At 34.5% G+C, this 46,366-nt stretch carries 32 protein-coding genes and 1 pseudogene; 25 read left to right on the top strand and 8 right to left on the bottom strand.

The window, feature by feature from the left end; all coding sequences use genetic code 11:
* The 3 genes from F6K18_RS36945 to F6K18_RS36950 all read left to right on the top strand — a co-directional run.
* The coding region (locus F6K18_RS36945) for a transposase family protein (RefSeq protein ID WP_353735204.1) at nt 1-158 on the top strand (158 nt) is incomplete at its 5' end.
* A complete protein-coding gene (locus F6K18_RS28770; RefSeq protein WP_287525922.1) occupies nt 136-276 on the top strand; it encodes a hypothetical protein in 141 nt (46 codons plus the stop codon). The genes F6K18_RS36945 and F6K18_RS28770, both read left to right, overlap by 23 nt.
* A complete protein-coding gene (locus F6K18_RS36950; RefSeq protein WP_353735203.1) occupies nt 236-385 on the top strand; it encodes a hypothetical protein in 150 nt (49 codons plus the stop codon). Before F6K18_RS28770 ends, F6K18_RS36950 begins: the two co-directional genes overlap by 41 nt.
* 1,448 nt (nt 386-1,833) lie before the next feature.
* Here F6K18_RS36950 and F6K18_RS28775 read toward each other — a convergent pair.
* From F6K18_RS28775 to F6K18_RS28785, 3 genes are all read right to left on the bottom strand, one after another.
* Complete coding sequence (locus tag F6K18_RS28775; RefSeq protein WP_287525924.1) at nt 1,834-3,633, bottom strand: DUF3685 domain-containing protein; 1,800 nt, start codon at nt 3,631-3,633, stop codon at nt 1,834-1,836.
* Nucleotides 3,634-4,082: 449 nt separating this feature from the next.
* A complete protein-coding gene (locus F6K18_RS28780; RefSeq protein WP_287525926.1) occupies nt 4,083-6,296 on the bottom strand; it encodes a DUF3824 domain-containing protein in 2,214 nt (737 codons plus the stop codon).
* Nucleotides 6,297-6,799: 503 nt separating this feature from the next.
* Nucleotides 6,800-7,243, bottom strand: coding sequence for a Fur family transcriptional regulator (locus F6K18_RS28785; RefSeq protein WP_287525928.1), 444 nt, complete (start codon nt 7,241-7,243; stop codon nt 6,800-6,802).
* A 534-nt stretch (nt 7,244-7,777) separates the two neighbouring features.
* On the opposite strand from F6K18_RS28785, the gene F6K18_RS28790 reads away from it, so the two are divergent.
* The 3 genes from F6K18_RS28790 (at nt 7,778) to F6K18_RS28800 (ending at nt 8,704) form a co-directional block, all read left to right on the top strand.
* Nucleotides 7,778-8,263, top strand: coding sequence for a CRR6 family NdhI maturation factor (locus F6K18_RS28790; RefSeq protein WP_287525931.1), 486 nt, complete (start codon nt 7,778-7,780; stop codon nt 8,261-8,263).
* 25 nt (nt 8,264-8,288) lie between these two features.
* Complete coding sequence (locus F6K18_RS28795) at nt 8,289-8,411, top strand: hypothetical protein (protein ID WP_287525934.1); 123 nt, start codon at nt 8,289-8,291, stop codon at nt 8,409-8,411.
* Between the two features lie 95 nt (nt 8,412-8,506).
* Nucleotides 8,507-8,704 carry a hypothetical protein gene (locus F6K18_RS28800; RefSeq protein ID WP_287525937.1) on the top strand — a complete coding sequence of 66 codons (198 nt, stop codon included), beginning with the start codon at nt 8,507-8,509 and terminating at the stop codon, nt 8,702-8,704.
* Between the two features lie 67 nt (nt 8,705-8,771).
* Here the strand turns inward: F6K18_RS28800 and F6K18_RS28805 are convergent, their stop codons facing one another.
* Entirely contained in the window at nt 8,772-9,737 is a 966-nt protein-coding gene (locus F6K18_RS28805; RefSeq protein WP_287525939.1) for a glycosyltransferase family 9 protein, read from the bottom strand.
* Nucleotides 9,738-9,924: 187 nt separating this feature from the next.
* Between F6K18_RS28805 and ispD the strand changes: the two genes are divergently transcribed.
* The 7 genes from ispD (at nt 9,925) to F6K18_RS28840 (ending at nt 19,078) form a co-directional block, all read left to right on the top strand.
* Nucleotides 9,925-10,614, top strand: coding sequence for a 2-C-methyl-D-erythritol 4-phosphate cytidylyltransferase (gene ispD, locus F6K18_RS28810; RefSeq protein ID WP_287525942.1), 690 nt, complete (start codon nt 9,925-9,927; stop codon nt 10,612-10,614).
* Nucleotides 10,615-12,266: 1,652 nt separating this feature from the next.
* Nucleotides 12,267-13,580: a nucleoside recognition domain-containing protein gene (locus F6K18_RS28815; protein ID WP_287525943.1), complete on the top strand. Its 1,314-nt coding sequence runs from the start codon at nt 12,267-12,269 to the stop codon at nt 13,578-13,580.
* A complete protein-coding gene (locus F6K18_RS28820) occupies nt 13,580-13,708 on the top strand; it encodes a hypothetical protein (RefSeq protein ID WP_287525946.1) in 129 nt (42 codons plus the stop codon). The genes F6K18_RS28815 and F6K18_RS28820 overlap by 1 nt, the downstream gene beginning before the upstream one ends.
* Before the next feature lie 1,689 nt (nt 13,709-15,397).
* A complete protein-coding gene (locus F6K18_RS28825) occupies nt 15,398-16,360 on the top strand; it encodes an NAD(P)-dependent alcohol dehydrogenase (RefSeq protein ID WP_287525949.1) in 963 nt (320 codons plus the stop codon).
* Nucleotides 16,361-16,589: 229 nt separating this feature from the next.
* Complete coding sequence (locus F6K18_RS28830) at nt 16,590-17,039, top strand: secondary thiamine-phosphate synthase enzyme YjbQ (protein ID WP_287525951.1); 450 nt, start codon at nt 16,590-16,592, stop codon at nt 17,037-17,039.
* Nucleotides 17,040-17,862: 823 nt separating this feature from the next.
* Nucleotides 17,863-18,009 carry a hypothetical protein gene (locus F6K18_RS28835; RefSeq protein ID WP_287525953.1) on the top strand — a complete coding sequence of 49 codons (147 nt, stop codon included), beginning with the start codon at nt 17,863-17,865 and terminating at the stop codon, nt 18,007-18,009.
* Nucleotides 18,010-18,244: 235 nt separating this feature from the next.
* On the top strand, nt 18,245-19,078 hold the full coding sequence (locus F6K18_RS28840) for an urease accessory protein UreD (RefSeq protein ID WP_287525956.1): 834 nt from the start codon (nt 18,245-18,247) through the stop codon (nt 19,076-19,078).
* Between the two features lie 1,723 nt (nt 19,079-20,801).
* On the opposite strand, the gene F6K18_RS28845 is transcribed toward F6K18_RS28840, so the two are convergent.
* Complete coding sequence (locus F6K18_RS28845) at nt 20,802-22,553, bottom strand: NAD+ synthase (RefSeq protein ID WP_287525959.1); 1,752 nt, start codon at nt 22,551-22,553, stop codon at nt 20,802-20,804.
* A gap of 1,787 nt (nt 22,554-24,340) precedes the next feature.
* Here F6K18_RS28845 and F6K18_RS28850 point away from each other — a divergent pair.
* Together F6K18_RS28850 and fghA are read left to right on the top strand one after the other, a co-directional pair.
* Nucleotides 24,341-25,451, top strand: a pseudogene (locus tag F6K18_RS28850) (S-(hydroxymethyl)glutathione dehydrogenase/class III alcohol dehydrogenase).
* A gap of 613 nt (nt 25,452-26,064) precedes the next feature.
* Nucleotides 26,065-26,643 (top strand): S-formylglutathione hydrolase, encoded by a 579-nt coding sequence (fghA, locus tag F6K18_RS28855; RefSeq protein ID WP_287525961.1) that lies wholly within the window; start codon nt 26,065-26,067, stop codon nt 26,641-26,643.
* A gap of 836 nt (nt 26,644-27,479) precedes the next feature.
* Here the strand turns inward: fghA and F6K18_RS28860 are convergent.
* Nucleotides 27,480-28,283, bottom strand: a complete 804-nt coding sequence (locus tag F6K18_RS28860) for a phosphoadenylyl-sulfate reductase (protein WP_287525962.1) — start codon at nt 28,281-28,283, stop codon at nt 27,480-27,482.
* 629 nt (nt 28,284-28,912) lie between these two features.
* Nucleotides 28,913-30,661, bottom strand: a complete 1,749-nt coding sequence (locus F6K18_RS28865) for an NFACT family protein (protein ID WP_287525963.1) — start codon at nt 30,659-30,661, stop codon at nt 28,913-28,915.
* A 1,020-nt stretch (nt 30,662-31,681) separates the two neighbouring features.
* On the opposite strand from F6K18_RS28865, the gene remA reads away from it, so the two are divergent.
* The 8 genes from remA to F6K18_RS28905 all read left to right on the top strand — a co-directional run bounded on the left by remA (nt 31,682) and on the right by F6K18_RS28905 (nt 42,166).
* Entirely contained in the window at nt 31,682-31,936 is a 255-nt protein-coding gene (gene remA, locus F6K18_RS28870; RefSeq protein ID WP_124144486.1) for an extracellular matrix/biofilm regulator RemA, read from the top strand.
* 86 nt (nt 31,937-32,022) lie between these two features.
* The gene (gene gmk / locus F6K18_RS28875) at nt 32,023-32,574 is read left to right on the top strand and encodes a guanylate kinase (protein ID WP_287525965.1); all 552 of its coding nucleotides are present in this window, start codon (nt 32,023-32,025) and stop codon (nt 32,572-32,574) included.
* A 795-nt stretch (nt 32,575-33,369) separates the two neighbouring features.
* A complete protein-coding gene (locus F6K18_RS28880) occupies nt 33,370-33,807 on the top strand; it encodes a hypothetical protein (protein ID WP_287525967.1) in 438 nt (145 codons plus the stop codon).
* A gap of 642 nt (nt 33,808-34,449) precedes the next feature.
* On the top strand, nt 34,450-35,028 hold the full coding sequence (locus F6K18_RS28885; RefSeq protein WP_287525968.1) for a hypothetical protein: 579 nt from the start codon (nt 34,450-34,452) through the stop codon (nt 35,026-35,028).
* A gap of 935 nt (nt 35,029-35,963) precedes the next feature.
* A complete protein-coding gene (locus tag F6K18_RS28890; protein WP_287525969.1) occupies nt 35,964-37,067 on the top strand; it encodes an ATP-binding protein in 1,104 nt (367 codons plus the stop codon).
* A gap of 281 nt (nt 37,068-37,348) precedes the next feature.
* Nucleotides 37,349-39,730: an ATP-dependent helicase gene (locus tag F6K18_RS28895; RefSeq protein ID WP_375341363.1), complete on the top strand. Its 2,382-nt coding sequence runs from the start codon at nt 37,349-37,351 to the stop codon at nt 39,728-39,730.
* Nucleotides 39,731-41,506: 1,776 nt separating this feature from the next.
* Nucleotides 41,507-41,944 carry a hypothetical protein gene (locus F6K18_RS28900; protein ID WP_287525971.1) on the top strand — a complete coding sequence of 146 codons (438 nt, stop codon included), beginning with the start codon at nt 41,507-41,509 and terminating at the stop codon, nt 41,942-41,944.
* Nucleotides 41,945-41,950: 6 nt separating this feature from the next.
* Nucleotides 41,951-42,166, top strand: a complete 216-nt coding sequence (locus F6K18_RS28905) for a hypothetical protein (RefSeq protein WP_287525972.1) — start codon at nt 41,951-41,953, stop codon at nt 42,164-42,166.
* A 978-nt stretch (nt 42,167-43,144) separates the two neighbouring features.
* On the opposite strand, the gene F6K18_RS28910 is transcribed toward F6K18_RS28905, so the two are convergent.
* Nucleotides 43,145-44,725, bottom strand: a complete 1,581-nt coding sequence (locus tag F6K18_RS28910) for an NAD(P)H-quinone oxidoreductase subunit N (RefSeq protein WP_375341364.1) — start codon at nt 44,723-44,725, stop codon at nt 43,145-43,147.
* Nucleotides 44,726-44,856: 131 nt separating this feature from the next.
* On the opposite strand from F6K18_RS28910, the gene F6K18_RS28915 reads away from it, so the two are divergent.
* Together F6K18_RS28915 and F6K18_RS28920 are read left to right on the top strand one after the other, a co-directional pair.
* Entirely contained in the window at nt 44,857-45,009 is a 153-nt protein-coding gene (locus F6K18_RS28915) for a hypothetical protein (protein WP_287525973.1), read from the top strand.
* A 1,017-nt stretch (nt 45,010-46,026) separates the two neighbouring features.
* The gene (locus tag F6K18_RS28920; protein WP_287525976.1) at nt 46,027-46,191 is read left to right on the top strand and encodes a hypothetical protein; all 165 of its coding nucleotides are present in this window, start codon (nt 46,027-46,029) and stop codon (nt 46,189-46,191) included.
* Nucleotides 46,192-46,366 lie beyond the last annotated feature (175 nt).

The following is a 46,366-nucleotide window of genomic DNA, read 5'->3' on the forward strand; positions in this document are numbered from 1 at the left end:
AGCGTCCAAAAGACCACCAAAAGCAGAAAAATCATTACTCAGGTAAAAAAAAGTGCCATACGAGTCAACATCTGATCATGACAGACTCAGATAAAAGAGTCCTCCTCCTATCGAAAGCAAGAGAGGGCAAGGTTCATGGGCATTCGGCAGTTAGATGAAGAAAAATTGGTGGATTTTGTACCTGATGAAGTGAAAATTCATGTAGATTTGGGTTTCCAGGGATTACAGAAGGAATTTGTCAACATCAAGCCGACCAACGAAAAAACCTCGGTCTAAGGAATTAACTGACCAACAAAAACATCTAAATAAAGAAAAAAGTAGCGATCGCGTCAAATGTGAACATACAATATCTGGGGTCAAGAGATATAATGCAGCTAGAGGATGATATCGAAATCACATCAAAGATGCGCGACGATCGCTTCATGTTCACTGCGGCTGGAGTCTGGAATTTCTACTTAATGGCAGCATAATTTAATGATTGAAAGGTAGAAATTTTCCATTTAACTTTAAGGTTTTATTTCGCCACAAGTCTATTATAATGTTTACTTCTCCCTCACTCCCCCACTCCTCTGCTCAAGATATGGGTTGAAAAGTTTTTGAGAAATGGAATAAGTCCCACTAACTTCTTTGTCAATCAGGAAAAAAATCCAGATACAAGTATGAGCATTATTTATAATTACTATTATTTTGACTTATTTAAACTTGTCTATGTCTTGGATAAGTAGCTACAAATACTCAAATAATTAAAACTTATCAAAAATTCAATTAAACATTAGTTATTTAAAATCAAATTAGCAAAATTAGTTCAACATCCCTTTTTAGGGTGTAATTTAGGGCAAAAAAAGAAGCGATAGCGCAGCTAAACGTAGTTATCGCACCTCTATTTCCTACCCCTCTAGAAAAAGCTGAAAATCTTGATAGATAAACAATACAGCCTTGATTGCTCAAAAGTAAAATTTAGTGTATTTTGGAATTAAGAATTTGGCTCTGCCTAGAAGCTTAATAAAATGATTTGATTGCAATATAATTTCTGTTTTGTCGATCTACTTCGATTTAATGCAGAGATAAAATGCTGGAATATTCCAAGATTTTTTCCCACTCTCATCCTTCCTTTCTCCTTTCTCCCAAGTACTATAGCTCTACGCGCGACTCACAACTCATATCAAATCCGTTGGCTTCGGAGTAATATAGGTCTTACCGATAAAATATCAAAGCATTGACAAATAAAAGTTTTAGCCTTTTTAGAAGGAAAAAAAAGTCCAACTTTTTAAGCTTGAGCAACCAAAAAGTTAGGATAAAAGGCAGAATAATTGCAAAAAAATCAAGGGATAAATATATCCGACTACCTCCTCTAAATTTCCCATTCCTCCTGACTTCTGACTCGGTCATCCTGACTACTACCCCTACCAAAAGACTTTTTCAGCAAACCCTAATATAATTCTGTCGATCATCATACAATGCGTAGGGGCGAATGGCCACTTGCTAACGTACAAGCTCTCCGCTTTATATGTTGCGGAGCAAAACCTCCCTACAATATAGACTCTTATCTTAATAATATTGAATAACCCTGATGCTACCGGGTTTGATATCAGGACTCAGAAAGCACGAAGTAATCCCTTAGTATAATTTTTGTCAACTCAAGGGTGAATATCTACAGGAAATTTAAGTTTTTTTCTTGCTCTTAAGCCTTCTTCCTTCTTCCCTCTTCCTTCTTCCTTACCTTGTAATCCCTTAGTATAATTTTTGTCAACTCAAGGGTGAATATCTACAGGAAATTTAAGTTTTTTTCTTGCTCTTAAGCCTTCTTCCTTCTTCCTTACCTTTCTACATTTGTTAGTTATTTCTTTTTGTTTCTGCTCTATTATTGTTTCTGCCAAATTTAGCATCTTGAAAAGAATTACCAAGACCCTGAAAAATACCTCTCCCAATTAAACCAATACCACGTCCAACTACCTGAGTAAGTAAATAAACAATTCCACTACCAATAAAAGAAACAGTTGCACGAACACCAGGAGCTATCGCATCACGAGTTTCTAGAAGTAATGTTACGGTAAGTGGAATACCTGAAAGTTTTGCTAATTCATGTCTGCGGGGTGAATAAATCGCCATTTTTTTAATGCCAGTTTCATTCAAAACAAACAAAGAAAAATTACTCTCAAAAATCGCTTTTGGTTCCCCTACATATTCTTCTATACGATATCTCCAAGATAAACTATTACGGAATTTTTCAATATCTCGTGTTGATAATAACTGCCGACTATAAAAATCTTCTTTAATTTCTTCAACATCAGCAAAATTATTTAGTAAAGGGTACATCACAGCATTAGCAATTGAAATTAATAAATTTTGCAATAGAGCTTCAGAAAATTGCATAGCTTCAGGAGTACCTACAGCACAAGATTTATTATCGACTACTAAAGGAACTTCAAATAATAAATACGCTATTAATTCTTCAACTAAAGGAATCTTATTCAGAATAAACTTATGCACATTCTCTACATCATTTAATAAGACTGGTATCACTTCTACTCTAATTTTTTCTGCAAAAGAATTGAGTGTCATTGTTCTACTACTTATTTCTACTTGATAGTATTGACTAAAAAAAACTTGGGTTGTAACTTCCCACAATTTGCTGACAATCTCATTTCTTTTTTGTGGTATTTCTTCCCGCAAAATAGGAGTAATACACAGTTCATCAAGAATATCTTCAAATTTACATAAAGCTATACATATTAGTTCTTGCTTCTTAGTAGTTCGCAATATATCAGTTTCCATTGGTAATCTACTAAGATTAATTAAATTAGAATTTAATTTAGCGATTGTTACTTCAAATAATGCTGTTTTTATATTTATTTCTTCAGTAGGAGTCGGAGAAATAACTTCTGAATTTTTTATTGGTACAAGAGGATTAAAAGAACTAGGTAATAGTTGATTAATAATCCACCTAGCTGTTAGCAATTCTCGACGTTGCCCAGAGTTAATTGCTACATTAAAAAGTACAGAAGTTAAATTCTTTCGGTCTAAATTTTTTACACTTTCATCTAGTTGAGAATTAATTTTTGCAAGAGACAAATCTATCTGTTTTAGTCCCGACTTACAAACATTGTAACGAAGAGTTTTGAAAAAGTTTGCTGCTTGAACTTTTAGATTTGAAGTTGTCACTTTGCCATAATTTTCTGGCACATCTAGAGAACTATTTTCCCAATAATACTCACCATTTGCAACTTTTCGAATAATAGTTACTAACTCAGAAATACTGATTCCTTTAGGGCAGTATCCATTAACACCTAATTCTTGCATTAATATTAATAATGCACTTTCTTGTAAGGATGTTAATAATAAGATTGGTAATTGAGGATATGAAGTTTTTAGCTGTTGACAAAATTCAATTCCAGAGATGTTTAAATCTTGTGTAGTTTGAGCGGACAAATTCTGAGTATCTATGTCTAAAATTATTACAAATTTCTTTTCTTGTGTTATCAAATTTTCAATAACTTTTATCGCTTCTGCTCCTACCTCTGCCTCACCTAATATTTCTATGTCTGAAAACTGCTCGCAGGAAAATTTTAACCCCATCCGAAAGATAGGATCGTTATCAATGAGCAGCAATTGTAATGCTGATTCTCCATTCATAAATTGATTTGGAATTGAGATATTTAAGGGCACTACTGCCGCTATGCGGAAGTTAAAAGTCATGCATTTAAAAGTCAATCATTTTTGATTTGGAATTGTTTGAGGATTTTGTAACTGGTCAGTTATTTCCGCCATCCTGCACTACTAAGTAAAATTATGACTTTTAGTAGTCAGTATAAATATAAATACTAAAAGCCCCCTTGCCTGATACTAGATATAATCTTTAGAGATAAAATTATCTCTATTTTTGTTGATTTAAATGAATCTTGATTAACTTTCTACTCCAGAGTTCATACTTTGTTCAGCAAAGCCGACTTAAAAAGATATTTCTACACATACCAGAACTTACACATTTAGGCTAGATAAAATTTTCTCTGCTTCTGCTTCCCCTCTAGCGGAAACTCTTTTTTTGAGTTTAAATGCCTAACTGATAAATATTGATTGGCTGATCATTCTTGCAGTAAATATGCATCTGAACTTGAGGCTGGAGCTGGAGCTGGAGCTGGAGCTGGAGCTGGTGAATAAGACCTTTGTGGGGCTGGTGAATAATATTGTGGGCTAGGTGCTGGTGAATAATATTGTGGACTAGGTGCTGGTGAATAATATTGCGGACTAGGTGCTGGTGAGTAAGACCTCTGTGGGGCTGGTGAATAATATTGTGGACTAGGTGCTGGTGAATAATATTGTGGGCTAGGTGCTGGTGAATAATATTGTGGACTAGGCGCTGGTGCCGGTTGGTACTGTCGCCGTCTGCGAGCTTCTTCCGCCTGTTGTTCTGCCCATATAGCATCTCGTTCAGATGCCCATTTAGATATAGCACCTTGAGCTTCATAATAGAGAGCGCGACCATAGCCAATTTGATAAGCTGTATTAATTGCAGCAGTAAGACGGCCTTGGTCAGCTAGACCATAGGCTTGATTGAGAATTGGTCGGTCTTGGGCAATTTGTAGCTCTGTACTCCACTTATAAATTTCATCCTGAGCTTCTTCGTACAAAGCACGACCACTTTCTATTTCATACGCCACATCAATAGCTTGTCCAAGCTTTCCTTCTTTTGCTAAGACTCTAGCTTCTGCTAATAATGGTGAATCTTCAATAATTTGTACTCGTTTATTCCACTCAGCTATTAGAGTCTGAGCTTGTATTCTCAAGGGACGCTCCAAAGCAACATAACTAGCTTGTTTTATGGCTGAATTATAACTATCGACAGTTTCTTGTTTCGCTAACTGTTTCGCTAAGAGGACATAAGGTTGGTCTTCTATCTTCAGAAGGTCTTTGCGCCATTTAGCAATTAAAGTTTGGGCCTGAATTCGCTTTGGTTGTTCTAGGCCAACCATTTTAGCTTGGTCTATAGCTAACTTTAATGTTGCAGGTTGACCCACACTGGCGATCGCTTTAGCTAGCTGAATATGAGCTAGGTCATCTAACTGTTTTTGCAGCCGTTGAATTTGAGTTTGGGCTTGTTGATAATAGGGACTATTGGAAGTAATTTGAGCTGCTGCGGCTTTTCCTTCTACTAGGACTACTATATTACCAACTTGAGAGCCTTCTATAGATTGATTCCATGTTGCTGCTTTAGCATGGCCGAGTAAAATTAAATCTTTGCCCTCTTTTTTCAGTTTATAGTCAGAAGGAATGTATTCAATGGCCGCGATCGCTCCTTTGAGGTCTTTTTCTTCTATCTGTTCAGTTGCTATTTCAATTAAACTACGACTCCACTTTTGAATATCTTTCTCAGCTCTGTCTCGAATGTAGAGGTTTTGGTCTATTTTTCTGGCCAGAGCGATCGCTTCTCCATACTCATTTGCTGTTTCCTCATAAATTAAATAGCGAGCATCTTTTAAGATTTGCCAACCTTTTTTTTCCAAGGCTATGCGCTCTAATATTTCTCTAAATTTAATACTTTGCCAGTGAACATTATCTAGTTTTGACATTGCTAGGGAGTAAGCGGAGGCTTTTTTCCAGTCTATAGCTTTGATGGCTTTTTCAGCCTCCTCATAAAGAGATTGACCTTCTGCCCATTGTTTTTTCCAACCTGCTACTGCCTCTTCTACCCTAGAATAAGCTGGACTGCTTTTAGGAATTTTCGCTACTGTATCTAGAGCTGCTTGTAAGTTACCCTCTCTAATTTTTTGATTAGCAACAGAAATAATTAATTTTGTCCATTCTCCTGTCATTTGCTGACCTAGTTGATAGAGAGGATGTTCTTCTGGCCAATTTTCTACTAACGCCAGAGCTGTTTCCAACTGTTCTAGGTTCCGTGACTCAGCAGCTTTGTGGGCACAATATAGTCGTTCTCCATCTGCTGATAATGGAGAAATTTGTTGGCAGTTTGGTTGGGGTGGGTTAACCAGTAACCATAGAAGTGCTGCACCACCTGTTATTCCAAAACCTGCTGCAACACTCCACCATATTAGCTGCCATCCCCAATAAGTTTTTGGTTTTCTATTTGGTTTTGGAGCTGTTGATATTTGGGAATTTTTTTCTGGTTTAACTTCTGAGGTATTGTTTAGCTGTCGATCTAAAGTTTGTGAGGTAGAAGTAATAGGATCTACTAATTCTTTTTTGATTAGGGAACTACTACTATAGCCATTTTCTCCATTTTTAGAATAGTTATGGGAAACCGCCAATTTTTTTTGTTGGGAAATATTTTCTGATGACATAGTAAAGTTTACTGTGCTAATGGTACTAACTGTTAAGTAGGTTAAGATTATTTTTTCAACGAATATTATATTTAGGTTTTTTCATTACCTAGAATGTTTTTCATCCCTCCGAAGGAAAATTTTAACTTTAGGCTTGAGCTTGACCTAGAAATATTAAATATTAAAGGTTTCTTAGTTCAAGCTAACATATAGTATCGAAAATTTTATTGTATATATATCTTATATATTTCAGCACATTGACTAAATTTTTCATTTAACCTAACCTCAGCCAAAAGTCTTGATTTTAGTAAATTTATTTAATCTTTTATCTGGGCATTTTCTTAACTATTGGATCACCTGAAAATAATTTAGGTGAGTAGCTTTAAACTGCATTTTTAATTTTTTGGACTGGTTCAGAGGCAGTAGATGTTTATTATAAATGATGCTTAATTTTGTGGCTGATGAGAATTAGGTCTATTCGAGTTAATTTACTGATACTTCTCAGTCAAATAGCCTTTTATTTTCTAATCTTTTATCGTTCTACTGCCAAAATTATGACTGTAGTGACCATAAAAGTCTATACGATAGTCAGTAATTTTAACTCCTATCTGTGTTTCAATTTGTTCAAGCAACTCTTGAGGCAATTCTACATAAATATCCATAATTTGTCCCGTATCCAAGCAGTTAATATGAGAATGAGATTCGCCTTTATGGCCATATAAACAACCATCAGCACGTTCAATACATTCAATAATTCCCTCTTTTGATAGAAATTCAAGATTTTGATATACAGAAGTGTGACCAATTTCCTTACCTTGGAGATTTAATCGATGGTAAATTTCTCTAGCTGATAGATGTTTTTTCTCTTGCCACAAAATTTCTAGTATATATCGACGCTGACGACTCAGGCGCATTCCCTTAGCCTTACAATAATTTAGAGCATCTTCTAATGAGTAAATTTGTTTCACAGCGCCAACCTTTCTCCAAATCAATTGCAAATTATTCTATAGCAATTCGTACTGAAACGTTTAGTTTTACTATTGGGCAATAGCAGGGAGCAGGGAGTAGGGAGTAGTCGGAAAAACATTTCCTCTGATTCGGTTGATCATCAGCATCAGTCCTAACTATCCCGTTTTTTATGCCACCGAGCAACATCAAAAAGGCTGTATATTTTCAAAAAATCAGGTTTAAGAGGAATTTTTTGAATCAACTTGCTTCCTAATCTAAGATGATTTATGTAGCAGAGAGTAGGGAGTAGGGAGTAGTGGGAAAAACATTTCCCCTGATTTGGTTGATCATCAGCATCAGTCCTAACTATCCCGTTTTTTGCTACAGCAGTCGCCATTACTGTATTTGACAGAGCAAAAGCTTAAAACTCAGACAACACAAAATTTGTCCTTCTCTCCTAGATAACTAAACGCCTTCTTCCTTCTTCCCTCTTCCTTCTTCCCTCTTCCTTCTGCTATATAAAAATACATTGATAATTATTTATACCTTAAAAGATGGCAATTACGATCGCCCTTAATACCGAACACTTCCATAACTTGGATGTATCTCCAGTTAAAAGTGTCATATCTCAACTGCTGACTGAAGGAGCGATCGCCTCTTCCGAACAGCAGCTAAACTTTACCATTAACTATAATCGCGACCCCCAAGACCCACGAGAACTTTCAGAAATTCCAGAAGTACGTTTATGGTTTATTCGTTTGGACAGTCTTTATCCTTGGTTGCCATTTTTGCTTAACTGGAAAGAGGGTGAATTAGCTCGTTATACTGCTATGCTTGTACCTCACCAATTTCATCGGACTGAAGGTGTCCAATATAACCCAGAAGCGTTAGAAATATTTTTGATGCAAAAAATTTTTGTCTTAAGAAAATGGCTACATCAACAAGGTATTTCTAGCAAATCTAGATTAATGTCCATGTCTCAAATGTTAGGTTATGACTTAGCAGAAGAATTTTTTAGCTCAATTCCAGAAGAAGATTAGGTGGTGGGGATGGGGAGATGGGGAGATGGGGGTATGGGAAGATGGGGGGATGGGGAGATGGGGGAAATTAAAAAATATATATCCTCAACATTACCATGCAGGACTACCGAATATTAATACCTATAGATATGGCAGTATGCTCTGTTAGCAAATAAATTGAATTTGAGGTTACAGCGGTGCAACCTTGCAGACCAAACATCCGCTAAGGAACGCCCACCAAAATAGGCCACAGGCAAAAGAGAAATGTCAAACACCTGGGCATTGCTGAGGAGCGGGATGAATATCAGTGGGTTGGTTATCCTGCCTGCGGTGAAAATATCAGGAACAGGAAAATATCAGGAACGGGCAAGATGCCCATTCCACATGGGAGTGCTAGACCACTTCGACCCAGACAGAAAACTTAGGGTTAGAGAAAATTTTTGTGAAGCAAAGACTGCCTGACAACAAGATGCTTACCCTTAAAAAAATGATCCTACTGATTGCTGAATGCTGACCGCTGACCGCTTCTTCACCCTTCTCCACCCCAAATTTTATTTAAAACTTCTTGGGGTGAAATATCGCTCATTTTACCAGTAGGAGATTTGACCGCAATTACCCGATCGCTCTTGGGTAATAATTTTTCTGGGTTAGTTGGACCAAATAGAGCAATAGTATATGTCCCAACTGCAACTGCTAAGTGCATAGGAGCACTATCAGTACAGAGCATTAAATTAGCAGCAGCGATAATGGCTGCCAATTTACCTATATCCCCAGGCATCACTACTTTAACATCTGGACACAATTGAGTAATTTCATTGACCCAAGTTCCATCTTCAGGACCTTTGACTACCACTACTGGTAAATTAGGTTGCTTCTGCTGTAGTTCTGTAATAATCTCCTGCCAATAATTGGTAGGGTAGATTTTATCAATACCTTTAATCTGAGCTAGTTCACTAGAACCGCCATGAATCAGAACATACCCACTTTCCGATACTCCTAAAAATTTTTGTTCAGCTTCTGCCCAATCAATATCTGCTTTAGGTACATTAATAGATAGTCCAGGGAAAGGCGTTACAACATCCATTCCTGGCAATAAATCATGGTACATCTGAGCTGCATATTGTTCAGTTTTCAGGGGTATAGGGTTGGTTAGAAAAATGGCCCCATTACCTGCATAACCTACCCGTTGAGGAATTCCTGTTAACCACAGCAAAAGGCCAACTGTCCAACGTTGTCCGAGAGAAATTACTGCTTCGTATTCGCGATCGCGCATAATACCTAACAAGTTTCCCCAGTCAGCGAGACTATTGGCATCTTTGAAGTCATAGGCCAGGACATCCTGTACGGACTTACAAACTCGGTATGCACCCTTTGAGCGAGGTTCTACAATTACATCAATTTGAGATTCTGGATAAGATTTTTTCAGGTCATCCAGAGTAGGAAAGAATAAGATTTGGTCGCCAATTCCACCAGGGACAAGGGCTAGTATTCTCATATTTAAGGAATTTAGCTTAATTTTTAGTTGAACACAATAACAACCATATCTTACGATTCTGATTGGGGGTTATTTCTTTAGTAGACATTCAATTTTTACCGAAAAATTGGGTTTAAAGTCTGCCCCTTTTAGGAGGACTATATACCTATATTGAATTATTAATTAGAAACATAAAACACAAAATTAAATGTATTTATTGATTCCTGCTGCTGGTATGGGGCGACGCATGGGAAGCCAACGGAACAAGCTTTTGTTGACTCTATTGGGTAAATCTTTGCTAAGTTGGACTCTTGAGGCTGCTTTCAAATCTCGTTATATTAATTGGATTGGTATTATTGGCCAGCCTGTTGATTTTCCAGATTTTCAACAGATGATTTCTGGTTTGTCTACTAATAAGTCTATAGAGTTAATTGAGGGAGGATCGACTCGTCAGGAGTCTGTTTATAAGGGTTTACAGGCTTTGCCTCCGGAGGCGGAACAGGTGTTAATTCACGATGGGGCCAGATGTTTGGCTACTCCAGAACTATTGGATAGGTGTGCGGAAGAGGTTGTTAAGTGTCCTGGTTTAATTGCTGCTGTGCCAGTTAAGGACACGATTAAGGTTGTTGATTCGTTGGGCTTAATTCAGGATACACCAGATCGTCGCAATTTATGGGCTGCTCAGACACCTCAAGGTTTTGAGGTGAAGTTGTTGAAGGAATGTCACAAAAAGGGGCGTCAGTTGGGTTGGGAAGTTACTGATGATGCTGCTTTGTTTGAAAAGTGTGGTTTGCCTGTAAAGGTTGTTGCGGGGGAGGAGACTAATCTTAAGGTGACAACTCCTGTGGATTTAAGAGTAGCAGAATTTATTTTGACAGAGGCACTGAAGAAGTCTTGAAGAAGGAAGAAGTAAGAAGGAAGAAGTAAGAAGTAATACCATTTCTCAAAAATATTGCTACATCTCCTTGAGAGTAGGGAGTAGGGAGTAGGGTTAAAAGACATAATATATTTTGGTTTAATGCCGATAATCTTTACAAACATTACTGAAGGATTATTATTACTTAATAACTGAAGTCGCATCGGAAGTATAGCATTATTTTGGGGAATTGGTATAAGAAGGAAGAAGGTATTTAGTTATCTAGGAGAAAAGGTGTTTATATCATGTTCGGACGGATCAGTTATAAATAAAATTTAAGGACTGATAGTACCGACAGTACCAAAGAAATACTGAAATTCTCAATACTATTCTCCAATATTTCCTCTTTTCCTCCAATATTTCCTCCTGAGGACTGAGTTCCCCTCCTGGGAGGGGGAGGGGCGAGGGGTGGGTTGACTCCTGAGGACTAACAACAGTTATTTATAAGTATTCAACCGTTAGCGTAGCTCCCCCGGAGGGGGAACATGATATTAGTTATCTAGGAGAAAAGGTGTTTAGTTATGTAGGATAGAAGGAAAAATTTTATGTTGTTTGAGTTCTAAGCTTTTACTCTGTCTGCGCCTTTTCCTTCAACTACTATAATTATTTATTCGCTAAGAAAAAAAGTGCATTTATCCTAAGTAGTGATTTGTCGGTCAATTCAGCTATTAATTATCAATACCTCCTGCAATAGATAAGCTTTGAAAATGCAGGATTTTGTTTTTTATCTCCTTAAAATGTGAGGGTTTAAGCATGATTTTTTGGTCAGATGAAAATGATTTTGATAAAAAATATACTGACAAATACTGCCTAATGTTCTACATCTTTTTTCGATTCATTTTTTATTTAATCACATTGATAATTTATCTTATAGCAGTCGAAGCAAAGGGCGCAGATATATCAAAAGCTTAAAACTCAGACAACTAAGATTTTTTCTTCTCTCCTAGATAACTAAAGGACTTCTTTCTTATTTGTTCTTTCGTAAGCATTCAGCTATTAGCTTTCAGCTCTCAGCAATAAGACTTTCTCATATAGAACAGTGTTTAAATTAAAATAGACTTTAAGGGCAAGGGAGCCAAATTTTGTAGTAAGACAATTAATAAAGCTTTGATCGTAAACTAAAAGTAATAGCTGATCCCTGATAACTGACCGCTGAATGCTTACCTTCTTTCTTCTGCTGTCAAAATAATTATTTACTAAGTAATACTTCGATTTAGCTAATATCTTTTATAGTAGTCAAAGGAAAGGGGGCGGATATATCAAGAGCTTAAAACTCAGACAAAGCACGATTTTTCCTGATCTCTTAGATAACTAATACCTTCTTACTTCTTACTTCTTCCTTCTGCTATATCTTTAATTATTGGGGATAAAAGCTAGTATTCAAAAATTAATTATTAATTATTAATTATTAATTATTAACAATTACCTATCCTTGAAAATAAAAGGATTGACGCTTAAGAAATTTTTTTTCTTTTTTCTCCTTTAAAGGAGAGGCTTTAAACCTTAATTATTCGGTAAAGTTAGAAGTTATAGCGTTTCTCAGACTAATGAAATACACCTATCTTTAATTTCTATTCTATTCCCTATTCCCTATTCCCTATTCCCTATTCCCTGTTCCCTGTTCCCTGCTATAAATGAATAAACAACAAGTATCACCAATTAATAATATTTGGCTATTTATGATAGTTTCAGCTACAGTTATAGCAGCATATAACGGTAGGATGACAGAAATAACTGAAGCATCATTTGAATCTGTAAAAAATGCTGTTACTTTAGCCATCGGATTAATTGGTAGTATGGCATTATGGTTAGGCATAATTCAAGTAGTTGAAGCAGCAGGAGGAATGATTGTAATTGCCCGTTTAATTCGTCCTGTAATGGTGAAACTTTTTCCCGATATACCTGCAAATCACTCTGCAATGTCTGCCATTATTTTGAATATAGCTGCTAATGCTTTAGGATTGGGAAATGCTGCGACGCCAATGGGTTTAAAAGCGATGGTAGAAATGGATAAATTAAATCCGGAAAAGGGAACTGCTACAGATGCTATGTGTTTATTTTTAGCTATTAATACTTCTTCAGTTACGATTATTCCTATTAGTGTAATAACTGTTCGAGCTAGTGCTGGTGTTACTAATCCTGGAGATGTTATTTTACCTGCAATTTTTGCTACTTGTTGTTCTACAATTACGGCTATTTTCGCAGCAAAGTTTTTTGCACGTCGGCAATCTATGCCTAGTTTAAATCAACCTATTTCGTCAGCAGATTTAGACGGCAATGATTTATTAGAAGGTGAGACAAATAAATCTGAATTAACTCCACCTAACAGAATTGGCAAATTAATTTTTGCTAGTTTAATCGGTGCTTTTTTAGGTGCGGTAATTTATCGCTTAAATCTCAAAGGCATCACCTATATTTTTAGTTTTGCTTTTCTGGAGAGTGTGTCTAATTGGTTATTGCCAATATTAATTTGTTCCTTTCTACTTTTTGGCTATTTTCGAGGAGTTAAAGTTTATGAAAAAATGACGGAAGGAGCAAAAGCAGGATTTGAAGTTGCCGTCAGAATAATTCCTTTTATGGTGGCAATTTTTGTTGCTATTGGAATGTTTAGAGCTAGTGGTGCTCTAGATATTTTGGCTGTAATTTTATCGCCTATAACTAATTTAATTGGAATGCCGACTGAAGCATTACCTATGGCGTTGATTAGACCTTTATCTGGTAGTGGTACTTTTGGTATTATGTCGGAAATAGTGACAAATGAACCCAATAGTTTTCTTTCTTATTTAGTATCAACTATGCAGGGTTCTACTGAAACTACTTTTTATGTATTGGCTGTTTATTTTGGTAGTGTTGGAATTAAAAGAACTAGATATGCTTTACCTGCTGCTTTATGTGCTGATGTAGCAGGAATTTTAGCTTCTCTTGTCGTTTGTCGGATAATGTTTTGATGATTAAACAAGCATTGAAGAAGGAAGAAGGAAGAAGGAAGAAGGAAGAAAAAATGGATGGGGACTCAAACCATAACCAATTGTCAACACCGTGTAGACGGCGGGGTATTAAACCCAAAATAAAATGATAATTTCAATTGAAATTTTATTTCTAATCTTATATTAGACATCTCCAGAAAAGAGGAAGTAGGTAGTAGGGAGTAGGTGAAAAGAATTAATAATTTCTGTACGATAATTAATTTTATTTTTTATGATCGAAGATAGTCTATTTATGAAATATAGCAATACACAGGTAGGTTAGGACTCAATTCGGTTCAGTTAAGGATTTTTTTTGGAAGTTCTATCATCTAAATAGCTACTCTATGAGGATGATGTTTTGATGATTAAACAAGCAATAATATCAATTAAAATTTTATTTCCAATCTTATATTAGACATCTCCATAAAAGAGGAAGTAGGTAGTAGGGAGTAGGTGAAAATAATTAATAATTTCTGTAGGATAATTAATTTTATTTTTTATGATCGAAGATAGTCTATTTATGAAATATAGCAATACACAGGTAGGTTAGGACTCAATTCGGTTCAGTTAAGGATTTTTTTTGGAAGTTCTATCATCTAAATAGCTACTCTATGAGGATGATGTTTTGATGATTAAACAAGCAATAATATCAATTAAAATTTTATTTCCAATCTTATATTAGACATCTCCATAAAAGAGGAAGTAGGTAGTAGGGAGTAGGTGGAAATAATTAATAATTTTTGTAGGATAATTAATTGGATTTTTTATGATCGGAGATGTCTATTTATGAAATATAGCAATAGACAAGTAGATTAGGACGCAATTCTGTTCAGTTAAGGATTTTTTTGGGCAGTTCTATCATCTGAAGAGCTACTCTAATGGTTCGATAATTTATGAGTTTTGGTCTTATCTATTTGCACAGCATTCCGTAGGAAACCGTATTTGTTGAGGACTTATGTAGATGATGATCTGAATAAGGGTAAATGTTTTTCCCACTGTTCCCTGCTATAAGAAAAAAAAGAGAAATCAAAAATATCAGATTTTTTATCTGAAGTAAATCATGGCAATTTTCACAAATTTAGTAATTTCAGATAACAATGAAACACTGTTTTGGCTGAATGTATTTCTAGGGAAGAAACCCTAGTGTCCATCTCAACTGAAATGACTATAATTCTACAAACAGCGAATTTTCTATATATATGATTATTTTCCTTGATTTATTCTTCCTTTTTACTTCTTTACTCTGGCTACAAAATCTGAATGGAATCATGGCAATTTTCACAAATTTAGTAATTTCAGATAACAATGAAACACTGTTTTGGCTGAATGTATTTCTAGGGAAGAAACCCTAGTGTCCATCTCAACTGAAATGACTATAATTCTACAAACAGCGAATTATCAACTGATGGATATAATGAGTTGCTATCAAATCCAATCTTCTACCTATCTCTATCATTATTTCCTTTGATTCATTCTTCCATCTGCCAATTTCAGTTCTTCCTTATTACCTAATAATTAAGGTTTAAAGCCTCTCCTTTAAAGGAGAAAAAAGCGGTTGTTAGCGCAGCTTCCCGTAGGGTGGGATGGCGATCTTCGGAGCGGGTCTGCAAGAACGGGTCTCGGAGCCATATCCAATCGACCAAGATAAGAAAAAATTTTCCTTAAGCGTCAATCCTTTCCTTGAAAAGAAGAGGTAATTATTAATTATTAATTATTAATTATTAATTGTTGAACGTACCTTGCTAAACAAGAAAAATCTTGGTATTCTAATTCAAGTCCTAATTTTACAGAAAAACTCTATGAAAGCAGTCACTATTAATCGCTATGGTTCTATAGATGTCTTGGAATATTCAGATATTAACCAACCTCAAATTACACCCAATCAATTATTAGTAAAAATTCACGCTACAAGTGTTAACTCTGTAGATTGGAAAATTCGACAAGGGCAACTACAATTATTATCAGGTTTTAACTTTCCTATTATTTTAGGTTCAGACTTATCTGGAGTCGTATTAGAAGTAGGGGAACAAGTAAAAAATTTTGAACCAGGAGATGAAATTTATACATTTATTAATCCATTAACAGGAGGTGCTTATGCTGAATATATTGCTGTACCTGCAAATACTGCGGCATTAAAACCAAAAAATATGACTCATTCTCAAGCAGCAACAGTTCCAGTTGCAGGTTTAACAGCTTTTCAAGGATTACTTGATTTAGGTCAAATTAGACCAGGACAAAAAGTATTAATTAATGGTGCTTCTGGTGGAGTTGGTATCTTTGCAGTACAAATTGCCAAAGCAATGAAAGCTGAAGTAATAGGTGTTTGTAGTAGTAACAATATTACCCTAGTAGAAAGTTTAGGAGCGAGTCGGGTTATTGACTATAATCAAATTGATTTTACTAAAGAATTAGAGCAGTACGATATTATTTTTGATGCTGTGGCTAAAGAAACTTTTTCCAGTTGTGAAAATATTTTGAAACCAGAGGGAATTTATATATCTACTCTGCCAACTGTAGACAATTTACCTCCTACTTTCTTAAGCTTATTTGTGCCTGGTAAAAAATCTAAATTAATTCTTGCCCAACCAAACCCCCGTGACTTAAATGCTCTGCGAGAATTCATTGAAGATGGATTAGTTAAATCAATTATTGGCCGTACATATAAATTAGAAGAAATAGCAGAAGCTCATGCTTATAGTGAAATGGGTCATGCTGTAGGAAAAATTTCTATTACAACTGAAGAAACAAGTTTAGTTGACTAATTTTTTCTACTACAACTATAGATAAGTTCAGCAATTAACAATTAAAAATCAACAATTAATAATTACCTATTTTCAAAAGAAGAGGATTGACTAAAAAGATTTTGTTTGATTTTATCCCCTTAAAAGGGAATGTTTTAAACCTGAATTGTTGAATGAATAATTATTAACTATCAACTCTTAATTATTCATTATTAATTATTCATTATTAATTATTCGATAATACATTGTTATGTCGATAAAAAATGAATTTATAGAAATAGAAACTGCTCCAGGAATAGAAATATACAATCTTACTCCTCAAATTATTGATATCTTAAATGCGACTGGCATAAAAAATGGGCAAGTAATTGTATTTTCTCAACATACAACTACAGCTTTAGCTATTAACGAAAATGAGGAAAGATTAATCACAGACCTAAAAGTATATCTGAGAAAGTTAGCGCCAGAATCTGACAAATATCTCCATAATGATTTGCATCTGCGAGATGTGCCTCCCGATGAACCTATTAATGCTCATTCTCATCTGATGGCTATGACTTTAAATAATAATGAAGTTATTCCTGTTGTGGATGGAAAATTAGCTTTAGGAACTTGGCAGTCAGTATTATTTTTTGAATTAGACGGACCTAGAAAACGAAATATATTAGTACAAGTTAGTGGAGAAGGGAGTAGGCAGTAGGAAAGAGAGATAAATGTTAACTGTACTTCACTATCTTAAAAAGTGCTGTAAAATGTGAGGACTTTGAGTAAATAAGGGCTAAAAAATATCTGAAAATTATTTTTTCTACTTCTTCGTTTAAATCTACATTCCCCTTAACTCCTGACTCCTACAAAAATACTTTTTCAGCAAACCCTAAATAATTGGTAATAGGGTAAGAAAAGCTCACTAGAAAACTTAACAGTAATTTTGGAGTTACAGTCATTTCAGTTTAGATTGATACAAGCATTTATTGCCTTGGAATACTTTCAGCGGAAAAAGTGCTTCATTCTTATTTTAAATTACTATATCAATTTATTGGGGTAAGTTTTTCAAGTCAAAATTTTGCTTGAATTCTTTCGACCTGGGTATGAGACTAATCTGCTTTTTTCCATGATAACTAAAACTAACTATCCCACGGTAATGATAAGAATATTCTCTCTATATTTATGGATATAAAAGTCGAAGGAAAGGTTAGGACAACTCGACAGCTTAAAACTCAGAGAACGTAGGATTTTTCCTTCAAAATACAAAGACCTTTTACTGGAGTAAGTTTTTCAAGTCAAAATTTTGCTTGAATTCTTTCGACCTTGGTATGAGACTAAGCTGCTTTTTTGCGCGATAACTAAAACTGACTATCCCACGGTAATGATGAGAATATTCTCTCTATATTTATGGATATAAAAGTCGAAGGAAAGGGAGCAGACAGATCAAAAGCTTAAAACTCAGACAACGTAAGATTTTTCCAACTTCGCTTCTTTCTTCTTCCTTCTCCTATATAAAAAGTCTCTAAAAAATCCTAATTATGACTAAAGAACGGCACGGTAGTCTGAATTTAATTTATGGCAAGCAAAACAATCATACTCAAATTCTGGCAAGTAAAAATCAAGCACCATTAAAAATACAAAGACCTTTGACTGAAGTAAATTTTTCAAGTCAACATTTTGCTTGAATTATTTCGACCTGGGTATGAGACTAAGTCACATTTTTCCGCGATAACTAAAATTGACTATCCCACAGTAAGTGATGAGAAGATTTTCTCTATATTTATGGATATAGAGGTCGAAGGAAAGATTAGGGCAACTCGACAGCTTAAAACTCAGACAATGTAAGATTTTTCTAACTTCGGTTATTTCTTCTTCCTTCTTTCTTCTCCTATATAAAAAGTCTCTAAAAAAATCTTGATTATGACTAAAGAATGGCACGGTAGTCTGAATTTAATTTATGGCAAGCAAAACAACACTACTCAAATTCTGGCAAGTAAAAATCAAGCACCATTAAAAATACAAAGACCTTTTTATCCAGAAGGAAATGAAGTTTGTCATAGTGTAATTTTACATACTGCTGGTGGTGTTGTTGGAGGCGATCGCCTTTCTATTAATATCGAATTACAACCAACTACTCATGCTTTAATTACTACTGCTGCTGCTAGTAAAATTTATCGTAGTAATGGTCAGCTTGCTCAACAGAATATTAGTATTAACCTTGATAGTGAGTCTTGTTTAGAATGGTTTCCTCAACCAACAATACTATTTAATGGTGCTGAGTATCGGCAAGATTTAAAAGTACATTTAGGAGTAGAAGCAAGTTGGATGAGTTGGGAAATTATTAGATTTGGCAGGAGTGCTAGAGGGGAAAAATTTTTAACAGGAAATTGGCGTTCGTATACTGAGGTTTGGCAAGAAAATTATCCTATCTGGATAGACAGACAATGCTTAAAAGGTGGGTCGGAAATGGTTAATAGTCTCTTGGGTTTAGCTGATAATTCTGTAATTGGAAGTTTCATTTTTGTTGGGCAACCTGTTACGTCAGAGGTAGTTACAAAAGTTCGTGGTTTGTGGCAAAGTTTAGGTATTGATATGTCTGGTGAAGCAGGTGTTACTCGTATTCCTAAAGGGATGATTTGTCGCTATTGTGGGCAGTCAATAATTAATGTGAAAAATTGGTTTAATTCGGTTTGGCATTATCTCCGTCTTTTTTATTTAAAAAGACCTAGTTGTTCTCCGCGAGTTTGGTATTGATTAGTAAGCGTTTAGCAGTCAGCATTCAGCAGTCAGCTATTAACTTATTATCTTAGAAGGAGAAAATTAAAAATTATGTTTATGCGGCATTTCGCATCGAAAGAAAAAGGTAACAAACTCACCTTATATTTGAGAGTTGAAATTGATTGTCGTCTCCTGAGTCTTTTTTGGTAGCGTTCACAATGAATTTTTGGGAAAAATAGAGACAATTATAACTTTCTCGTTAGATTTTACCACCTATCTATGAGACTAGAGATGAACTTTTAGCCCAATGAGCTTTCCAAATATTTGAGGGTTGAGATTGATAGCCATCCCCTCAGTCTTGGTGGCGTTCACAATGAGTTTTTGGGAAAAATAGAGGTAATTATAACTTTCTCGTTAGATTTTACCACCTATCTATGAAACTAGAGATGAACTTTTAGTCAAATGAGCTTTCCAAATATTTGAGGGTTGAGATTGATAGCCATCCCCTCAGTCTTGGTGGCGTTCACAATGAGTTTTTGGGAAAAATAGAGGCAATTATAACTTTCTCGTTAGGTTTTACCACCTATCTATGAGACTAGAGATGAACTTTTAGTCAAATGAGCTTTCCAAATATTTGAGGGTTGAAATTGATAGCCATCCCCGGAGTCTTGTTTTCTGGTGGCGTTCAGAATGAAATTGTTGGTCAATAAAGATCAATATAACTTTCTCATTGCATTTTACCAGCTATTTATCGGAGTAGAGATGAGCTTTTAGCCAAATGAGCTTTCCAAATATTTGAGGATTGAAATTGATTACCATCCCCTGAGTCTTTTTTATGGTAGCGTTCAGAATGATTTTGTTAGTCAACAAGAATAACTATAACTTTTTAATTGCATTTTACCAGCTATTGATCGGAGTAGAGATTAACTTTTACTCAAATGAGTTTTCCAATATTTGAGGGTTGAGATTGATTACCATCTCCTGAGTCTTGTTTTCTGGTGGAGTTCAGAATGATTTTTTTAGCTCAATAAAGGTGAGCATAACTTCTTCATTGCATTTTAGCAGCTATTTGTCAGAGCAGAGATTAACTTTATAGCCAAATGAATTTTCCAATATTTGAGGGTTGAGGTGGATAGCCATCCCCTGAGTCTTGTTTTCTGGTAGCGTTCAGAATGATTTTTTAGCTCAATAAAGGTGAGCATAACTTCTTCATTGCATTTTAGCAGCTATTTGTCAGAGTAGAGATGAACTTTTAGTCAAATGAATTTTCCAAATATTTGAGAGTTGAAATTGATAGCCATCTCCTGTGTTTCCTGGTGGCGTTCAGAATGATTTTTAGCTCAATAAAAATGAGCATAACTTCTTCATTGCATTTTAGCAGCTATTTATGAGACTAGAGATGAACTTTTAGTCAAATGAATTTTCCAAATATTTGAGGGTTGAGATGGATAGCCATCTCCTGAGTCTTGTTTTCTGGTGGCGTTCAGAATGATTTTTTAGCTCAATAAAGATGACTGTAACTTTTTAATTGCATTTTACCAGCTATTTATGAGACTAGAGATGAACTTTTAGCCAAATGAGTTTTCCAATATTTGAGGGTTGAGATAGATAGCCATCCCCTGAGTCTTTTTTCTGGTGGCGTTCAGAATGATTTTTTAGCTCAATAAAGATGACTGTAACTTTTTAATTGCATTTTACCAGCTATTTATGAGACTAGAGATGAACTTTTAGCCAAAACTGAAAACTCACAACCTCAAATCTACCAAGAACTTTTCTTAGCAATAGGCATTCGCCAACCAGTACCAAAAGCTCGATCGCTAATTTTCAACCCAGGGGGTGCTTGTCTACGTTTAAATTCTGCCCGCATCACTAACTTTATAACCTTATTTACTACTTCTGAATCATGTCCTGCTGCAATAATTTCTGCCAAAGACTCACACTTTTCTACTAAGCGGTATAAAATATCATCCAAAACTTCATAAGATGGTAAAGAGTCCTCATCTTTTTGACCTTCTTTCAACTCAGCACTAGGAGCTTTAGTCAGAATATTTTCTGGAATAATATTTTGCTGTTCAGTAATTAGTAAATTTTCGGCTCCATAGAAATTTTGATTATTGTTAACTGCCTGTTGATTCAACCAGTGACACAGAGAATAAACACGAGTTTTCGGCACATCAGAAATTACTGCTAATCCACCATTCATATCACCATAAAGAGTACAATAACCAACCGCCATTTCTGACTTATTACCCGTGGATAAAAGCAAATACCCAAACTTATTAGAAATTGCCATTAATAAATTACCGCGAATCCGAGATTGAATATTCTCCTCAGCAATGCCAAAATTTGTACCTGCAAATAAATCTTGCAAACTATTGTCATAACTTTTCATTAAATCCCCAATAGGAATAACTTGTTTAGCAACACCCAAATTTTCCGCTAATTCCAAAGCATCTTTAACAGAATGATCGGAACTATAAGGAGAAGGCATCAAAATAGTAAAAACATTTTCTTTACCTAAAGCAGCAGTAGCGATCGCTGCAACTAAAGCTGAATCTATTCCCCCACTTAAACCAAGAACAACTTTAGAAAAACCACACTTCCGTAGATAATCTTTTACTCCTAAGACCAAAGCAGACCAAATTTCTTCATCCTCACTTTCTGCTAAATATAGACTTTCAAAATTAGTCACAATCAAATCTTTTTTTGCTGGATTAAATTCAACAACTGCCAGATTTGTCTCAAAAGCACTAGCACGATAAATCGCATTACCAATCTTATTAAAAACCACACTACAACCATCAAAAATCAAATCATCATTACCACCTACCTGATTAACATAAATAATTGGTATTTGATAACGATTCGTACTATGTTCTAACATTGCCTCTCGCAATTTTTGCTTTCCTACTCTATACGGAGAAGCAGACATATTTACTACAAAATCAACTTGATTTTCTGCTAATTCTTTCATTGGATCACAAGCATAATTTCGCCTTCCCCAAAATTCGGCATCATTCCATAAATCTTCGCAAATAGTCACGCCAATTTTCGTTAAAGATTCTGAGGTTTTTCCAGGAATTTCTAACGTGAAAAAATCGCTAGTTTTACCAGGCTCAAAATATCGTTGTTCATCAAATACATCATAAGTAGGCAAAAGCCTTTTATGAAAGATTTGTTTTACTTCTCCATTACCTAATAAAGCCGCACTATTAAATAATGATTTCTCTCCTGTTTCATTAGCTTGAGAATTAAAAGTTACAGTTCCCACTAAAACTGCTATTTCTGATGGTAAATTTTTGGCTAAATATTCTAACTCTGTAACAGCAGCTTCAACTAAACTAGGATAAATTAATAAATCTCGTGGTGGATAACCTATTAGAGATAATTCTGAAGTAATCATCAACTTGGCATCTAAATTTTCAGCTTTTTGTGCAGCTTCTAAAATTAATTTTGCATTGCCTGTAATATCACCAATAGTGGGATTAAGTTGTGCGATCGCGATTTTCATTATAATTAAAAAAGGAAGAAGGAAGAAGGAAGAAGGAAGAAGAAAGAAGGAATGATAGACATTGCTAACTTCTCCAATTGGAACAGATTTTTCTAATTGTTGTATTATTTTGAATAACTTGTCTAATTCTAATTAGAAAGGAAGAAGGAAGAATAAATTAACATCAGCAATCATAAAAATTACTAACTTCTCGAATTGCCACAGCTTTTTCTCATGTAAAATTTTAAATTTTTCTGTTTGTTGCATTATTTTCTAGAATTTATCTCATACTAATTATAAAGGAAGTAAGGAAGAGGTAATACCAATTTTATGTGAGGCTGTACAGAATAAGGAGTCAGGTAGGGGAGCCATCGGTAGGACGACGTAGAGGAGAAAATCATGATGGTCAATAGGAGTAAATAAGTAAGTATTTCTGTTTTTACCTACAGTCAACTCTGATAACAATTTTATTCTATAGAACTTCTTATGACTTCTCAAATTGCCACAGCTCTTTCTCAGGTAAAATTTTAAATTTTTCTATTTGCTGCATTATTTTCTAGAATTTATCTCATACTAACTAGAAAATAACCAGGAAAAGAAAGTCAGCAAGAAAGAATAATCAATCTATCACAGCCATGATAGATATTTCCTGACTTTCAGAATAAAAACAGCTCTTGACTATCTCAAAATTTCCAGCTTTTCTGTTTATAGAAGAAACTAACAGAAGCAATGATAGACATGATTAACTTCTCAAATTGCCACAACTCCTTCTGTGCCCAAATTTTAAATTTTTCTATTTGCTCTATTATTTTCTAGAATTGATCTCATACTAACTAGAAAATAACCAGGAAAAGAAAATCAGCAAGAAAGAATAATCAATCTATCACAGCCATGATAGATATACCCTGGCTTTGAGAATAAAAGCAACTCTTGAAGAACTCAAAATTCCAAGCTTTTCTGTTTATAAAGGAAGAGATAATCAGCAAGAAAAAAGAAGAAATTAACAGCACCAATTATAGACATTACTGACTTCTCGAATTGCCACAGCTCCTTCTCAGCGAAAAGAAAATTTCAAGTTTTTCTGTTTATAGAAGAAACTAACAGAAGTAATGATAGACATGATTAACTTCTCAAATTGCCATAGCTCCTTCTGTGCCCAAATTTTAAATTTTTCTGTTTGCTCTATTATTTTCCAGAATTTATTTGATACTAACTAGAAAATAACCAGGAAAAGAAAATCAGATTTTTCTGTTTATAGAAGAAACTAACAGAAGCAATGATAGACATGATTAACTTCTCAAATTGCCACAACTCCTTCTGTGCCCAAATTTTAAATTTTTCTATTTGCTCTATTATTTTCTAGAATTGATCTCATACTAACTAGAAAGGAACCAGGAAAAGAAAATCAGAAAGAAAGAATAATCAATCTATCACAGCCATGATAGATATTTCCTGGCTTTGAGAATAAAAGCAACTCTTGAACACCTCAAAATTCCAAGCTTTTCTGTTTATAAAGGAAGAGATAATCAGCAAGAAAAAAGAAGAAATTAACAGCACCAATTATAGGCGTTACTGACTTCTCGAATTGCCACAGATCCTTCTCAGCGAAAATTTCAAGTTTTTCTGTTTATAGAAGAAACTAACAGAAGCAATGATAGACATTACTAACTTTTTGAATTGCCACATATCTTTGTCTGGCAAAATTTTAAATTTGTCTATTTATTGCATTATTTTTATCCTCCTGATTCTTGCTTCTTTCTCCTTACATAAACTATGATTAATCCTGTCATTTTTATCAGGATATCAACATGGAAGTAAAAGCAGCAGTAGCTTTTGAAGCTCGTAAACCATTAAGTATAGAAACCGTTAATTTAGAAAATCCAAAAGCTGGCGAAGTAATGATAGAAATTAAAGCAACCGGAATTTGTCATACCGATGCTTATACTCTTTCTGGTGCAGACCCTGAAGGTTTATTTCCTAGCATTTTAGGACATGAAGGAGCTGGGGTCGTTGTTGAAGTTGGACAAAATGTCACTAGCGTCAAACCAGGAGACCATGTTATCCCTCTCTACACCCCAGAATGTCGTCAGTGTGAGTATTGTCTCAGCATGAAACACTAATTTATGTCAAGCAATTCGCACTACTCAAGGTCGTGGTGTAATGCCAAATGGTACCAGTAGATTTTCATTAAATGGTGAAATGATTCATCATTATATGGGTACTTCAACCTTTGCAAACTATACAGTATTACCAGAAATTTCCGTAGCAAAAATTCGTAAAGATGCTCCTTTTGATAAGGTTTGCTATATCGGTTGTGGAGTAACAACTGGCATTGGAGCTGTTATTAATACGGCAAAAGTTGAAGCTGGTGCAAAAGTAATTGTATTTGGTTTAGGTGGCATTGGTTTAAATGTAATTCAAGGGGCAAAAATGGTGGGTGCTGATATGATTGTTGGGGTTGATATTAATCCTAGTAAACGTGAATTAGCGGAAAAATTTGGCATGACACATTTTGTTAATTCTAGAGAAGTAGAAGGTGATTTAGTTCCTTATTTAGTTGATTTAACAAAAGGTGGTGCTGACTATACTTTTGAATGTATTGGTAATGTTAATGTGATGCGTCAAGCTTTAGAATGTTGTCATAAAGGTTGGGGTATGAGTGTAATTATTGGTGTAGCTGGTGCGGGACAAGAAATTAGTACTCGTCCGTTTCAGTTAGTAACAGGAAGGGTATGGAAAGGTACAGCTTTTGGAGGTGCGAGGGGTCGTACAGATGTACCGAAAATTGTTGATTGGTATATGGAAGGAAAGATTAATATTGATGATTTGATTACTCATGTTATGCCAGTGGAAAAAATTAATGATGCTTTTGATTTGATGCACGAAGGTAAGTCTATTCGTAGTGTTGTAATTTTTTAAATAAGTAATAAGGAAGAAGGAAGAAGTAAAAATAGGACTAATCAATACTGACCGATTAATAATTGTCAAAAACAGACAAAAAACCTTGGTAACTGTTTAACTTTTGAAGTAAGCATTTCCTGCGGAATGCTGCGCAAACAGCTGTCGGTTATTAGCTATCCTCTAGGGTCGGAACTACGGACTTCAGCTATTAGTTTTAGAGAAGGTAAAAGCAACCTTTGAAATTGAGAAAGAATAAGAAGTTACTGATAACTGATAACTGATAACTGATAACTGATACTAACTTCTGACTTGCTAAGAGTAGGCTGAATACCTGATTTTTTTGTTAATAAATTAACAATATTAGTGAGAAAAACTTAAGTTTTGAAAATGTACTGTTATCTATTCCTTTATCACCTACATTTTCTCATTAACTTGACTGATTTACTTAATAGTCAATATCACAAAAAATTCTATGAGTCAACCACATTTACTACCTGTTACAAATTAAAATTAATCTATTCTTCTTACTTATTAAATTATGTCTACAGAACTCAAACTGGTTAAAGAACATCAATGCTTCGGCGGCAAAGTTATCTACTATTTCCACTGATCTTACATCTGTAATATTCAGATGCGTTTTTCAATTTATTTACCTCCCGAAGCTAAATCAAAACCATTACCAGTATTGTATTTTCTTTCTGGTTTAACCTGTACTGAAGAAAACTTTATGGCTAAAGCAGGGGCACAACAATTTGCTGCCAAATATGGATTAATTTTAGTCGTACCAGATACCAGTCCGCGCAATACTGGCATTAAAAATGAGAACGATAGTTGGGATTTTGGTACAGGTGCAGGATTTTATCTTGATGCCACATTAGAACCTTGGAAAAAGCATTATCAAATTTATAGTTACGTTGTTAAAGAATTACCAGAACTCATAGCTAAAAATTTTCCAATTCAGCCAGATAAACAAAGTATTTTCGGTCATTCCATGGGAGGTCACGGAGCATTAATTTGTGCTATAAAAAATCCGGCAAAATATCAATCTATTTCCGCTTTTGCGCCAATTGCAGCACCAATGTGTTGTCCTTGGGGTGAAAAAGCTTTTAGCAATTATTTAGGTTCAAATCAAGAAAACTGGCGTGATTATGATGCTAGTGAATTAATTTTAAATTATGGTTATAGTCATCCGATTTTAATTGATAATTGATATAGGAACTGCTGACCCCTTTTTATCCCAAAAACAATTATTACCAGAAGTATTGGAAAAAGCTTGTCAAAAAAAAAGGAGTAAATCTAGCTTTAAGAATGCAAAAAGATTACGATCATAGCTATTATTTTATTGCATCTTTTATAGAAGAACATATAAGATATCATGCAGAAGCTTTGAATTGAAAAAAGACTTTAACTTCATCACAAACAGCAATATTATCTTCGCCTGAATACTAATAATTGAATAAGGAAGAAGTCGATGGGGACTCAAACCCCAACCAATTGTAAAAACTGTGTAGAAAGCGGGGTATTCAACCCAAAAGAAAAAGATAAATAATTAGGGAGGAGTCAGGAAATAAGAGGATGGAGGCAAGGAAAAAAATAGAGAATGTAGAAATTATTTCTTCCTTACTTTCAATTCTTAAATTTTATTTATTAAAGCCAGATATGGAGATACAGCAGATTCCAGGTATATGAACTACAGATATTAACAATTAAACCTTCCCAGTGCGGGTATCTTGTCCGCGACGGGTGTACTTCACCAAGGTGGAATCCGCTGTAATATAACTCCAGAGATTTCAACCCAGACTTCAAGAAGTATCAACAAACAAGACTTTTTTGCTTGTACGTTGCAAATCAGACATAAGTTGCTAAACTTACCGAATAATTAAGGTTTAAAGCCTCTCCTTTAAAGGAGAAAAAAGAAAAAATTTTCCTTTTAGTCAATCCTATCCGTTTTTAAGAAGAGGTAATAATTAATTATTAATTATTAATTATTAATTGTTGAACACTCCCCTACTCCTAGCTCATTGAGAATAGCTGATAGATCGTCAATTACAATGAACTGGAATCTAAACTTTGAGCTTGTCCATCTGTCTGAGGCAAATGTAGTCCGCACTCCTGCTTAAGACCATGAAAACGAGTATCCCGTTCATTCTCATCTTCCGCAGTCAAGGGACGACTAGAATGCCAATCTCCGACAGTAGTATAACCCAAATCGAAAAATGGATGATAAGGCAAATTGTAAGCAGTCAAATATTGGTATATATCCCTGGCATTCCAAGTTAATATAGGTAAAATCTTATATATTCCCGATTGCTGACTAATGCGGTTAAGACTCTTACGGTGGTCAGTTTGGTCTTTCCGTAGGCCAGCTAGCCAAGCTTTAGCCCCTAACTCTTTTAATGCTCTTTGCATGGGTTCTACTTTGCGAATTTGGTCATAGCGGTTAAGAGCATCAGCATTATTCTCAGCCCACAGTCGGCCATGTAGAGCTTCCATTCTAGCTGGACTAATTGAAGATTGATATACTTTAAGATTCAGTCTCAATCGTTCGGTCAACTCTTCAGCAAATCTATAAGTTTCGGCTGGTAAATATCCTGTATCAACCCAAATAACAGGAATATTAGGTACAACAGTTGTCACTAGATGTAACATAACAGCAGCCTGGATACCAAAACTGGTACTCATAACTAAACCTTCTCCAAAGGTTGCATATCCCCACTTCACCAGAGTATGAGCATCTGCTTGGGCAAGTTCCTGGTTGACAACCTCAAGATCCAATTTTGGTGGAGATGTAAAATTTTGCCGACCGTATTGTCCATTTTGGTTGACTTTGATGAGACTCTGTTGTGACATAGTTATTACCAATCTAAATTATCATAAGACTTTAAACGTTAATCATACGTTGTCCGCAATCTTCAATGGGAGATTGTTTATACTGTTTTATACATCCAGATTACCTCGTGTAATGCAGATGTAAATGGGTCATTTAATATAATTAAAAAAGTAATTCCTGATGTCTTTGACCAAGGAATAAAGGGTTTGCCGTTTAACCCTGTAGTGGTCGATCCACTGCGAACAACTAAGCTTTCAGGTTTTTGAGTAAGTTTGAGTAAGTTTAGTTGAGCGGTTACGGAGCAGGGAGCAATAGAATGCTTGGGCCACTGGAGTTTTTCTATAGCTAAGAAAGAATTGGTTAAGACATAAACTAATGACCAATCTTAGACTAGAAAATGTTTTTCCAACTTTTCCCTATTCCCTGCTATATATTGAAAGCCACCATAACTTTTTCGATAGACAGCAAAAAAAAAAGACCAACTTTGTCAAGCAGGTCTAAGTAAAAATTATTTTCCGTTGTTATTTCTGCGAGATTAACAAGCAAGCAGCTACGCATTCCCAAGTTCGCAGCGATTTGCGGGTTATATATCTCACAATATCTATATCACTAATTGTAACAAACTATTGAGCAATTTCTATAAAAATTTTTAATTTTGAACCCCAATTAATTGGGCAATATGGGTTTCAGCTCTTTGTGGCTTCCCCCAAAAAACCTGTTCTTGCTTATATACAACCATACCAGGTTTAGCACCCTTGGGTTTATAAACAAACTTAGGTTTGGTATAAATAACTGGGACTATTTCACTCTGACGGGCACGACTATAAAAGGCACTGATATCTGCAACAAACTGTAAATCAACTTCATCTGGTTTGGCACCAGCATCCAGTCGCAACAAAACATGGCTACCAGGAATTTCTTGAGTATGAAACCACAAATCATAATCTCCTGCCACCCGAAAAGTTAACAAATCATTTTGACGATTATTACGGCCAACCAATAATTCAAATCCACCAGGAGTTTCGTAACGGTAAAATTCTGTATCCTTTTTATTATCTTGGTGATGATGTTCTGGAGCTTTAAGATAAGCTTGTTGAATTAATTCATCCCGAATTTCTTCAAGAGTGCGTAAATCTTCTGGAGTTTGGTAAATATCTAACTGAGACAGAAAAGCTTCCACTTGCTCCAAATAATCAATTTCCCCTTGGACTACTGCTAAAAGGGGTTCAACTGCTAGACGTGCCCGTTTCAACTTTTGGTGCTTTTTATAAAGACTTTGGGCATTTTGCACCGCATTTTTCTCTGGGTCTAACTTGATGACCATCGGTTCCCCCGTTTCAAAGTCACAGAGAGTAATGGCTTTCATCCCCGGTTGCCATTCGTGAAGATTGGCCATCAGTAAATCAGCTTGCGATCGCAACAATTCTGCCCCATCCGACTGGTCTAAACGTTCGGTAAAAGTATCAGCCTTGAGCTGTAACTTAGCCGTAATATTTTTAAGTTTTTGGCTAATTTGATGATATAGTTGAGTAAACTCTTGCTGATTCAGCTGTCCAGTATAATAATCATTCAGTAATTCCTGGACAGTATCAACAGATTCTACACTTAACCAACCCGTTACAGTGTATCCATTCGCTGTCCAACCAGGATCAAATTTGGAATGCTCCAGATTTTTTAACCATTCTTGCCAACTTTTAAATAACTTTTGCCAGTCCGAAGCACTAAGGTCATTAGTAGACTGTTGAGAGTCTAGTCCTGAAGCTTCAATCATTGGCTGTACTAAAGCCTTACTGAGGCCACGGTAATTTTTAATTAAATTTCGCCACAATACACCAGGTATTAAACTAATCCTTTCTTGCCATTGCTGTTGCGTTTCTTGCAAACTAGGAATAGGGTTAGTCAGAGAAGGGGGTAGTTCATAAGGTTGACCAGTTTGAATTTGACGAAGACTAGACTGTTGACTATTCACTTGATGGGCACAGGTAACAACCAAATTATCCGCAGTAGTCAGAATAACATTGCTGTACTTGGTCATAACTTCCACATAAAGATGCCATAGAGGTGCTTCTCCAGGACGTTTCGCAAATTGGAAGTCCAGTACCCTCTCCCAAGGAGAAACTTCAACAATAGCTATTAAAGCTAGTCCACCTAGCTGATGTCGTAATTGTTGACTAAAAGTAAAAGTATCAGGGGCGCGAGGTGGAGGGTCACTGATACAAATACGAGCCCCTTGGGGATGCCAGGAAATGTCCAACCAACCACGTTTTTTGAGAGTTCGCAGAGCAATGGCAATGGTAAAGCGATCGCGTTGATATACCTGCTCTAAACGTGCTGGTAACCATTTAGCACAGAGTTCAGAACATGAAGCAATGAGAGTTGTATAGTCAACAGGTTGCACAGTTAGCTTTAAGTTAAAAATTAAAAGTGAAAAAACTATGATATAAATTTAGTGTCTAAAAATAGGATTTTTGATTTTTCAGGCGACAATCTTTAAATAATTTTTTTGCTTTTTTCATGTAAATTTAGAGACTTATAATATCAAGTTTAGTTGACAAGTAAAGATTAATTAGGGTTTGCGTATGGAAAGTCTTTTTGCTGGGGTAGGAGACAGGAGACAGGAGACAGGAGACAGGAAAAATGGGGAATTTAGAGGAGGTAGGAGTAAGAATTGTTCCTTAGTTTGCCTTTTATGCTAATTTTTTTAGCATGAAGAACTGAAACAAGGGCACTTTTTGATATTTTAAAAAGGCTCAAGCCAATATCAGTCAATGGTGTTAGATTTAATCAGCAAGCCCTAATTATTTTCCATTCTTCTCTGCTCTCAATAAAAATATTTAGTATAAACATCAATTATTTGATTCAGTAGGTTTGAGAATTATTCAGAACTATAAATATTTATTACTTATATAATGACAGATTTAGACTTGATGTAAAAGCCTGATTTAATGAATAAAGATTTTTAGGTGTTTTCTTCTTATAGCAGATTCCTCCCATAAGAAGTACAGAGATGAATAATTAAATGTTCCTAGTGCTGGCATTTTTCCCACTTCGGGGTATATCTCACCCTTGGTGAAATCTTCTGTACATAGTAGTCTAAGGAAAGGGTACTGACATATCAAAAGCTTAAACTCAGACAACGCAAAATTTGTCCTTCTTCCTTCGTAACTATTCAGGTGCTGGGGTTGACAAATAATCATATCTATGTGTCTATCACTTTCCAGAAACCTTTTAGTCTCATTTATAGACTATTTAGTATTCTTAGATACAGTTTTCAGCTTTGAAACACTGAGTATGCAAAAAATCAAGAATAATGCAACCCCAAGACCTGAATGCTTACCTTCCTTCTTCCTTCTTCCTTCTTCCTTTTTCCTGTTGCTATAACTAAAAAACTTTGTATATATAAGTTGCATAATCTGTCATGGATATCCAGTTAATTAATATTGGTTTTGGTAATATAGTTTCTGCGAATAGAGTCGTTGCAATTGTTAGTCCAGAATCAGCCCCGATCAAGCGAATGATTAGCGATGGCAAGGAAAGAGGCAAATTAATTGATGCTACTTATGGTCGGCGTACCAGAGCAGTGATTATTACAGATTCTAATCATATTATTCTTTCGGCAATTCAACCTGAGACAGTGGCACATCGATTTATATTTAACAATAAAGATAGTTAATTGTAGTAATTGATGTTTGATTTTCCAAAATTTGTTATTAATAACTAAAAGTTTAGTTATGCTCGCTGGTACTGCGATAAAAATTTATGCAAACTGGTAAATTAATTGTTTTAACAGGACCTAGTGGTGTAGGTAAGGGGACTTTGGTAAAATCTCTCCTAGAACGTTATCGAGAATTAGTTTTGTCTATTTCTGTCACTACCCGTTGTCCTCGACCTGGAGAAGTAGAAGGAGAAAACTATTACTTTGTAGACCGCGATAAATTTCAACAAATGATTGAAACTAAAGATTTATTAGAATGGGCTGAGTTTGCAGGTAATTTTTATGGCACACCACGTCTGCCAGTTATTGAAAATATTAAACAGGGTAAATTAGTATTATTGGAGATTGAGGTACAAGGGGCAAGACAAATTAAACAGACTTTTTCAGAAGCATTGCTTATTTTTATTTTACCTCCTTCTATGACTGAATTGGAAAAAAGATTGCGGGATAGAGGACATGATTCGGAAGAAGCGATCGTCAAGCGTCTAGAAAGGGCAATTAAAGAGATGGAAGCTGCAGGAGAGTTTGATGTACAACTAATGAATGATAATTTGGAAATTGCTTTGCAAAATTTGGAGAAAGTATTATTTGACTGAAATTATAAGTAGTGCAGTAGGGGAGTGGGGGAGTGGGGAAGTGGAAAAAACTTTGAGTAGGAAAGAAACCGAAATACATTTTCCTTCTTTTAATTGGAGCTGAGGTAATTAGAACTGACATCATTAGGTGATTTGTCCTAAGTTCAATTAATACCATTACAGTTACAGGATTGCCAAATGACAAATTAATTTATTTATAATACGAAATCACACGTATTTTTACTAATTTTATTGATAGCAGGGAGTACGGAGTAGGTAAATAACGAATAATAAATTAATAAGATATCTGGAGAGTACAAAGTTATGCTAAAAAACAGTTGGCTCTCAAGATTGAAAGTGTTACTGGGAAAGGTTTACAGCACCTACTGTTGTGAATGGAGAATTTTTAACCTTGAGTCCGTGAAACCCTTGACTAGCAATAGTTATTCCCAGAACTTTGCACTTTCTAGAAGATCTGTTTACTTCATATAAATAATTGCTAAAAAAATTACTGAATCTAATTTATTACTTAATAGCTGAAGTTTTAAATAAAAAAAGCATTATTTTAAGGAATTGCTATAATTTCCAAGAAGCGTGAGGTACAAAATTCATCATAATTTTTTTTACTCTGATTATCCCAGTAGAAAGAAAGGTTAGGACAGATAGACATCTTAAAACTCAGGCAAAGCAATATTTTTCCTTCTTGCTTCTTGCTTCTTGCTTCTTGCTTCCGTTATATCTTTAATTCTTTGCTAAAAATTTTTTTGTGTCTTCTTTATCACTAACAAATATGATATGATTTACAAATGTTAATATTTGTGGTTAAATAAAATGTACAGTCATACTTTTTTTGATTTTCCTGTCTACACAGTCATTCAGTTAACATTATTTTTCTCTATTGTCTTGGGAATTATTTTTAAAGATATGTTGGAGTATAAATTAACACTATGGCTGAAAAACAAAGTCTCTCAAAAGCAAATAGGTTATCAAACACCTAATCTTATTACTGCTTATTTGAGCATGACTTTATTTATCTTTTTATGTGTATCAGCTAGTCTTTCTATCTTTAATATTGTTGAATGGTTATCTATTGTCATAGGCGCAATAGTCGTGTTTCCAACTGCCTTGTTGATCTGGGTACAATTAGGGTCAATGTTTGAGTTGGTCGAATCTAAGGGAATAGCATCTATTAATATTGAAGAATATATGCCTGAAGAAAAAAAAATTAAATCAGGAGAAAATGCTAATCAGTAATTACTAATATTTTGGAGTAAAGTTGTATGACAATTAATCACAAAAATACTGTAAATTAATTATGAATAGAACTACTACCGATAGTAGTTCCCCAAAAATATATTGTCTAAGTCGAACTAAAATATTAAAAGTACAATGTGGTTGCTATATTGTTAGTAATTTTTTTATAGATATTCTAGATCTAAAGATATAATATATAGATTCATAGTTTATAGAAAAAGGAAATCTGAAATCCTGATAAATAAAAAATTTATCTCTAAGTCTTTATAATTTAGAACTTGATGACTATATTACCCATACTAAAATATTAGAACCAAAATCTAGGGTTGTTATATTGCTTCAAGGCAAGATTAAGATTAATTTGCAAATTAATAAACCTATTTTCTGGTAAATGAAACAGAGGCTATATGCTAGATATTTTCAATGAAAGTAATACAAGTAGTTTGCCTGTTCATCTCAATTGCAATAACAGAAAAAATTCTACACTACATATAAAGTAAGCTTACTTGCCAAAAATAAGCGTTGGTGGTATCCTCTTGACGAGGTTGTTATAAAAATAAGCAATCAATTAATCACTGTCCAGTTAAACCCGTGAAAACAGATTTTAACTTAGACACTTAGACAAAATTTGGTGAGGTAGTCATGCGTCTTCCAAAATATACAAATTTGACAAGTAGTTGTTTGTCAATATTAATTACATTTGGAACAATTTATCCGGCGATCGCTGCTCCTGAAAATGAGAAAGTTGCCCAAAGGGAAAGAACTAGAGCAGGGGGAGCAAATCAAATGGAGATTGTCGGTTATGTTAAAGGTATTATCGGTAATGTAGTCACAATTCTAGTAGATGAAGAAGCAGAATTAGGCATTCCTGGCATTGCACCTAATGATGGTGAACCCACTTATGTCACAATTCCTGAAGAGGAACGTGGTCAACTACGAACTCTGTATTTTTCTCCTAGACATACAATGGAAATAGCAGGTCTAGTACCTGGAATGCGGGTCTATGCAATTGTGGGCAAAAAGAATGACGATCCTGAAGACCCTTGTGGTTGTATAGACTTTTTTAAAGTCATCCCAGATTATAACTATGAACGGGTAAAAGTTCAGTTACCAACATACAATTTCCAGGGTCCTCCTTCTTTAGAGTTTCCACCACTTCAGCCACCACCTCCTATTACACGGCCTACCCCACCACCTCCTCCTGTAAGAGGATTGTGGTAATTTTAGCCCATAAAAAACTCTATAATTAGGTCTGTAATGCCACTATATTAAGATTAGTGGCATTATTCATTTTAGTGTAATTGAGGCCGTTCGAGCTCAAGTCGTTTCTCCAGGGCAACTCTCAAGATGATGTCCATAACTTTTTACAGATTTTAGTCAACAGTTGTTAACTCTTCATCTCTAACAGGACTAACCAATATGTAATTTATAATAGAGTCTTGGATAGAGGGAAAAATTTAGGAAGTAAGTTTAGGCTTGTTTAATATCAAATGTATTAAACTCCATTTAACCTGATCTGGGGACAATTATTATTCCGGACTTCACATAAAAAATAGTGCTATTGGGACTTACACAAAATAAAGCCAGAAAATAGGATCAAATATAGATGGGCAGAAGCTTTTACCTCAAAAAGGCATAAATCCTGAATAAGCAGGGGTTCTAGCCATTTTTAAGGCATCGACGTAATTCCCTTGTCTAGACTGAATTTGACGCATTTTTCCTACGATCAAATGTCTAAGTACCACTATTTGAAAATAAACTTAGTAATCAATTTAGTACATATCCTATATTGATTGTCTAGTCAAAGAAATTTGATGAAGCGACAACTAATAAAAGCAATGGCAAACTAGCTGAATCAAAATATTTACTATTATAAAATTTAGGAATTTTTAGCTATAGCTAAAGCGATAGCTTTTTTTCCTATATAGTTGATTAGTAATAAAAAGATAAGATATCAGTAAAAATATAGGGTATAGCTTTTGTGCTGTAGCTAAATATCAATAAAGTTATGAATGTTGATTTATCTATCTCTTTTGCCTCAAAATTTTATTGTTTCATAGGATTGACAACTTTTGACACTGAATATTTTTCATGATAAATTCATCCATGATCACCAAGACTACCTAACCGAAAGACATACTATATCCCACTACAAAATGAAACTAGAATCACATCAGTTTATTCGCTATTTTGAACCTGAGCAAGCTGCACAAATTTCCCAGATTGCTATTATTAAAAAATTTAATCCCCGAGAGATTATTTTTGAAGAAGGTGATGATTCAGATTCTTTATTTTTAATTCTAGAAGGTGAAGTAGAAGTTAGTAAAAGGAGTGGTGAAGGGAATAATTATGTTGTGATTACATCTGTTAAATCTAATGGTTATTTGGGAGAGTTAGGGATTATAGATAGAAAGCCAAGAAGTGCTAGGGTAGTTACATCTAAGGAAACAGTTTTGGCGAAAATTTACTATGAATCCATAACAGAGATATTAGCTAATACAAAAGGAGATTTAGTCTTACAAATCTTAAGTTTTTTATCTCAAAGATTGCGAACCGTGACGACTGATTACGTCAATCAATTAGCTTATAAAGAGAAAATGACTTTGATTGGAGAGATGGTAAATACTATTATTCATGATTTTAGAAGTCCTTTTACTGGTATTCAATTATCAAGTTCAATGTTAAAAGAACTCCATCCCGATCAAGAAAGTCAAGAATGGTGCGATTTAATTTCAATGCAAGTTCAGAGAATGTTGAATATGGCAGAAGAAGTGCTTGCTTTTTCTCAGGGGAATACAAAATTATATTGTCAGTTAATTGATATTGCTAAACTCTTACAAAATTTTGCTAAGCTAAACCAGGTCTATATTGATTATTCTTCTGTAGAATTGATAGTTTCTGTGGAAGAGGGTTTAATCATAAATGCTGATGAAAATAAGATTAATCGTGTCTTACAAAATTTATTATCTAATGCTGTAGAAGCTCTGGATAAATCTGAAGGCAAAATAGAAATCAGAGCTAGAAGAAAAGATCGATTAGTTGAAATTACTTTTTCAGATAATGGTCCTGGTATTCCTCAAGAAATTCAGGATAAATTATTTGAAGCTTTTGTAAGTTATGGAAAACAGGGTGGTATTGGATTGGGAACTGCTATTGTTAAGACAATTATTGATGCCCATAATGGGAAGATTTTCTTTGAATCAAGTCCTTCTACTGGTACAACTTTTTATCTTCATTTTCCCCTAGCTAAAATAGATTGAATTCGGCAAAAATAAACTTAAATATTTACTGGTCATTTCAGTTATCAGTTATCAGTTATCAGTACCTCTGCAATAAGGAAGCTTGACCTTGGCGAATATGCTCTTTTTTTATCCCCTTAAAAGGGGAGGCACATACCCACAATTTTTCGGTAATATTTTAATTTTTAACTTTTGATTTAAAACGGAGTAGGGGGTAGGGAATAGAAAATAAGAAAAACAACTGTTCCTCAGTAACTTGAGAAACGCTATATTTTAATTTTTAACTTTTGATTTAAAACAAGGTGACTGACGATTTTAATAATAATTTGCCTCCATATACTGAGATTAAAACGAATACAAAAAATACAGAAATTGGCTTATCATTAGCAAGTTTAAGAGAAAAAGCAATTCAACAAATTCGTTCTAATTTACGGTCTGGGCAACAACAAATGGCTGACTGGCAAGGAGGATCTTTAGCAGTTTCAGCAGTTCCTGGGGCAGGAAAATCATACGGGATGGCAGCAGCAGCAGCTTTAGCGATCGCTCGTTATCAGTTACATAGTAATCGTCAATTAATTGTTGTTACTTTTACCCGTTCTGCAGCTAGTAATATTAAAACTAAAATCCGCAAACATTTAAAGGAATTATCTTTACCTCAAGGCAGTTTTATTGTTTATACTTTACATGGTTTGGCTTTAAGTATTGCCTTACGTCATCCTGAATTATCTGAGTTAGATTTAGAAAATACTTCTTTAATTCTTCCCTCTCCAAGTAACAGAATAACTCGCACTTGTGTAGAAAATTGGATTGCAAATAATCCCAGACATTATCAACTTTTAATTGAAGGATTTCAATTTGATGGAGAAGAAACTGAACGTTTAAGAAGGCAATCTGTTTTACGGACTGAAGTTTTACCTCAATTAGCTTGGAAAGCAATTCAACAAGCAAAAAGTTCTGGTCTTAAACCAGAAGATTTATGGCAACTAAGAGATAAAATTAATGACCATTATCAAGTTGTGACTATTGCAGCTAATTTATATCAAACATATCAGGAAATATTGAGGGAAAATCAATTAATTGACTATGATGAAATGATTTTAGCAGCGTTGCGAGTATTAGAAAATGAAGGTGCTAAAAAAATGTGGCAAAATCAAGTTTTTGCAGTGTTTGAAGATGAAGCTCAAGATTCTACACCCTTGCAAACTAAACTATTAAAAAAACTGGCTGATTCAAGTGAAAATGATGATGGTATTTCAGAAAATAATGGGATTTCTCAAGAGCAAAGATTATCACAATTAAATAATCTCAACCTCATGCGTGTTGGAGACCCAAATCAAGCAATTAATTCCACATTTACTCCAGCAGATCCAATAGATTTTCGACAATTTTATGAAGACTGCGAACAATTAAATAAATTGGCAACTATGGAACAAGCAGGTCGTAGTTGTCAAAAAATTATAGATGCAGCTAATTTTGTATTGAAATGGGTAAATAATTCAGAATTAATAGGAAAAGAAAAACCATTTAGAGACCAAAATATTCATCCGGCAAATGATAATCCTCCAGCTACTGGTGGTGGTTTAGAAATATATGAACCTCGAGATATTTACCAAACACTTGAGTTGATGGGTAAACGTATAATTAATTTATTTAAAGAAAATCCCGATGGTAATTTTGCTGTATTAGTAAGGGAAAATAAACAAGGTAAATTTATTACAGATACTTTTTCTAATCCGGGAAAATATGGAATAGATATTGATTTAGGCAAACAAAATATTTCAATACACGATGTTTCTCAAGGAGCGCGTCACTCTCAAATTCCAGCAGAAATATTGGCATTAATGCAATTTATTGACCGCCCTCATTCTCCAGATTATTTAAAATCTGCTTTGAAAGTTTTGGGCGATCGACGTTTAATTCCTAAGCAAGATTATAATGTTTTTGCTTCTGTTCCAGAACAGTTTCTTTACCCAGGACCTCTCGATCCTTATCAATCAGAAAAGGTGCGTAAATGTCGTGATTTTTGTCGTACTTTACTTAGGGCAAAATCAGAATTACCTTTGTATCAATTAATTTCTTTTCTTGCTTTAGCTTTAAATTATCAACAATCAGATTTAGCAACCGCAGATAAGTTAGCAGAAAGAGTTGCTAAACAAACTTTTGATAATAGTTCGATGAATTCTATTTTAGAAGTTTTGAGTGAAATTGTAGGTTCTGAGAGATTTGAACCTGTTGAAGTGGATGAAGATGCAGAGAAAAATTATACTCGCCCTCAGCAACTTACTATTATTACTATGCATAAAGCTAAGGGTTTAGATTGGGATTATGTCTTTTTACCTTTTTTACATGAAAATATAATTCCTGGTAATTTACGAGTTTTACCACAGGTAAGTTTTTTGGGAGAATTTGACTTAGCTGAAGTGGCAAGGGCGCAAATTCGTGCTAGTTTACAAGGGCAAGATTTACCAGATATTTCTACTGCTTGGAAACAGGCAGAATATTTGAAGACCGCAGAGGAATTTCGGTTACTATATGTGGCTATGACTAGAGCAAAACGTTTGTTGTGGATGTCTGCTGCTAAGTTAGCTCCTTTTACTTGGAATAAACCAGACAATTTACAGGAGCAAAAACCTTGCCCTGTTTTACCTGTATTGAAGGCTGAGTTTCCTGATAGTTTCAGATAAATTTAAAAGCATCAAAACAGAGTTTCACTATAGTATCGCAGAATAAAGAAGGAAGAAGGAAGAAGGAATAAGAAAGAAGGAAAAATCTTACATTGTCTGAGTTTTAAGCTTTTTATCTGTCCTAACCTTTCCTGAGACTGCTATAATTAGCGCCTCACATAAATTCTGGATAAATATTTATAATTTCTACAATTAGATGTAGATTAAAAGTTTTCCCTCTTCCCTGATTAACTTTTATCAAAAAAAATTAAAATTTATTGCTTTTGCGAGAAAATATAAAAATTTGACCTATCTTCCTCATTATAGTAGATGCTAGATTTTCTCAATCAGACATCTAGAGGTAAGCGTTCACAAAATTATAAATAAAACAGATCAATTGACCATATATAAATAGAGGAAGTAGTCATATTTAATATAGTTTCATTATAGTAATTCGCGCCTCACATAAATTCTGGATAAATATTTATAATTCCTGCAATTAGATGCAGATTAAAAGTTTTCCCTCTTCCCTGATTAACTTTTATCAAAAAAAATTAAAATTTATTGCTTTTGGGAGAAAATATAAAAATTTTACTGATAACTGATAACTGATAACTGAAATGACCTGTCTTCCTCTTATAAGTAAATGCTAGATTTTCTTAATCATATATCTTAAGGTAAGCGTTCACAAAATTATAAATAAATACAGATCAATTGACCAGATATCCAGATATAAATATAGGAAGTAGTCATATTTAATATAGTTTCACTATAGCAATTCGCCCCTCACATAAATTTTGGATAAATATTTATAATTCCTACAATTAGATGTACATTAAAAGTTTTCTTTCTTCCATGATTAACTTTTATCAAAAAAAATTAAAATTTATTGCTTTTGGGAGAAGATGTAAAAATTTGACCTATCTTACTCTTACCGTAAATGCTAGATTTTCTCAATCATACATCTAAAGGTAAGCGTTCACAAAATTATAAATAAATACAGATCAATTGACCAGATATCCAGATATAAATATAGGAAGTAGTAATATTTAATATAGTTTCACTATAGCAATTCGCGCCTCACAGAAATTCTGGATAAATATTTATAATTCCTACAATTAGATGTACATTAAAAGTTTTCTTTCTTTCCTGATTAACTTTTATCAAAAAAAATTAAAATTTATTGCTTTTGGGAGAAAATATAAAAATTTGACCTATCTTACTCTTACCGTAAATGCTAGATTTTCTCAATCATACATCTAAAAGTAAGCGTTCACAAAATTATAAATAAAATATATCAACTGACCATATATAAAAAGAGGAAGTAGTAATATTTAATATAGTTGATTTGACATTGAGAATAAAAACCCTATTTCCAAAATTATATTGACAAAGCAGATAGTATATGTGAGAATCTTTTCAACTTCTAGAGTAGAGGGGATCAATAAATTATTGATGAGATAGGCTTTTTTAATACATTATGCGTATCTACTTAACTCACAGTCCTGAATTAAGTAAGACAATAAAAGATTTGAGTAGTTATACTTCAATTCAACTCAAAAAACAAATTTATATAAGTATTAATTACTATCAACTATCAAGTTTATTGTCCTGGAAATTTATCCCATAATTAACCCATAATTTTTATAGTGATTTTAATCACATTAAAACCAGATAAGGGGTCACATACTCTATGGGAAAAATAGAAGATGATAATAGAAGGTAAGAGAAGTTAGGAAAAAGAATAACTTCTCTCTCCATAAAAACAATTTACTCTAATTTATTTACTTAAAAGTTATGTACAGCCCCCTAATTAAAAAAGTTATAGCTAAAGCTTGTAATGTTAGTATTGATGAATGTGTAGAAGTTCAGAGATTAAAACTAGAAGTTCAAAGATTAACCGAGGAAAATCAAGAACTAACAGAACAATCACAACAATATCAAAAAGAAAATCAAGAACTACAAAATAAACTAAATCAACTGAGAATGCAGTTAGCAACTCTCTCAGAAGACTCTCCCTCTCTAAACTCCTCTTTATCTGCTAATTTAATACCATCAAAAGAGTCAACCAAAACAACAGTTATTTTAGTTGATTCACCAACTCCAGAACTAGAAGAAGACCGAGGTAAAGCTGTAGAGTTGCTAAATCAATTACCAAACGGTATGTGGCACGTTAAAGTTAACTCAGGAGTTCAAGTTATCCTTAAACCAGAAGCTCTCAAAGTTCTAGCATAGTTTTCTTTGAAGAAGGAAGAAGGAAGAAGGAAGAAAGGAAGAAGGAAGAAAGGAAGAAAGGAAGAAGGAAGGAAGGAAGGAAGGAAGAAAGGAAGAAGGGAAGAAGGGAAGAAAGGAAGAAGGGAAGAAGGGAAGAAGGGAAGAAGGGAAATTTGCTTATGGATAGTCAACGACACTCCACTCCATGTCTACAAACCACAAACAATTTTAAGTACGGTTTAGACGGTGGGGAATTATACCAATTCCTAAAAGTAAAGCTATACTTGAGTAAGACTTAAGTTATTAATTAATCAAAACAGGTAGAATCACCTTTTTGCTAAAAATAGCCCAGTTAATGTTAATTATTCTTACTTTTTACTACTCCCCTACTCCCCTACTCCCCCACTCCCCTGCTCAACAAAATGTAGAGAAATTTTTGAGAAATGGTATTAAACCCGCTCAAGAAAAGATAATATTCTGAAATGGTTAAAAAATTCTAAGATACTTTTATGTAGAGGTAGTTTAAGTTATCAGTTATCAGTACCTCTGCAATAAAGAGGCTTGAAATATTCCATATTCTCTTTTCTTTTGATAAGTTGAAATAAAGGGATAAATTCAGCCTGCGAAGATACTGATGTCTAATGTAACTAGCCTCTACTCTAAATATCTTGATAAATAGATAACTTAGCTGAATATTACCTATTGAATTTTCAGAAAATTAGGTTATATTTTAGATACAAAAAATTTAGTAAGCTGTTAGTTATTTAGGCTATATATGAAAATTTTTGGAAAGGTAATAAAGAAGTAAGTGAAGAGAAAAAATACTCTACCTCATTAATATGAGAACCTGTATAAGAGAAAGAAATAGGTTGTTATAGCAGTCGAAAGAAAGATTAGTAGGAAATTTAACGAGTCAGAAGTCAGAAGTTAACCCACCCCTAACCCCTCCCAGGAGGGGAAGTAGGGGATGCGTGAGCAACTCTCCAAAAATATTTCGCCTTAAAAGGCGGGGTATTATACCCATATTATCTTGATAAAAAATTTAAAACTAAAACAAAGCAAGATTTTTCCTTATCTTCTAGATAACTAAAACCTTCCTCTTTCTTCCTTCTTCTTTCTGCAATAAAAACTGCGACAATTCGACCTATCTATTAAATAGAAAAAATGCTCGACTCAATAAGCCGAACATTTCTTACTTTTATTGAATCAAAAGAATTAAAACTAATTGTTTTGCGACAAAGAAAAACTTGGTTGACTAGCTACCGAATTAGTTTCAACAGTCTGAACTAAAACCGAATTCAACATAGGAGTCTTAACAATAGTATCGTTAGCCAAAGTAAACAAAGGATTAGATAAAATTCCAGCTAAAGACGTTGCTAAAACAGACAAAATCAACCCTACTTGTAAAGGACGCATACCCGAAATATCCCAACGAATAGGAGGATAATTCTTAATCACATCCGACATTTCTTGCGGTTCTTTTACTACCATCATTTTCACCACACGAATGTAGTAGTAAATAGAAGCAACACTGGTAATTAATCCTAACAAAACTAACCAATATAATCCAGCTTGCCAACCTGCCCAAAACAAGTAAATCTTACCAAAGAAACCCGCTAGTGGAGGAATACCACCTAAAGAAAGCAAACAAAGACTCAACCCTAAAGTTAATAATGGGTCTTTTTGATATAACCCTGCATATTCACTAATTTGGTCTGTACCTGTACGGAGAGAAAATAGAATCACACAGGTAAAACCACCCAAATTCATAAACAAGTAAATTAACAGATAAAATATCATACTAGCGTAACCAGCTTCAGTATTCGCTAAAAGACCAATCATAATAAAACCCGCTTGTCCAATAGATGAATAAGCAAGTAGACGTTTCATACTGGTTTGGGCCAGAGCAACCACATTACCCAATACCATACTCAATACAGCAAGGGCAGTAAATACAAAATGCCACTGTTCCGAAACTAAAGGGAAAGCAGTAACCAAAAGACGAATAGCTAAAGCAAAACCAGCAGCTTTAGAACCCACTGAGAGAAATGCCACAACTGGAGTAGGGGAACCTTCATATACATCCGGAGTCCATTGGTGAAAAGGGACAGCAGAAATTTTGAAAGAAATACCAGCGATCGCGAATACTAAGGCAATAACTAGAGCTAGTGAAACACCACCACTCGATCCATCAGCAAGACTAGAGGCGATCGCTGTTAACCGAGTTTCTCCACCAGACAAACCATAGAGAAGGGAGATGCCATAGAGAAAAACGGCCGAACTTGCAGCGCCAATGAGTAAATATTTTAATGCTGCTTCATTGGAGCGAGGGTCACGTTTTGTATAACCAGTTAATAAATAAGAGGAGATACTCAGGGTTTCCAGAGAAACAAAAATCATCACCAACTCATCTGCTCCAGAAAGGAACATTGCCCCCAAAGTAGCAGTGAGCAGAATACAAATAAATTCTCCTAGTGGAGTCCCAGTTTGTTCTATGTATGCCACCGACATCAATATAGTGGTAATGGCACACAGAGCAATGATACCTCTAAATACTACACTGAGAGCATCAGCATTAAAGCCTCCCAAAAAGCCGATGGTATTTGTACTGTCCCATTGAGTATATAAGGCCACAATAGCGATCGATAGACCTACTATGGCTGCGTAGGGGGTCCACTTAGCAGAAGTACGTCCTACTATGAGGTCTCCAACGAGAACTACAAGTAGGGTAATTATAACTATTGCTTCTGGAAGGATAGTGCCTGCGTTAAGCTGGGCCGCAATGTTAGAGAAATCTATCATGTTAGATAATTTGAAATTTTTTGTGTAAGTAACTAAGAATTTTGACTGATTAATAATCCTTTACAGTAGAGGATTGTAGCGTGTATCCAGAGATTTTTTGGTTTTTTATTAGGTGAGGAAGAAAAAACCAAATGTTTTCTAAATTATTGAAGAAGGAAGAAGCGGTGCGACCCCACGTCGGCGATAGACGCAAGGGAATGCGCACCAAGAGAGGAAGGAAGAAAAAACGGATGGGGACTCAAACCCCAACCAATTATAAACAAGGTGTAGACGGCCAGAGCTAATTCTTTGTCGTCAGAGAATATTTACAACTCCAGGAATTACGCATTATCATGGTAAAAACACTATATATACCATAGTGCTATAGTTTTATATACTATATGTAGTGTCTTTCCGTAAGTCCTTAACTCTATATTTTTGGTTAACTAATCCTAGCAAGATGTACGAAATTTCAAAGTATACAATTTTTCTCTAGTGACAATAAATTGACCCTAGGGGTTAGGGGTGGGTTCCCCACTCCCTTTTTCTCTAGTGCAGGATGGCGGAAATAACTGACCAGTTACAAAATCCGAAAACAATTACAAATCAAAAATGATTGACTTTTGACTTTTGATTTTTAACTTCCGCGTAGCGGCACTAGTGACAATAAATTGACCCTGGTGTAGACGGTATACCTTACCCATAAGTCTTGAAACCCTTGTGAGGATCAGGGGAGCAGGGAGCAGGGGAGAAAGGAGAAAAAATCAATTTAGCTAAGTAAAACTACTGAAGTTGTCAAAAAAAAAGTATGGAAAAATACATTTTTTCTCCCGAAAAAGCCGAGCCAAGACTTACTCATAACTCGTCTTAACAGTCAAGCTTTATGTTAAGAAAGATGTGGGTAATGGATAGGTGTAGACGGCGGGGTATTAAACCCAAAATAACAAAGATAAAATTTAACTTCTAAGGCTTAACTAATATTTAGTATGAGACTGCAAAGTCTACTTAATAAAATTTAATTAACTAGGAGAAACTCTCATTAAGGGATAAAAAAAGATGATTTTCAAAGTCCTTAGTTAACGATATAATTTATTGCTGAATATTTATACATTCATTACTAATCAAGACTTTCAGGCATTTTATTAAAAAGATTTACTCAGAATATTTGTGAATGATTCTACAAGGGATAGCCTACTAAAACAGACTTTGTTTGGTGTCTACTAGCTAATAATAACTGACAGTTTTCAGTAACCGGGCTGGTTTATTTTTTCTAGCGATGCTAAATTAAAAATGTAGGTTATATAATAAAAGAGGTAAAAAAAATGTCCATGATGAACAAAAATTCACCAAAAAGCCTAGTTAAATTAAATGAGGTTCATAAAGCCAATATAGAAAAAAGATTAGCTCATCGCCTGGAAGCAGCAAGAGCTAAAGGAAATCAAGATTTAGTTAAAGCTCTGGAATCTGAAAGACAATTACTGGAGTGACTTACCTAAACAGACGGATTCCAATTCTGTGTATGCTTCTTATCTCTTTTAAAAACGGTCAGAACTTCCTTAGAAACAAAAGCAGTTTTTGACTTTATAATAACCACTTTGTTCTTACGGCGGTTTTATAGTCACCGAACAAGTCTAGCTCGACTCGTTTCAAATTGATTGCTGC

Origin of the sequence: Okeania sp. SIO2C2, assembly GCF_010692625.1 — a bacterium.
Lineage (GTDB): Bacteria > Cyanobacteriota > Cyanobacteriia > Cyanobacteriales > Microcoleaceae > Okeania > Okeania hirsuta.

Coding starts and splice junctions, on each gene's coding strand:
- F6K18_RS28890 (WP_287525969.1), top strand. CDS start 35,964: ATGAAACTAGAATCACATCAGTTTATTCGCTATTTTGAACCTGAGCAA.
- F6K18_RS28845 (WP_287525959.1), bottom strand. CDS start 22,553: ATGAAAATCGCGATCGCACAACTTAATCCCACTATTGGTGATATTACA.
- remA (WP_124144486.1), top strand. CDS start 31,682: ATGGATATCCAGTTAATTAATATTGGTTTTGGTAATATAGTTTCTGCG.
- F6K18_RS28815 (WP_287525943.1), top strand. CDS start 12,267: ATGAATAAACAACAAGTATCACCAATTAATAATATTTGGCTATTTATG.
- F6K18_RS28910 (WP_375341364.1), bottom strand. CDS start 44,725: ATGATAGATTTCTCTAACATTGCGGCCCAGCTTAACGCAGGCACTATC.
- F6K18_RS28770 (WP_287525922.1), top strand. CDS start 136: ATGGGCATTCGGCAGTTAGATGAAGAAAAATTGGTGGATTTTGTACCT.
- F6K18_RS28885 (WP_287525968.1), top strand. CDS start 34,450: ATGCGTCTTCCAAAATATACAAATTTGACAAGTAGTTGTTTGTCAATA.
- F6K18_RS28920 (WP_287525976.1), top strand. CDS start 46,027: ATGTCCATGATGAACAAAAATTCACCAAAAAGCCTAGTTAAATTAAAT.
- fghA (WP_287525961.1), top strand. CDS start 26,065: ATGCGTTTTTCAATTTATTTACCTCCCGAAGCTAAATCAAAACCATTA.
- gmk (WP_287525965.1), top strand. CDS start 32,023: ATGCAAACTGGTAAATTAATTGTTTTAACAGGACCTAGTGGTGTAGGT.
- F6K18_RS28915 (WP_287525973.1), top strand. CDS start 44,857: ATGTTTTCTAAATTATTGAAGAAGGAAGAAGCGGTGCGACCCCACGTC.
- F6K18_RS28820 (WP_287525946.1), top strand. CDS start 13,580: ATGATTAAACAAGCATTGAAGAAGGAAGAAGGAAGAAGGAAGAAGGAA.
- F6K18_RS28860 (WP_287525962.1), bottom strand. CDS start 28,283: ATGTCACAACAGAGTCTCATCAAAGTCAACCAAAATGGACAATACGGT.
- F6K18_RS28800 (WP_287525937.1), top strand. CDS start 8,507: ATGTCAAACACCTGGGCATTGCTGAGGAGCGGGATGAATATCAGTGGG.
- F6K18_RS28780 (WP_287525926.1), bottom strand. CDS start 6,296: ATGTCATCAGAAAATATTTCCCAACAAAAAAAATTGGCGGTTTCCCAT.
- F6K18_RS28805 (WP_287525939.1), bottom strand. CDS start 9,737: ATGAGAATACTAGCCCTTGTCCCTGGTGGAATTGGCGACCAAATCTTA.
- ispD (WP_287525942.1), top strand. CDS start 9,925: ATGTATTTATTGATTCCTGCTGCTGGTATGGGGCGACGCATGGGAAGC.
- F6K18_RS28900 (WP_287525971.1), top strand. CDS start 41,507: ATGTACAGCCCCCTAATTAAAAAAGTTATAGCTAAAGCTTGTAATGTT.
- F6K18_RS28790 (WP_287525931.1), top strand. CDS start 7,778: ATGGCAATTACGATCGCCCTTAATACCGAACACTTCCATAACTTGGAT.
- F6K18_RS28795 (WP_287525934.1), top strand. CDS start 8,289: ATGGGGGTATGGGAAGATGGGGGGATGGGGAGATGGGGGAAATTAAAA.
- F6K18_RS28835 (WP_287525953.1), top strand. CDS start 17,863: ATGACTAAAGAACGGCACGGTAGTCTGAATTTAATTTATGGCAAGCAA.
- F6K18_RS28830 (WP_287525951.1), top strand. CDS start 16,590: ATGTCGATAAAAAATGAATTTATAGAAATAGAAACTGCTCCAGGAATA.
- F6K18_RS28825 (WP_287525949.1), top strand. CDS start 15,398: ATGAAAGCAGTCACTATTAATCGCTATGGTTCTATAGATGTCTTGGAA.
- F6K18_RS28775 (WP_287525924.1), bottom strand. CDS start 3,633: ATGAATGGAGAATCAGCATTACAATTGCTGCTCATTGATAACGATCCT.
- F6K18_RS28840 (WP_287525956.1), top strand. CDS start 18,245: ATGACTAAAGAATGGCACGGTAGTCTGAATTTAATTTATGGCAAGCAA.